The organism is Modestobacter italicus (genome assembly GCF_019799965.1).
Classification (GTDB): domain Bacteria; phylum Actinomycetota; class Actinomycetes; order Mycobacteriales; family Geodermatophilaceae; genus Modestobacter; species Modestobacter italicus_A.
The window spans coordinates 1-43,451 of sequence record NZ_JABGCJ010000012.1; the positions used below are offsets into that span (position 1 = coordinate 1).

The window sequence follows — 43,451 nt, forward strand, 5'->3', positions numbered from 1 at the left end:
TAGCGCTTGGCCAGGGAGACGACCAGGCGGAGGTTGGCCTCCAGCAGGTGGTTCTTGGCGCGCTCGCCGTCGCGGACGATCCAGTTGAGGTCGCGGCGCATCTGCGGGGAGAGCTTCTGGCCCTCCTCCTCGACCTGGCGCAGCCGCTCGGCGCCGTAGAGCCCGGCCTCGATCCGCTTGGCGAGGTCGACCTCCTCCTCGGCGGTGAGCAGCGCGACCTTGCCGATCTGCTTGAGGTAGGCGCGGACGGAGTCGGCGGAGGCGGTGAGCTCGGCGTCCTTGCGGGCCTGCCGCAGCGCCTCGGACTCCTCCTCGTCGTCCCACTCGAAGCCCTCGCCGCCCTCGGCGTCCTTCTCGTCGGTCTCGGCGACGGCGACGCCGTCCTTGCCGGTCACGACCGTCTCGTCGAGCTTGAGGCCCGCGGCGCCACCGTCGACCACCGCGACGGCCGCGCCGTCGGAGGCGACCGCCGTCAGCACGGTGCCCTCGCCGGTGCCCGGGGAGGGGGTGATCGTGGGCTTGCGGGAGGCCGCCTTCTTCGCCGGGGCCTTCTTGGCCGGGGCCTTCTTGGCTGCCGTGGTCACCGGGGCAGTGGACGACGGGGCGCTGGAGCGGGCGGCGACCGTCCGGCTGCGACTCGTGCTGCTCACCGTGGTTGCGTCCGGTCCTGGCTGGTCGGCGGGCACTCAGGTTCCTTCCCGTACTACTGCGGTGCGTTCCTCGAGGACCGTGTGGCCCGCGGGCAGCGGCCCTGCCCGCCGCCCGGACCGCAGTGGCCCACCGATGAGCCCGGCGGGGCGACACACCGGAGGTGTTTCACCGTGCTGGGAACCGGGGATGACCTGCTGGCTGAGGAGCGGCGCGTGGGGCGTTCCCATTGTAACGACGAGCACGTCCTGGTCCACCGGTTCCGGGCCAGGACCGGTCCGGTGACCTGCACGGTCCGTCCCGCCGGGGGTGCCGGTCGCGGCCCCGCCCGGCGGGAGCCGGCGTCACTGCCCGATGTGCTGCTCCGCCGCCAGGGCCGCGCCGACGATGCCGGCGTCGTTGAGCAGCTCCGCGGCGACGACCCGGGTGCGCGTGGAAAGCAGCGGGACCCACTTGTCGGCCTTCTTGCTCACCCCGCCGCCCACGATGATCAGATCGGGCCAGAGGCTCTTCTCCAGCGTGTCCAGGTAGCGGTCGACCCGCTTGGCCCAGTGCGGGTAGCTGAGCTCCTCCCGCTCCCGGGCGGAGGCGGAGGCGCGCTTCTCGCCGTCCTCGCCGTCGACCTCGATGTGGCCGAACTCGGTGTTGGGCACGAGCGTGCCGTCGATGAACAGCGCGCTGCCGATGCCGGTGCCGAAGGTCAGCATGAGCACCAGCCCGCGCTCGCCCCGACCGGCGCCGTAGGCCATCTCGGCGATGCCGGCCGCGTCGGCGTCGTTGAGCGTCTGCACGGTGCCGGGGATCACCGCCTCCAGGCCGGCGGCCATGTCGGTGCCGATCCAGCTCTTGTCCATGTTGGCGGCGGTGAAGGCCTCGCCGTGCTTCATGACCCCCGGGTAGGTGACGCCGATGCGCCCCTCCCAGCCGAACTGGCCGACGATGTCGGCCACCACCCCGTAGACGGGGTCGGGGAGGGCCGGCTGGGGGGTCGGGATGCGCACCCGTTCCCCGACCAGCTCGCCCTTGTCCAGGTCGACCACACAGCCCTTGATGCCGCTGCCACCGATGTCCACTCCGAAGCCCTGCACGGGGGGAGGCTAGCGACCCGTCGACCGGACGGCGCGCAGGTCCGGCAGGATCCGGGTCCGTGACCACCTCCGGCACCACCGCGTCCACGTCCGGCAGCCCCGCTCCGGACCTGTCCACCGAGCTCCTCGAGCTGGCCCGGGCCACCGCCGAGGAGGCGGCGGCCTTGGTCGGCGCAGGGCGCAGCAGTGCCGCCGAGGAGGTGGACACGAAGTCCAGCCCGGTCGACGTGGTGACCGCCGTGGACAAGGCGAGCGAGGCGCTGATCGTGCGGCGGCTGCTGGCGGCCCGGCCCGACGACGGGGTGCTGGGGGAGGAGGGGGCCGCCACCGAGGGCACCAGCGGTGTCCGCTGGGTCGTCGACCCGATCGACGGCACGGTCAACTTCCTCTACGGCCTGCCCGCCTACGCGATCTCCATCGCCGGCCAGGTCGACGGGCGCACCGAGGTCGGCGTGGTGCTCAACGTCGGCAACGGGGAGCTCTTCACCGCGGTCCGGGGCCAGGGGGCCTGGCTGACCGCGCCCGGTGCAGCTGCCATGCAGCTGCACGGCAGCGCGCCGGTGTCCCTGGAGCAGACCCTGGTGGCCACCGGGTTCGGCTACCGGGTGGAGCAGCGCCGGGCCCAGGGCGCCGTCGTGGCCCAGCTGCTGCCCGAGGTCCGCGACATCCGCCGGTGGGGCTGCGCGTCGCTGGACCTGTGCGCCGCGGCCGCCGGGCGGGTCGACGCCTACTACGAGCTGGACCTCAAGCCGTGGGACCACGCCGCGGGCGCGCTGATCGCGGCCGAGGCCGGCCTGGTCGTCACCGGCACGGCTGGCCGGCCGTTCGCCGAGCCGATGGCGGTCGCCGCGGCACCGTCGGTGGCCGGGCCGCTCGTCGAGCTGCTGGACCGGCTGCACGCCGCCGGTTGACCCCGGACGCCCGTCCTCGCCAGGGGGCGGGCACGAGGGTCAGCAGGAGGCTGCCTCGGCCTCCTGGGCCGGGGCGAGGGCGGCCGCGACGTCCTCCGCCGAGGCCAGCCCGGCGAAGTCCGGCCCGAGGACGACGTCGACCACGGTGGTCGCCCGGGTGTCGCGGCGCTCGGTGGCCTGCGGCAGGTACAGCTGGACGTAGTCGGCCACCCCGCCGCCGGCCGGTCCGTACCGGAGTTCACCGACGCCGGTGACCTCGTGGTCGCTCTGGTCGTTGGCGATCTCCTGGACGACGAAGCCGAGGGACTGCAGCTGCGCGGCGACCTCTCCGGCCCGGCCGCCGACGTCGCTGGCGTTGAACACCCGCAGGGTCACCGTCGCGGGGTCCAGGGCCTCGGGCGCGTTCTCGGCGCTGCTGCACGCGGCGGCCTGTGCCTCCTCGCGGGCCCGCTCGTCACCGAGCACGTTCCACCACACCGCGAGCGCGGCCAGCGCCAGCACGAGCAGGAACACCAGTGCGGGCAGGGGACGGCGGTTCCGCGGCCGGTCGGCTGGCCGCCGGGTGCCGGTCTCGCTCGCGGTCTCGGTCACTGGGTCCTCACGGCGGCGGCGAGCACGTACACGGAGGCGACCCTAGCGGCGGGCGCACCCGCTACAGCGCACCGTCCTCGAGCGCGGCGCGTCCCAGTTCCACGCAGGGGTCGATCTTGTCCGCATAGCCCGTGGTGTCCTTGCCGGCCATCGCCCCGGCCTTGGACCGGGCGACGATCCCGGCGACGATCGCGGCGAACTTGAAGTAGGCGAAGCCCACGTACCAGTTCAGGTCGGACAGGTCGGCGCCGCTCCGGGTGGCGTACCGCTCGGCCAGCTCCAGCCGGGTGGGGAAGCCCGGGAGGGTGGTCACCGAGGACACCGACACCGCGCGGTCCTCGCCGGCCTGCGGCCAGTAGACGAAGAGCATCCCCAGGTCGGTGAGCGGGTCACCGAGGGTCGACATCTCCCAGTCCAGGACGGCGCGCACCCGGCCGGGGGTCTCCGGGTCGAGCAGGCAGTTGTCCAGCCGGTAGTCGCCGTGGGTGATCCCGCTGCGCTGCGACGCCGGCACCGTCTCGGCCAGCCGCGCGGCGAGCGCGTCGAGAGCGGGCCGGTCGGCGTCCCGGGTGGCGTCCCACTGCTTGGTCCAGCGGCGCACCTGCCGCTCGAGGAAGCCCTCCGGCCGGCCGAAGTCCGACAACCCCACCGCGGCCGGGTCGACCGCGTGCAGGTCGGCGAGCACGTCCATCAGCCCGTCGGCGACCGCCCGGCGCTGCGCCGGGGCGTCGGCGTACCCCGGGGGGAGCTCGGCAGCCACGTGCACGCCCACCACCCGCTCCATCACGTAGAACGGGGCGCCGAGCACCGAGGTGTCGGTGGCCAGGTGCAGCGTGCGCGGCACCGGCACGGACGTGCCGGCCAGCGCGGAGACCACCCGGTGCTCGCGCACCATGTCGTGCGCGGTGGCCAGCACGGCGCCCGTCGGCGGGCGGCGCAGGATGACCGCGTCGTCCTGGGGTGCCCCCTCGGGGGTCACCACGTAGGTGAGGTTGGACATGCCCGCGGCGATCAGCTCGACGCGCACCGACCGCCACTTCTCGTCGCCGAGAGCGGTCGCCAGGTAGGGCCCGACGACCCCCGGATCAGCACCCACTGGAGTCGCCACGGCGGCAGGGTAGCCTCTGGCGCTCCCACGCTCGGCCGGCCTCCCGGCGACTCGATGTGTCGGCCTGCAGCAGGCGGGCACAAACGGGGGCCTGACGGCGTTGGGCGGCTGGCCGGACTGCAGCGGAGGACGCCGGGGCGACCGGGACGGCGATCTGCCGACCCGACCGCGCCGCACCGTCGACCGCACGACCGAGCCAAACCGGCCAGGGGCCCAGCAGGGGACCCCGGCCGGCGACTGACCCCCGGCCGCCGAGGCGGCCGGCACCACCGCCGCCGGCGCCTCGGCGCCGACGGCAGACGAGCGGGCCGTGCGCCCGCGACGAGACGAGAGAAGGGGCACACCATGGCCACCGACTACGACGCCCCCCGCCGCAACGAGACCGACGAGCTCGGCGAGGACTCGCTGGAAGAGCTCAAGGCCCGCCGGGCCGAGGCCCAGTCGTCCTCGGTCGACGTCGACGAGACCGACTTCAACGAGAACCTCGAGCTCCCCGGTGCGGACCTGTCCAACGAGGAGCTGACCGTCCGCGTGCTGCCCAAGCAGGAGGACGAGTTCACCTGCTCCAGCTGCTTCCTGGTGCAGCACCGCAGCCGGCTGGCCGCCACCCGCGGCGACCGGCTGCTGTGCCGGGACTGCGCCTGATCGGCGCCGGTCGATGAGCGAGCAGCCCGGCCGGTCCGGCCGGCCCCGGGACGTCCCCCCGCCGCGCCCGGTCGGCGCGACCGGGGAGCCGGTGGAGGGCGAGGTCGTCGGCGCTGACAGCGGGCTCGGCTCCGCCGCCCGCGCCCTGGCCGACGCCGTGGCCGGGCTGCTCGGCAACGGGTCGGGCCGGGACGGCGGCGCCCGCGGCTCCTCGCGGGCCGGTGCCGGCGCCCGGGCCGCGTCCGGTGTGCTCGCCGACGTCGTCGCCGCGGTCGCCGGTGCGGCCCGGTCGGCACGGTCGGACGACGGGGCGCACCGGACGACCGGGGGCTCTGACGGGGCCGCCGGTGCGGGCCGCGCCACCGGCAACGGGGCACGCAGCTGGGCCCCTGGCGGGCTGCTGACCGACCTGCTCGACGCCGCGGCGCCCCGGCTGCCGATCCGGGACCGGGAGCGGCTGCGCCGGGCGCACCCGGGCGCCTCCGACGGCGAGATCGCCGATGCCCTGGTCGCGCGGGCGGCCCGGCTCACCGGTGCGGTCGGGGCGGCGACCGGCGGGCTGGCCGCCGCCCAGTGGTTCGCCCCGCCGTCGATGGTCGCCGTCCCGCTGGAGCTGGGGGCGCAGACGGTCCTGGTCGCCGCGGTGGAGGTCGTCCTCGTCGGCGAGCTGCACGAGCTGGCCGGCCGACCGGCGGCCGGGGACGCCCGGGAGCGCGCCGCGGCGTACCTGTCCAGCTGGACCACCCAGCGTGCGGTCGGGTCCCCGGGGCGGGGCGGGGTGTTCGCCACGATGAGCTCCGCGGGGGTGGCGGCACTGCGCCGCCGGGTCACCCGCCGGCTGGCCCGCAGCACGACGTCGATGGCCCCGCTGCTGGTGGGTGCCACGCTGGCGGCCCGCGGCAACCGCAAGGCCACCGCCGAGCTGGCCGACCGGCTGCGGTCGGACCTGCACCTGCCGCCGGCCGGCGCCGGCTCCTGAGCGCCTGCGCGACCGGCGCGGGGGAGACCGCCGCCCACCGGCCGCCCACCACCGGTCCGGCCCGCGCGGCTAGCCTCGCCGCCGTGCCCGTACCCCCCGCCGACGACCCGGTCGACGTCCCCGTGCTGCTCACCGGTCCGGACGCCGTCGCACCGGCCTACGCGCTGCCCGGGGACGCCGGTGCCGACCTCTGCCTGGCCGAGGACGTGGAGCTCGCCCCGCACCAGCGCGCGCTGGTCGGCACCGGGGTCGCCGTGGCGATCCCGGAGGGCTTCGCCGGCTTCGTCCACCCCCGCTCGGGGCTGGCGCACCGGCTGGGCCTGAGCCTGGTCAACGCGCCGGGGACGATCGACGCCGGCTACCGGGGCGAGATCAAGGTCAACCTGGTCAACCTCGACCCCACGACCCCGCTCCGGCTGAGCCGGGGTGACCGGGTCGCCCAGCTGGTCGTCCAGCCGGTGGTCCGCGCCCGGTTCGTCCCGGTGGCCGAGCTGCCGGTCAGCGAGCGCGGCAGCGCCGGTCACGGCTCGACCGGTGGCGCGGTGGCGCTGGGCGCCGACAGCACTCCCTCGAGCCTGGAAGGACGGGTCTGACATGCCGTTCGGACGCCGACGCAACCGGATCGACCGCAGCCTCCGCGAGCGGGGCGTGCCGCCCGAGCCGCAGGTGCGGGAGCGGGAGGAGACCGCGACCAGCGGGCCGTGGGACGAGGCGGACGCGCCGCAGGACGGGCGGCCCCGCGTCGACCTGGGGGCGATGCGCGTCCCCGCGGTCGGCGGCATGGAGCTGCGGGTCGACGTGAACGCCCAGCAGCAGGTGGTCGGCGCCAGCCTGCGGATGGGGGACTCGCTGTTGCAGCTCTCGGTCTTCGCCGCTCCCCGGGCCGGTGGGCTGTGGGACGAGGTCCGGGCCGACCTCGCCCGCGGGGCCAGCGGTCAGGGTGGCCAGCTCAAGGAGGTCGACGGGCCGTTCGGCCGGGAGCTGGCCGGCTCGGTGCTGCTCACCCCCGCGGCGCCGCCCGGACAGACGGCGCCGGCAAAGCCGGTGCGCCGGCCGGCCCGCTTCCTCGGCGTCGACGGTCCCCGGTGGTTCCTGCGCGGGATGATGACCGGCCCGGCGGCCGAGTCGCCCGAGGCGGGGGCGGCGCTGGAGGCGGCGTTCCGCGAGGTCGTCGTGGTCCGCGGTCCGCAGCCGATGCCGGTGCGCGAGCAGCTCCCGCTGACGCTCCCGGCGCAGGCGGCGGAGCAGATGGCCCGGCAGCAGGCGGCCGGCCGCGCCGCCGGCCGGGCCACCGCGTCGGGGCCGGCCGTTGCCGCCCCGCGCGCGGCCGCCCCGGCCACCGCCCCTGCCTCGACCGTGCCCGGCGTCGCGTCGCCGGCTCGCGGCGGCGCGTCTCCCGCGCCGGCCAGCACCCCGCCGGCCAGTACCCCGCCGGCCAGTACCCCGCCGGCCAGCACGCCGCCCGGCAGCACGCCGCCCGGCAGCGCCGGGTGACCGCCGCACCGGTCGTCCACGCCTATGGGCCCGACCCGGACCAGTTCCTGGAGGTCACCCTCCCGGACTTCGAGGGAGCGGCACCGGTGGTCGTCGTCCTGCACGGTGGCTTCTGGCGGGCCCGGTACGGGATCGAGCTGGCCCGGCCGCTGGCCGCCGACCTGGCTGCCCGCGGCTGGGCGGCGGTGGCGGTCGAGTACCGCCGGGTCGGTGCCGGCGGCGGGTGGCCGGCCACCCTGGACGACGTGGCCGCCGCGCTGGACGCCCTGCCCGAGGCGCCCGGCGCAGGCCGGCTGGACCTCTCCGACGTCACCGTGGTGGGGCACTCCGCCGGTGGGCACCTGGCCGCCTGGGTGGCGGCCCGCGGCCGGCTGCCCGACGGCGCCCCCGGGGCCCGTCCTCGGGTGCCGGTCGGCGCCGTGGTGGCCCAGGCCGGGGTGCTGGACCTGGCGGCGGCCGTCGCCGCCGACCTCGGCGACGGCGCCACCGTCGATCTACTCGGGGGCACTCCGGCCGAGGTGCCCGACCGGTACGCGGTCGCCGACCCGGCCCGGCTGCTGCCCACCGGCGTGCCGGTGCTCTGCGTGCACGGCGCGCAGGACACGACCGTTCCGTTGGACCAGAGCGAGCGCTTCCGGACGGCGGGCACGGCGGCCGGGGACGCCGTGGAGGTGAGCGTCGTGCCCGGTGACCACATGGCCGTGATCGACCTCGCCGGAGAGGCCTGGCGACGCACCGTGACGTGGTTGACGGCACGCCGGACCACGGCCCCGGACAGCACTACCCTGGGACCGTGACCGAGACCAGGGTGGGGTCGACCGCGCAGCCCGGCGCGCGCGGCTGGCTCTCCCGCACACTGCAGAAGCTCACCGCCGACGACCAGACCGTCGACGCCGAGGCGCTCCGCTCGGAGACCGTGTCCGCGGGCTGCTCGGCGGTCAGCGCCTGCCGCAAGGGCGAGGTCGTGACGGTGACCGGCCGGATCAAGTCGGTCGTCTACACACCTCGCGAGACGGTGCCCACCCTGGAGGCCGAGCTCTTCGACGGCTCCGGGTCGGTCACCCTCGTGTGGCTGGGGCGTCGGCGGATCCCCGGCATCGAGCCCGGTCGCCGGCTGACCGCCCGCGGCCGCTTCGCCGCCTTCGAGGGCCGGCAGGTCATCTACAACCCCTGGTACGAGCTGAGCGCCGGGTGACCCTTCCGACCCCGGCCCGTCGGCGATGACAGCCCGGCCCGAGGGGGAGGTGCCGCAGGGCAAGGACGTGACCTTCGACCGGCACCTCGTGCTCGAGCAGCTCGGCGGCTGGCGCGGCATGGTCGACGCCTCGCTGCCGACCATCGCCTTCATCGTCGCCAACTCCCTCGGCGGGCTGACCGTCGGCATCTGGTCGGCAGCAGTGGCCGCGGTGCTGGTCTTCCTGCTGCGGCTGGTGCGGCGGCAGAGCATCCAGCAGGCGATCAGCGGTCTGTTCGCGGTCGCCGTGGCCATCGCGATCGCGCGGTACTCCGGCCAGGCCCGCGACTTCTTCGTGCTGGGCATCGTCCGCAACGCGGCCATCGGGGTCGTGCTGCTGGGCTCGCTGCTGTTCCGCCGGCCGCTGGTGGGCGTCGTCGCCGAGTGGCTGGCGCCCAGCCACCTGGGCGCCATGGCCGCGCACCGGTTGCCCTCGCTGCGGGGCAGGGGCTTCTCCGGTGGCGCGACCCCGGCTCAGGCGGTGGACACCGAGTCCGCCGCCGAGGCGATCGGCCGGGCGCGCGGGCCGGACACCCCGCCCGAGGTGCACTGGCGCGACGACCCGCGGATGCTGCGGGCCTACAGCTGGCTCACCGTGCTGTGGGGCGGGGTCTTCCTGCTCCGGGCCGCCGTCCAGGGGCTGTTCTACTGGCAGAACGCGGTGGGCTGGCTGGGGACCTCGTCGCTGGTCCTCGGGCTGCCGGTCACCGCCGTCCAGCTGGTCGTGACGTTGTGGGTGGTCGCCCGCCTGCACCGCCACCGCGCCGAGGAGGAGCCTCCCGCCTGACGGCCCCCCTCGCAGAGGGGGGCGTGAGCCAGCGAGCGATGGGGCGAGGGGGGTCCGTCAGCAGCTGCCGTCGGGGCACATGATCTGCTGCAGCTGCTCCTCGATGTCCCCGTGGGTGACGAACAGCAGCTCGTCGCCGGGCTCCAGCGGCTCGTCGGGGTCCGGGCTGATCACCCGGTCACCGCGCAGGATCGTGGTCAGCACCGTCTCCCGCGGCAGCGGCACCTCACGCACCGGGCGGCCGACCCAGGGGGTGTCCTCGGCGAGGGTGATCTCCACCAGGTTGGCCGCGCCCTTGCGGAAGCTCATCAGGCGCACCACGTCGCCGACGGTCACCGCCTCCTCGACGAGCGCCGCCAGCACCCGTGGGGTGGAGACGGCGACGTCCACGCCCCAGGCCTCGGTGTAGAGCCACTCGTTGCGCGGGTCCTTGACCCGGGCCACGACCCGGTTGACCGCGAACTCCGTCTTGGCCAGCAGGGAGACCACCAGGTTCGCCTTGTCGTCGCCGGTCGCGGCGATGACGACGTCGCAGGTGGCCAGCTGCGCCTCCTCCAGCGAGCTGACCTCGCAGGCGTCGGCCTGCACCCACTCGGCGCCGGGCACGGACCGGGGCTTGACCCGCGAGCCGTTCCGCTCGATGAGCATCACGCTGTGGCCGTTGCCCAGCAGCTCGGCGGCGATGGACCGGCCGACCGCGCCGGCCCCGACGATGGCGACCCGCATCAGTGCTGACCTCCGGTGGGTGCCTGCTCGACGACCTGGTGCACCCGGTCGGTGAGCTCGTCGGTGGCGGCGAGCACCAGGTGGTCACCGGTCTGCAGCACCGTGGCGGGGGTGGGCAGCTGGGCCTCGCCGAAGCGGACCAGCCAGGCGGCGCGGGCGCCGGAGGCGGTCTCCAGCTCGGCCAGCGGCCGGCCGACCCAGCCGTCGGTGACGGTGACCCGCATGAGCAGCACCTTGCCGGTGGGCTCGCGCCAGATCTCGGTGACCTTCACCGACAGCAGCTCGCGCATCAGCCGGTTCACCGTCCAGGGCACCGTCGCGACGCTCGGGATGCCCATCCGCTCGTAGACCTCGGCACGCTTGGAGTCGTAGATCCGGGCGACGACGTGCTCGACACCGAAGGTCTCCCGGGCGACCCGGGCGGCGATGATGTTGGAGTTGTCGCCGCTGCTCACCGCGGCGAAGGCGCCGGCGGAGTCGATGCCGGCGTCCAGCAGCGTCTGCCGGTCGAAGCCGAGGCCGGTGACCTGCCGGCCGCCGAACTCCGGGCCGAGCCGGCGGAAGGCCTCGGCGTCCTGGTCGATCACCGCGACGCTGTGGCCGATCGTCTCGAGTCGCCGGGCGATCGCCGAGCCGACGCGGCCGCAGCCCATCACGACCACGTGCACCTGTCCCACCCCGTCTGCTGGCTCCTGCCGCCCCGGCCGACCGCCGGGGGCGTACAGCGCGCGAACGTACACCCGCTGCCCGCCGCCCATCCCGCCCCGGGCGGCCGCGACACACCCCTTCGAGCACCCCTGTGAGGGAGGTCGCCCCGGATCGGCACATCTGCGGACGTGGCGTCCGTACCATCGCCGCCGTGCCATCCCTGTCCGACCTCGGACAACTCCCGAAACGGCTCGTCCTCGGCCGCCCGGTCCGCAGCGACCGGGCCGGTGAGTCGCTGCTGCCCAAGCACCTGGCGCTGCCGATCTTCGCCAGCGACCCGCTGTCCTCCGTGGCGTACGCGACGCAGGAGATCCTGATCTTCCTGACGCTGGCCGGGACGTCGTTCCTGTTCCTCACCCCGTGGCTCGCCGCCGTCGTCGTCCTGCTGCTCACCGTGGTGGTGCTCTCGTACCGCCAGGTGGTGCACGCCTACCCCTCGGGTGGCGGCGACTACGAGGTGGCGATGAAGAACCACGGCCGGTTCGCCGGCCTGGTGGTGGCGAGTGCGCTGCTCACCGACTACGTGCTCACCGTCGCCGTCTCGGTCAGCTCCGGCACCGACAACATCATCTCGGCGTTCCCCGGCCTGGCCGAGCACCGCGTGCTGATCGCGGTGAGCCTGGTCGGCCTGCTGGTGGCGATGAACCTGCGCGGGGTGCGGGAGTCGGGCAAGACCTTCGCCGTCCCGACCTACGCGTTCATCGCCTGCATCATGGTCATGATCGTCACCGGCCTGGTCCGTGAGCTCGTCACGGGCAGCGACGTGGTGGCCGAGAGCGCGGGCTACGCGATCACCCCGGAGCCCGGCTACGAGCAGGTCACCGGGTTGGCACTGGTCTTCTTCGTGCTGCGGGCCTTCGCCTCCGGCTGCACGGCGCTGACCGGGGTGGAGGCGATCGCCAACGGGGTGCCCGCGTTCAAGCCGCCGAAGAGCCGGAACGCCGCGACGACTCTCGCGCTGATGGGCGGGATCGCCGCGACGATGTTCGCCGGGGTGACCGCGCTGGCCCTGCTGGCGGACGTGAAGTACGTGGAGAACGCCTGCGACCTGGTCGGCTTCGACTGCGAGGGCCAACCGCAGCGCACCGTCATCGCCCAGGTCGCCGCCGCGGTGTTCGGCGGCTCGGACTCCTTCGGCTTCTTCGCGGTCCAGGCGGCGACGGCGCTGGTGCTCATCCTGGCGGCCAACACCGCCTTCAACGGCTTCCCGCTGCTGGGCTCGGTGCTGGCGCAGGACCGCTACATGCCCCGGCAGCTGCACACCCGCGGCGACAAGCTGGTGTACAGCAACGGCATCCTGCTGCTCGCCGGGTTCGCGATCCTGCTGCTGGTCGTCTTCGACGCCGACTCCACCCAGCTGATCCAGATGTACATCGTCGGCGTCTTCACCAGCTTCTCCATCGGCCAGTGGGGGATGGTGCGGCACTGGAACCGCGAGCTGCGCGCCGAGACCGACCCCGGCACCCGTGGGCAGATGCAGCGCTCGCGGGTGATCAACGCCGTCGGCGGGACGCTGACCACCGTCGTCCTGGCGATCGTCGTGGTGACCAAGTTCGCCGGCGGCGCCTGGATCGTCATCGCCGCGATGCCGGTGATCTTCCTGCTGATGCGCTCGATCAACCGGCACTACTCACACGTCGCCGAGCAGCTGGTGCCCGACACCGACGCGCGGATGAAGCCCTCGAAGGTCCACGCCGTCGTCCTGGTGTCCAAGGTGCACAAGCCGACGCTGCGGGCGCTGGCCTTCGCCCGGGCCACCCGCCCGGACGTGCTGACCGCCCTCACCGTGAACGTGGACGACGCCGACACCCGGGCCCTGCAGCAGGACTGGGAGCGCTACGACATCCCGGTTCCGCTGACCGTCGTCGACTCCCCGTACCGGGAGATCACCCGGCCGGTGCTGGACTTCGTGCGGGACATCCGCCGCTCCAGCCCGCGCGAGCTGGTCGTGGTCTTCGTGCCGCAGTACGTGGTCGGGCACTGGTGGGAGAACCTGCTGCACAACCAGAGCGCGCTGCGGCTGCGCACCCGCCTGCAGTTCCAGCCCGGCGTGATGATCACCAGCGTGCCGTGGCAGCTGGAGAGCTCACTGGACCGGGACGGCGGCCCGCGCGGCGACGGCCCGGCGCCCGGCGACATGCGCCGCGGGCTGACCGACGAGGCCGAGCCGACGCCCTATGGCTGACGAAGGACCACCCTTCCCCCCACGACGAGCAAGCTCGCCGCGGGGCCCTGAAGGGCGGCCGAGGGGCCGGGGGCGAGCGCGGGTGTCCGCGGACGCCGGCGGCGGCTGGGTGGGGCGGCGGTTCGAGGTGACCGTGGGGCCGGTGGCGCACGGCGGGCACTGCGTGGCCCGGCACGAGGGCCGGGTGGTCTTCGTCCGGCACACGCTGCCCGGTGAGCGGGTCGTGGTCGAGGTGACCGAGGACCGGCAGAAGGGCTTCTGCCGCGCCGACGCCGTCGAGGTGCTGGAGGCATCGCCCGACCGGGTCGAGCGCCCCTGCCCGTACAGCGGTCCGGGGAGGTGTGGCGGCTGCGACTGGCAGCACGTGGCTCATGAGGGGCAGCTCCGGCTGAAGGCCGCCGTCGTCCGCGAGCAGCTGTCCCGGCTGGCCGGCATCGACCTGCCGGTGGTCGTCGAGGCGCTGCCCGGCGGGCCGCTGCGCTGGCGGTCCCGCGCGCGCTTCGCGGTGGAGCGCACCGGGGAGCCGGGCCTGCGCCGGCACCGCTCGCACGACGTCGTCGTCCTCGACGACTGCCCGATCACCGTCGAGCCGGCCGCCCGGGCCGTCCTCGGCCGCCGCTGGCTGGACTCCGGCGCCGTGGACGTCGCCATCGACTCCGCCGGCGTGGTGACCACGACGACGCTCGACCGCCGCGGCCGGCCGCAGGAGACCCAGGTGCTGCGCCCGGGCGCCGACGTGCCCGAGGAACCGGCCGGGCGTGCTCAGCGCTCCGCCGGTGGCCGCGACTGGGAGGTCGAGGGCACCGGCTTCTGGCAGGTGCACCCCGCGGCCGCCGACGCGCTCGTCGGCGCGGTCACCGGGTTCGCCGCGGTGCAGCCGGGGGAGACGGTGCTCGACCTGTACGCCGGCGCCGGCCTGTTCGGCGGTGCCCTCGCCCCGGGCGTCGGCGCCGCGGGCCGGGTGGTGTGCGTGGAGTACGACGAGGCGGCCTGCGCGGCCGCCGACGCCAACCTCGCCGAGCTGCCACAGGCCGAGGTGTGGCAGGGCGAGGTGGACGCCGCCGGGCTCACCGACCTGCTGCCGGACGTCGGCCGTCCCGACGTCGTCGTCCTGGACCCACCGCGGGCCGGGGCCGGCCGGGAGGTGAGCCGGGTGCTCGCCGGCAGCGGAGCGCGCGCGGTGGTCTACGTGGCGTGCGACCCGGCGTCGCTGGCCCGTGACGTCGCGGCGTTCGCCGACGCCGGCTGGCGACTGGCCCAGCTGCGGGCCTTCGACTGCTTCCCGATGACCGCCCACGTGGAGTGCGTCGCCCTGCTGGTCCCGGCCTAGGGACACCGGTCAGGGGTCCGCCGCGCCATCGCCGCGGGCAAGGGGTCGTCAGAGCGGGCTGGGGCGGGAGTCCTCGCGCGGCAGGACCCACCGGTCGTCGGCCTTGCGGATGAGGAAGTCGGCGAACAGGAACGCTTCGTGGACGGCCTCGGTGAGCAGGTCACGGACGTTGCGGTAGGTGGTCACGTGAGGTCCTCCAGTGCTGCCGAGTGCCTGCGGGTCAGGCGTTCCCGGGTCGACCTGCCGGTCGGTCCCTGTGTCCTGGGTCACGGTTCTCATCGGCGGTCGCGAGCGTCTCCCGTACTGCGATCGGTTCCGCCCTCACTCGGGGGTGGTGCATGGTCCGTGGCCGGGACCGCAGCGGTCGGACGGTCGATGGGCTACCGCCGGACCGCCAGCAGGTAGGACTGCGGCGACCTCTCGTACTGCGTCTCCGGCTCGCGCAGCACGCGGGCCCGCACGTCGACGCCGGCCTCGGTGAGCTGCCGTTCGACCCGGTCGGGGTCCAGTCGCCACGCGCGCAGGGAGATGGCGTGTCCGTAGCCCTGCCGGTGGTGCACCGGCTCGTCGTCGCCGGCCTGGAACGCCATCAGCAGCGGGGCGTCGGGCCGCAGGACCCGGGCCAGCTCGGCGAACACCGCCGGCTGCCGTTCCGGCGGGGTGTGGATGAGCGAGTACCAGACCAGTGCGCCGGCCAGGCCGCCGTCGGGCAGCGCCAGCGCCTCGAGTGACCCGACCGCGAAGCGCAGGTCGGGGTGCCGCGCCCGCGCCACCTCGATCATGCCGGGGGAGAGGTCGATCCCGACGGCGTCCAGCCCGGAGCTGTGCAGGTGGTCGGTGAGCCGGCCCGGCCCGCACCCCAGGTCACCGACGGGCCCACCGCCGCCGGCGAGCACCTGCTCGGTGAGGACGCCCAGCAGCGCCCGGTCCATCGGGCTCTCCGCGAGCGACGTCCGCACCAGCTCCTCGTAGGAGACGGCGACGGTGTCGTAGGCGGCGCGGGTCTCGACGACGTCCGGGGGGTCGATCGGGTGCGCAGTCACAGCGCGGAACGTAGGCGCGGGTACCGACGCTCAGCCGTCAGCGCGCAGCCGGCGCCAGGCGGCGGGGGCGGCTGAGCCGTAGCCGATCCGGATGAACCGGCCGAGCTGGGCCACCGGACCCGACAGCTCGGGATCCGCCCGCTGGACCCGGGACCAGGTCAGCGCCACCACACCGACGTAGGCCAGCATCGCGAGGCCGCTGGGCAGGACGACCGCTGGGTCGGACGTGCTGGCCGACGTCCGCCCGGTCACCGCCAGCCAGAGCAGTGCTCCCGCGCTCGCCGTCCAGAAGGCCAGGACCCCGACGAGGTAGCCGCCGGCCAGCCGCGGCGAGAACACCGACCGGGCGTCCCCGGCGAGCACCCGTCGGTCGCGCAGCCGGTGGAAGACCACCACGAGCAGGGCGACGACCGCCGTCGTCACCAGTCCGGACCATCCGCCCCCGGCCGACGTCCCGCTGTGCATCCGAGCTCCTGTCCGCCTGCTGCCCGGGCTGCTCCCGGAGCCCGATGATCATGCAGGACCGGTCGCCCCCCGCGGAGCGCCGCTGTCCGGCATCCGGGCGGCGTGCCTACGCTCGCGCCGTGGCCGGACCGGCGGGTGGTGAGCGCATGGTGGGCTGGGCGCGCAGCGTGTGGACCTGGCTGCTGACCCGCCCGGTCAGCCGGGGGGCCTGGCTCACGGCACTGGTCCTGGTCGTGCTGGTCACCGGCGCGAACGGGGCGCGCAGTGACGTGCCGTCGGTGCTGGTCGGCATCGTGGCCGCCGCCGTGTGCGGCCACCGGCTCCGGGCCCTGCCCGGTCCCGGAGCGGGCCCGCCACCGGATCAGGCCCGCGCGGCCAGATAGGCCTGCCGGGTCCCGGCCGGCTGGTCGATGACGGCGGCCGCCGGACCGTACGACGGGACACCGGCAGGTCACGCTTCGAACACACGTGCGATCCGGTGTCGAGGAGCGGCGCGGCCGCCCGCACACTGGACGGGTGGACGTCGCCCTGCCCCCCGGCTGGCCGGACGAGGTGCACCCACCTGGCGCCCCCGACTGGGAGCGGACCGCGGTCGCCTGGTTGTTCGACCTGGTGCCCCCGGACTACCGCGCCCACGAGGTGCTGCGGCGCTACCCGGTGCTGCTGGCCCGGTTCGCCGGTGACCACGTCGCCGCGGGCCTGGAGGCGGCGCGGGCCGGCTGGCGCACCGTGCGCGTCGAGCTCGCCGACCAGCTGCCCCCGGAGGCGATGGAGGCGGCGATCAGCGCCTACGAGCGGGAGGGCGCCCGGCTCACCCGGGCCGCGCGTGGGGTCGAGGTGGTCGCCGGCGCGCTGCGCGGGGAGCGCTGGGTGCCCCGGTTGTAGATCCCGCCGCTCACCGGGCGGGTCGCCGGTTCGCAGTTACAGTGGGATCCCACCGGTTGCGCCCCATCGGGTGCCGCCGACGTCGAGAGGACCCTGCCCCGTCGTGTCGTTGCTCCGCTCGTTGACCGGGCCCGCCGACCTCCGGGCACTGCGCCCCGACCAGCTCCCCGTGCTCGCCACGGAGATCCGGGACGCGCTCGTCGCCGCCGTCGCCAAGACCGGTGGCCACCTGGGCCCCAACCTCGGGGCGGTCGAGCTGACCATCGCCGTCCACCGGGTCTTCGAGTCCCCGCGTGAGCCGATCGTGTTCGACACCGGGCACCAGGCCTACGTGCACAAGCTGCTCACCGGCCGGCTGGACGGGTTCGCCCAGCTCCGCCAGCGCGGTGGCCTCTCCGGTTACCCGAGCCGGGCCGAGAGCGAGCACGACTGGGTGGAGAACAGCCACGCCTCCACGTCGCTGTCCTACGCCGACGGGCTGGCCAAGGCCTTCGCCGTCCGCGGCGAGGACCGCCCGGTGGTGGCGGTCATCGGCGACGGGGCGCTCACCGGCGGGATGGCCTGGGAGGCGCTGAACAACATCGCCGCCGCGCAGGACCGCCCGGTCGTGATCGTGGTCAACGACAACGGCCGCTCCTACTCGCCGACCATCGGCGGGGTCGCCGACGCGCTGGCCACGCTGCGGCTGCGCCCCGGCTACGAGGAGGCGCTGGCCGCCGTCCGGCAGGCGCTGCACCGGGCCCCGGTCGTCGGCACCAAGCTCTACGACGCGCTGCACGCGATCAAGAAGGGCCTCAAGGACGTCCTGGCGCCACAGGGCATGTTCGAGGACCTCGGCATGAAGTACGTCGGCCCGGTCGACGGCCACGACATCGAGATGATGGAGTCCGCGCTGCGCCGGGCCCGCTCCTTCGGTGGGCCGGTCATCGTGCACGCCGTCACCACCAAGGGCTTCGGCTACCCGCCGGCGGAGACCGACACGATCGACGCCTGGCACTCCACCGGGGTCTTCGAGCCCGACAGCGGGCTCTCCTCGGCCGCCAAGGGACCGGAGTGGACCGACGTCTTCGCCGACGAGCTGGTGCGCATCGGTACCGACCGCTCCGACGTCGTGGCGATCACCGCGGCGATGCTGCACCCCACCGGGCTCGCCCCCTTCGCCGAGCGGTTCCCCGAGCGCACCTACGACGTCGGCATCGCCGAGCAGCACGCGCTGACCTCGGCCGCGGGCCTGGCGATGGGCGGGCTGCACCCGGTCGTCGCGATCTACTCGACCTTCCTGAACCGCGCCTTCGACCAGCTGCTGATGGACGTCGCGCTGCACGGCCAGCCGGTCACCCTCGTGCTCGACCGGGCCGGGGTCACCGGCTCCGACGGCGCCTCGCACAACGGCATGTGGGACATGTCGATCTGCTCGATCGTGCCCGGCCTGCAGCTGGCCGCCCCGCGGGACGAACCGACCCTGCGGGAGGCGCTGCGGGAGGCCGTGCAGGTCACCGACGGGCCGACCGTCGTCCGGTTCCCGAAGGGGGCGCTGCCGCCCGAGGTGCCGGCGGTCGAGCGGCGCGGTCCGGTCGACGTGCTGCGCCGGGGCAGCGCCGACGAGGTGCTGCTGGTCGCCACCGGTTCGCTGGTGCCGATGTGCCTCGCCGCCGCGCAGCGCGCCGCCGACCACGGCATCGAGGTCACCGTGGTCGACCCCCGCTGGGTGATGCCGGTCGCCGACGAGCTGGTGACCCTGGCCGGTGAGCACCGGCTGGTGGTCACCGTCGAGGACGGCGGGCGGGCCGGTGGCGTGGGCACCCTGCTCTCGCAGGCGCTGCAGGACGCCGACCGCGACGTGCCGGTGCGCACGCTGGGCCTGCCGCAGCAGTTCTTCGAGCACGGCAGCCGTGGCCAGGTGCTCGCCGACGTCGGGCTCACCGAGCAGGACGTCGCCCGCCGGATCGTCGAGTGGGCCGCCCGGGTCGCCGACCGCACCGCGGCCCCGGCCGAGCCGCAGGCCGAGGCGGCAGAGGGGCAGCAGTGACCGACCAGGTCATCGCCGAGATCCAGGTGGCGCCCTCGCCGCCCGGCACCGCCGAGGACCCGCACGCCTTCGTGGAGGCGGCGATCCGGGTGATCCAGGCCTCCGGACTGCGGTCGGAGGTCGGGGCGCTGGGCACCACGCTCGAGGGCGACGCCGACACGGTGTGGGCGACCCTGCGCGCCGCGCACGAGGCGATGATCGCGGCCGGCGCGACCGGCGGCATCTCGCACGTGAAGGTCGCCTCGGTGAACCGCACGATGGACAGCCTCACCCACAAGTTCCGCTGAGGCCGGCGCGCGCACGTCCCGCGCGCCGTCCTCCTGCAGCAGAGGCTGTCCTCCCGCAGCAACGCTGGTGCGGGGGGACAGCCCATGATCAGGTCACCTGATCGAACGCTGCGGTGGGGTCAGGCGGGCAACGAGGCCACGCCCTCCGGGAGGAACCGCTTCCCGGTGACGGCTTCCGACACCCCGGCGCGGTCCAGGTACGCCGAGATGCCGCCCAGCCAGAACGGCCACCCGGCGCCCAGCAGCATCGCCAGGTCGATGTCCTGCACCGCCTGGACGACGCCCTCGTCCAGCATCAGCCCGATCTCCTCGGCCAGCGCCCGCTCGGCCCGGTCGCGCAGCTCGTCGGCGGTGAGCGGAGAGTCGCCGCTGTCGATGCCGGCCAGGTCGGGGTCGACGACACCGGGCTCGGAGAACACCGAGCTCTTGCCGAGCTCCACCATCTTCCGCAGCCCCTCGCCGACGCCGAAGCGGTCGGGGAACGCCTCGTGCATCCGCTCGGCCACGTGCAGCGCCACCGGCGGTCCGACCAGTGACAGCAGCTCGAACGGGGTCATCGGCAGGCCCAGCGGGTCCAGGGCCGTCTCGGCGACGGCGACCGGGGTGCCGGCGTCGACGGCGGCGGTGACCTCACCGAGGAACCGGGTCAGCAGCCGGTTGACCACGAACGCCGGGGCGTCGGCGACCAGCACGCAGCTCTTCTTCAGCGCCTTGCCGACGGCGAAGGCGGTGGCCAGCGTGGCGTCGTCGGTGCGCTCGGCGCGCACCACCTCCAGCAGCGGCAGGACGGCGACCGGGTTGAAGAAGTGCAGCCCGACCACCCGTTCCGGGTGCTGCAGCTGCGCCGCCATCTCGGTCACCGACAGCGCGGAGGTGTTGGTGGCCAGCACGCACTCGGGCCGCACGACCGCCTCCACCTCGGCGAACACCTGCTGCTTGACCGACAGCTCCTCGAACACCGCCTCGATCACCAGGTCGGCGTCGGCGAACACGCCCTTGTCCAGCGAGCCGGTGACCAGGCCCTTCAGCCGGTTCAGCGCATCGGGGGAGAGTCGCCTTCGACCAGCCAGCTTCTCCAGCTCGCCGTGCACGTAGCCCACGCCCTTGTCGACGCGCGCCTGGTCGACGTCGGTGAGCACGACGGGCACCTCGAGCCGGCGGACGAACAGCAGCGCCAGCTGGGAGGCCATCAGCCCTGCGCCCACGACGCCGACCTTGGTGACCTTCCGTGCCAGGCCCTTGTCCGGGGCACCGGCCGGCCGCTTGGCCCGCCGGTTGACCAGGTCGAAGGCGTAGAGGCCGGCGCGCAGCTCGTCGCTCATCAGCAGGTCGGTCAGCGCATCGTCCTCGGCCGCCGTGCCGGCGGTGAAGCCGGTGTCGCCGGCCCGGGCGAGGTCGAGCAGCTCGACCGCGCGCAGCGCGCCGGGGGAGGCGTTGCGGGTGCGAGCGGCGACGACGCCGCGGGCCCGGGCGATGGCGTCGTCCCAGGCCGACCGGTCGACCTCGGGACGGCGGACGGCGACCTCGCCGGAGAGCACCCCGGCCGCCCACTCCAGTGACCGCTCCAGGAAGTCGGCCGGCTCGAACACCGCGTCGGCGATGCCCAGCTGCGCGGCCTTCGGCCCGGGAGTGACCTTGTTCTGCGCCAGCGCGTTCTCCACGATCACCGAGACCGCGGCGTCGATGCCGATCAGCTCGGGCAGCAGCTGGGTGCCGCCCCAGCCGGGCACCAGGCCCAGGAACACCTCGGGGAAGGCGACGACCGCGGTGCTGGCGATCGTCCGGTGCTGGCAGTGCAGCGCCAGCTCCAGGCCACCACCCATCGCCGCGCCGTTGACGAACGCGAAGGTCGGGATGGCCGAGTCCTTGAGCCGGCGGAAGACCCGGTGCCCGGTCTCGGCGATCTCCCGGGCATCGGTCGCCGAGCTGATCGACGGGACGCCGGAGAGGTCCGCGCCGACGGCGAAGACGAACGGCTTGCCGGTGACGGCGGTGGCCACCGGGGGAGGGGAGTGGGCGTCGATCTCGTCCAGTGCGGCGTCCAGCGAGGCGAGCCCGCCGGGCCCGAAGGTGGACGGCCGGGTGTGGTCGTGCCCGTTGTCCAGGGTGATCAGCGCCAGCTCACCGGCCAGCCCGGGCACCCGCAGGTACCGGACCAGCGCCTGCGTCACGACCTCGTTCTCGAAGACGGCGGTCACTTCGAAGCACCTTCCCAGTTCGGGTTCTCCCAGATCACGGTGCCGCCCATGCCGATGCCGATGCACATCGCGGTCAGGCCGTAGCGGACGTCGGGCCGTTCGGCGAACTGCCGGGACAGCTGGGTCATCAGCCGGACGCCGGAGGACGCCAGCGGGTGGCCGACGGCGATGGCACCGCCCCAGGGGTTGACCCGCTCGTCGTCGTCGGCGATGCCGAAGTGGTCCAGGAAGGCCAGCACCTGGACGGCGAAGGCCTCGTTGAGCTCGAACAGCCCGATGTCGGAGATGGTCAGCCCGGTGCGGGCCAGCGCCTTCTCGGTGGACGGGATCGGCCCCACGCCCATGACCTCGGGTTCGACGCCGGCGAAGCCGAAGCCGACCAGCCGCATGCCCACCTGCAGGCCCAGCTCCTCGGCGACCTCCTCGGCGGCGAGCAGGCAGCCGGTGGCGCCGTCGTTCAGCCCGGCGGCGTTGCCGGCGGTGACGTGGCCGTGCGGGCGGAACGGCGTCCTCAGCGTCGACAGGCCCTCGAGCGTCGTGCCGGGACGGGGCGGCTCGTCGACGCTGGCCAGGCCCCAGCCCTGCTCGGCCGAGCGGGTCGCCACCGGCACGAGCTCCGGGCCGATCCGGCCGGCGGCCACGGCCGCGGCGTACCTCTGCTGGCTGGCCACCGCGAAGGCGTCGGCCCGCTCCTTGGTCAGGTGCGGGAAGCGGTCGTGCAGGTTCTCCGCGGTCGAGCCCATCACCAGCGCCGAGCCGTCGACGATCTGCTCGCTGACGAACCGCGGGTTCGGGTCGACGCCCTCGCCCATCGGGTGGTGGCCCATGTGCTCGACGCCGCCGGCGATCGCGACGTCGTAGGCGCCGAAGGCGATCCCGCTGGCCGTCGTCGTCACCGCGGTCATCGCGCCGGCGCACATCCGGTCGATCGCGTAGCCGGGCACCGACTTCGGCAGCCCGGCCAGCAGCGCGGCGGTGCGGCCGATCGTCAGTCCCTGGTCACCGATCTGGGTGGTGGCGGCGATCGCCACCTCGTCGACCCGGTCGGCGGGCAGCGCCGGGTTGCGGCGCATCAGCTCGCGGATGCAGCGCACGACGAGGTCGTCGGCGCGGGTCTCGGCGTAGATGCCGGTCGGCCCGGCCTTGCCGAAGGGGGTGCGCACGCCGTCGACGAAGACGACCTCACGCAACGAGCGTGCTCGTCGCTCTCCAGATGACACGAGTCCTCCGCGGTGCGTTCGGGGGCCGGCCTCGGGGCGGGCCGACGGCCCGAAGTTACCCGTTGGTAACTCGTCGCCCAAGCGCACTCCCCGACGGGGTGAGGGCAGGCCCGGACGGCGGCCCCCGGTCGGTGGCGTACCCCCGTAGGGTCGGCGGACGGGGACCGGTGACGACGGGTGGCGGGATGGGCTCAGCGCGGCGCGGGGTGGCGGGGGTCGTGCCGTGGGCCGCGCTGCTGCTCCCGCTGATCGAGGTCGCGCTGGTGGTGGCCGGGGTCCTCCCGCTGGCCGTCGCGCTGGTGGTCGCCGTCGTCCTGGAGGTCTGCTTCGCGGCCGTCCTCGTCGCGGAGTGGGTGCTGTTCCGGCGGGCCCACCGGGCGGCCCGCGAGGCCGGCGCCGGGCGGGCCGCGGCGGTCCACGCCGGGATCGAGGCAGCCGCACCGCGCCCGCTCGCGCTGCTGGTCCGCGCCGAGCTGGGCATGTGGCGCAGCCTGGCCTGGGCGGTGCACCGTCGTCGGGCGGGCGAGCCGGGGGAGACCCCGCTTGCCTACGCCTCACGGATGGACGTGCTGCTCTGGACGGTCATCGGCCTGACGCCGGTGGAGGCGGTCGTCGTCCACCTGCTCCTGCCGTGGGAGAGCGTGCGCTGGGTCGTGCTGGCGCTGACCGGCTACGGGCTGGTGTGGCTGATCGCCTTCGCGCTGTCCTTCCGGCAGTGCCCGCACACCCTCGGCCCCGAGCTGCTGACCCTGCGGTTCGGGCACCTGCGGGAGACCGTCGTCCGGCTGGACGACGTCGTCGGCGCCACCGCGGTGACCACCACGGAGCACCAGCGCAACGTCGAGCACACCGGGGGCCTGCTGACCCTGTCGGTGGCGGGGGAGGCCAGCGTCCGCCTGCACCTGCGGCCGGGGGCGACGGTGCGGCACGAGGGCGGCGAGCTCCCTGTCGAGCAGGTGGCGTTCTTCGCCGACGACCCCCGCGCCGCCGTCCGGGGGCTCCGGACCCGGACGGCGGCGCGTTCGCGGGACTGAACCTCAGCCGGCGGCGATCGCCTCGGCGAGCAGCGCGCTGGTCAGGCCGATCTGCCACTCCCGGGCACCGCCGGCGCGCAGCACGGCGGCCACCGAGTCGGGGTCGGCCGGGGTGGGCGGGGACCACATCAGGCGACGCACCAGGTCGGGGGAGAGCAGGTTCTCCACCGGCACCGACCACTGCTCCGACACCTGGGCCAGTGCTGCCCGGGCGGCCTTGAGCCGCGCCGCGGCGGCCGGCTCGCGGTCGGCCCAGCGGTTCACCGGCGGCGGGCCGTCACCGGGACGGCTGTGCAGCGGCAGCTCCTCCTCCGGCAGTGCCCGGGCCCGGGTCAGCGCACCGAACCAGGTGCTCACCAGCTTCCGGTTCGCCCGGCCCCGGAAGACCGGCAGCTCCAGCAGGGCGCTCTCGGTCTTCGGGTCGGCCTGCACGGCCGAGACCATCGCCGAGTCGGGCAGCACCCGGCCGGGGGCGATGTCCCGGCGCCGGGCCAGGTCGTCCCGGGCCTGCCACAGCGACCGGAGCATGCCCAGCTGCCGGCGGCTGCGCAGGCCGTGCATCCCCGACGTCCGGCGCCACGGGTCGACCCGGGCGGCGGGGGGACCGGCGGCCAGGATCGCCTCGAACTCCTGCCGCGCCCATTCCGTCTTGCCCTGCTCCTCCAGGATCCGGGCCAGCTCGTCCCGCACCTCGACCAGCACCTCGACGTCCAGCGCGGCGTAGACCAGCCAGTCCTCCGGCAGTGGACGGGTGCTCCAGTCGGCGGCCGAGTGCCCCTTCTGCAGCGACAGGCCCAGCAGCGACTCCACCACGGCGCCCAGGCCCACCCGGGGCAGCCCGGCCAGGCGCGCGGCGAGCTCGGTGTCGAACAGCTTCGTGGGCACCAGGCCCAGCTCGGCCAGGCAGGGGAGGTCCTGGTTGGCCGCGTGCAGCACCCACTCGACGTCCCCGACCGCCCGCTGCACCGGCGACAGGTCCGGCAGCGGCACCGGGTCGATCAGCCCGGTGCCGGACCCGGCGCGGCGGATCTGCACCAGGTAGGCGCTCTGTCCGTAGCGGTAGCCCGACGCCCGTTCGGCGTCGACCGCGACCGGGCCGGACCCGGCGGCCAGTGCGTCGGCGTAGGCGACCAGCGCCGTCGAGGTCTCGATGACCGGCGGCAGGCCGTCGCGCGGGGCCAGCAGCGGCGTCGCGGGCGGCCCCTCGTCGACGGGCGCCGGCGTGGCCGGGTCGGAGGACAGCTCGGTGCCCGGGTCGGTGCTCAGTTGATGACCCCCGAGCGGATGCCGAGCGCCACCATGTGCGCCCGGTCGCCGGTGCCCAGCTTGCGCGCGATGCGCGCCAGGTGGCTCTTCACGGTCAGTGCGGACAGGTCCACCTTCTCGCCGATCTCCTTGTTCGTGTGCCCGTCGGCGACCAGCCGCAGGATGTCCCGCTCGCGGGCGGACAGCTCCCCGACAGCTTCCTCCACCCCGGTCTGGGTCAGCCCCTGGGCCAGGCTGCTGGCGATGCCCGGGTCGCCGAACACCTCGCCGGACAGTGCGGCCCGGAGCCCCTCGGTGAGGGTGGCCAAGGGGCTGGTCTTCAGCACGTACCCCTGCACGCCGGCCAGGAACGCGGCCCGGACGACGCCCGGGTCGGTGACCGAGGTGAGGACGACGGTCACCGGCCAGCCCTCGGTGCGCAGCGTGGGCAGCAGCTCCAGGCCACGCCCCGGGTCGCCGCCGCGGCCGCCGCTGTCCGGGCCGACCTCGGGCAGGTCGACCTCGAGGACGCAGAGCGCCCGCGGCCCGGAGACGTGCGCCCGGACCCGCGCCTCCTCGAGCGAGGCGGCCTCCTCGACCTCCCGGGCGCCGAGGGCGCGCAGCCTGCCGGCCAGCGCCTCACGGAGCAGCGGGGAGGGGTCGACGACCAGCGCACTGGCGTGCGGACCGAACAGGACGCCGTCGGACCACAGCTGGCCCAGGGGCATCTGCCCTCCTGTCGTCGGACCGGGCCCGGTACGTGATGACCAGGTGGTCACCCGCGCGCGGGTCCGGCGTGTCCGAGCACTCGGCCCAGGTGCCGTTACGCCGAGTGGAGTACGGAGGGAGTCTAGGCGTCGGTGCCGACGGTCTGCCCGTCCGCGCCCAGCAGCCGGATGCCGGCCGGGGGCAGCCCAGCCGCGTTGCCCAGCACCTCCAGGAAGGCGGTGAGGTGCCGGTCGAGGTCGGTGCCCTCCGCCGTCCAGGAGGCACGGATCTCCACGTCCACCGAGTGCTCGGGGGCGGCGATGGAGCCGAAGCGGGTCGAGGCCGTGCGGGTGACCGTGCCACCGATCGAGTGGGCCTGCGCACCGGAGTCGGCCAGGGCGTCGGTCAGCCAGCTCCAGGCGACCTCGGAGAACATGCTGTCGTCGACCATGTCGGAGTCGGTGCTCGCCGAGACGAAGCCGACGCAGCGGGTGGTGCCCTGCCATGCCTCGTGCCCGTCGGGGTCGAACAGCACGATGAACCGGCCGCTGGCCAGCTCTTCCTCCGGGTCGTCGGGCGACCCGACCTGCAGGCCGATGGCGTGCGACCACGGCGCGAGCCGCTGCGGGGCCGGGATGTGCTCGACGACGATCTCCGGACGCGGGTGTACGGTCGCCAGCGCCTCGAGGGCGGCCTGGAAGTCGGCGGGCCGCGGCCCCGGGGGCGCGGGTGTGCCGCCGTCCAGGCGAGTGCGCTGCTGGGCCACGAGCGCAGGGTAGGTCGCCCGCCACCGGATGGGACCCCCCGACGCGCCGCCCCACCCCGCCGACGCCCAGCCGTGACCTGCGGGGCGAGCCGCTGCCGGCCGGTGGGCCGTCCTGCGGCGACGCCCGGCGGCACCGTCTGGGAGGATCGGCGTCCGTGGGAACAGCAGCAGGACCGGCCGACTCCGATCTCGTCCGGGCGGCCCGTGGCCTGCCGGTCTCACGCACGCCGGTGTGGTTCATGCGCCAGGCCGGTCGCTCGCTGCCGGAGTACCGGGCACTCCGCGCCGGCACCGCGATGCTGGAGGCCTGCCAGGACCCCGACCTGGTCACCGAGATCACCCTGCAGCCGGTCCGCCGGCACGGGGTGGACGCCGCCATCCTCTTCTCCGACATCGTGCTGCCCCTGGTGGTCGCCGGGGTCGACATCGAGATCAAGCCCGGCATCGGCCCGGTGATCGCCTCGCCGATCCGCAGCGTCGCCGACGTCGACGCGCTCCCCGCCCTGGAGCCCGACCGGCTGGAGTTCCTGGCCACCGCCGTCCGCCGGCTGGTGGCGGAGCTGGGCGCGACACCGCTGATCGGCTTCGCCGGGGCGCCGTTCACCCTGGCCACGTACCTGATCGAGGGCGGCCCCTCCAAGGAGCACGCCCGCACCAAGGCCTTCATGTACGCCGAGCCGGCCGCCTGGCAGCGCCTGCTCGAGCGCCTGGCGGTCTCGGCGGCGACGTTCCTGCGCGCCCAGGTGGACGCCGGCGTCAGCGCGGTCCAGCTGTTCGACAGCTGGGCCGGCGTGCTCTCCCCGGTCGACTACGCGACCCGGGTGCTGCCGCACTCGCGCGCGGTCTTCGACGGGCTGGCCGCCCCGGAGGTGCCCAAGATCCACTTCGGCGTCGGCACCGGTGAGCTGCTGCCGCTCATCGGCGACGCCGGCGTGGACGTCGTCGGCGTCGACTGGCGGGTGCCGCTGGACGAGGCGGCCCGCCGGGTCGGGCCGGGGTACTCGCTGCAGGGCAACCTCGACCCCGCCGTGCTGCTGGCCGACCGGGAGACCGTCGACCGCGAGGTGCGCCGGGTGGTCGAGCAGGGCCGCGCGGCCCGCGGGCACGTGTTCAACCTCGGCCACGGCGTCCTGCCGGACACCGACCCCGGTGCCCTGACCCACGTCGTGGAGCTGGTCCACGAGCTGACCGCCCGGTGACCGCCGCCACCCGCCGGCTGGTCGTCGTCGGCGCCGGGATCACCGGGCTCACCGCCGCCTGGCAGTGGCGCCGCACCCACCCCGACGGCGAGGTCGTCGTCCTGGAGGCCGGCGACCGGGTCGGCGGCAAGCTGGACCGCGTCGACCTCGCCGGCCGCTGGTACGACACCGGCCCCGAGGCGGTGCTCGCGCGGGTCCCCGAGGCCGTGCAGCTGATCGAGGCCCTCGGCCTGGCCGACCAGCTGGTGCCCGCGCAGACCACCCAGGCCGCGATCGTGCTGCCCGAGGGGCGGTTCCCGCTGCCGGCCGGGACGCTGCAGGGCGTCCCGACGTCGGCCGACGGGCTGGACGGCGTGCTCACCCCCGCGGGGGTCGAGCGGGTCCGCGCCGAGGCCGACCTGCCGCCGCTCCGGCTGGACGGCGACGTCTCGGTGGGCGGCCTGCTGCGCGAGCGGCTCGGCGACGAGGTGGTCGACCGGCTCGTCGAGCCACTGCTCGGCGGGGTCTACGCCGGCCGCCCCGACGACCTCTCGCTGGCGGCCACCATGCCCGCGCTCGCCGCCCAGCTGCCCGCCGTGACGACGCTGCTCGGCGCCGCCCTCGCCGCCCGCGACGCCGGTGCCCGCAGCCGCGGTGACGCCGACGGCCCGGTGTTCGTCACGGTGCGCGAGGGCATCGGCTCGCTGCCCGCCGCCCTCGTGCAGGCCACCGGCGCCGACGTCCGGCTGCGCACCCGGGTCACGTCGCTGCGCCGCGCGGGCGGCGGCTTCGAGCTGGACGTCGCCGGGGGCGCGACCCTCACCGCGGACGCCGTCGTGCTCGCCACCCCGGCCGGGCCCACCGCCGCGCTGCTCGCCGACGTGGCCCCCGATGCGGTCGAGCCGCTTCGGGGCATCCCGTACGCCTCGATGGCCGTCGTGGCGATGGCGTTCCCCGAGCAGCCGGTCGCCGCCGGCTCGGGGCTGCTGGTGCCGCCGGTCACCGGCCGGCTGGTCAAGGGCGTCACCGTCTCCTCGTCCAAGTGGCCGCACCTGGGCGGCGCGCTGCGGGTGCGCTCCTCGGTGGGCCGCTTCGGCGACGCCGCGGCCCTGCAGCGCGGCGACGAGGACCTCACGGCTGCGGTGGTCGCCGACGTCGCCGAGCTGCTGGAGCTGGAGCGCCCGCAGCCGGTGCAGACCGAGCTGGTGCGCTGGGTCGACGGGCTGCCGCAGTACCTGGTCGGCCACCCGCAGCGGGTCGCCGCGGTGCGGTCGGCGGTGGCCGCCGTCCCCGGCCTCGCCGTCGCCGGCGCGGCCTACGGCGGGGTCGGCGTCCCGGCCCGCATCCGGGACGCCCGCCAGGCCGTCGCCTCGCTGGGCTGAGCCGGCCGCACGTGCGCGGCGTCACGCGAGCAGTGGACGGACGTCCCTGACGGGCGCCGCCGGTGGCGAGCGACAATGAGGGCATGAGCGAGCAGACCGGAGAGCGCAGCATCGGCAAGCGGGCGAACGAGCTGAACGCCCAGATCCGCTACACGATGTGGTCGGTGTTCAAGCTTGCCCGCCCGCTCGGCGACGACCAGCGGGCCGCGGCCGCCGACGAGGTCACCGCGCTGTTCGAGGAGCTCGCCGGCAAGGACGTCGTCGTCCGCGGCGTCTACGACGTCGCCGGCCTGCGTGCCGACGCCGACTTGATGATCTGGTGGCACGCCGAGACCCCCGAGGCGCTGCAGGAGGCCTACGGCCGGTTCCGCCGCACCGCGCTGGGCCGGCACCTCGAGCCGGTGTGGTCGCAGATGGCGCTGCACCGCCCCGCCGAGTTCAACCGCAGCCACATCCCGGCGTTCCTCGCCGAGGAGGAGCCGCGCCGCTTCGTCTGCGTCTACCCCTTCGTGCGCTCCTACGAGTGGTACCTGCTGCCCGAGGAGGAGCGGCGGGACATGCTCAAGGAGCACGGCATGCAGGCCCGGCCCTACCCCGACGTGCGGGCCAACACCGTCTCCTCCTTCGGCCTGGGCGACTACGAGTGGATGCTCGCCTTCGAGGCCGATGAGCTGCACCGCATCGTCGACCTGATGCGCGACCTGCGGGCCAGCCGCGCTCGCCGGCACGTGCGCGAGGAGGTGCCGTTCTACACCGGCACCCGCAAGCAGGTCGCCGAGCTGGTCGCCGACCTGCCGTGAGGCACTGAACGCCCGTGGCCCAGGGCCGTGAGGTCCTGGGCCACGGGCGTTCAGCGGTACGGCGTGCGGGGTGCTCAGGCCTCGTCGAGGGCGATGCTGACCGAGTTGATGCAGTAGCGGTCGCCGGTCGGGGTCTGGGGGGCGTCGGCGAAGACGTGGCCCAGGTGGCTGTGGCAGCTGCCGCAGAGCACCTCGGTGCGGAGCATGCCGTGTGTGGTGTCGTCACGGAGCACGACGTTGTCCTTGGCCGAGGGCTCGTAGAAGGACGGCCAGCCGCAGTGCGAGTCGAACTTGGTCTCGGAGCGGAAGAGCTCGGCGCCGCACGCCCGGCACGAGTAGGTGCCGACCGTCGTGGTGTCGACGTACTCGCCGGTCCACGGCCGCTCGGTGCCCGCCTGGCGGAGCACGGCGTACTCCTCGGGGGACAGCTGGGCGCGCCACTCCTCGTCGCTCTTGACGACCTGGGGCTGGTGGGCGGATGTGGTCATGGACCCACCGTACGGCGGCTCCGCCACCCGTGCCGGGGACGGGGACGGCCCCGTCGCCCGAGTGGGCGACGGGGCCGTCGTGCCTGGTCAGCAGGGTGTCACCGCCGGACTGCCCAGGGTGGGGTCAGCCGCGGTGCCACCAGCCGATCAGCCGGTCCAGCAGCTCCTGCAGCACCGAGCGGAGCTCGAACCCGGTGCTGGCCGTCTCGCCCGACGTGCCCCGCAGCAGCACCTCCTGGTCGCCGGTCGGCAGCAGCACCGGGACGGTGAACCGGATGGTGACGGTGCCCTCGGAGTCGGCCACGGCGCTGCCCAGCTGCCCGCGGTTGCGCGAGGGCAGCGAGGCCGTCACCCGCTCACCCGGCTCGAACCCGGTGCCGGTGACGGTGATCCGCTCCCCGCGGTAGGGCCGCGGGTCGCTGATCGTCGCCTGGGCCGGCACGTCGGTCTCGGCCGGCGTGATGCCGATCAGGGTCGGGTTGTGGTCGCTGGACCGGTACGGGTCCGCGGAGAAGAACGGCTCGTACCCGGCGTACTGGTAGGCGAAGGACTCCTCGGCGTTGATCTCCCAGATGTCGTGCCCGGTGATCTTCGGGAACAGCGACGGAGTCGCGAAGACGTGGTCGAGCGAGCCCGCGGCGCCGTCGAAGACGTAGCTGTACTCGCCGTCCTCGCGGACCTCCTGGTAGCCGGCCGCGCGGACGACGTCGAGCGGGTCCTCGTTCCGGTAGCTGTTGAAGTCACCGGTCAGCAGCACGTCGGTGTCGCCGCTCGCCGCTGCCACCTGGCCGGCGAAGTCCACCAGCACCTCGGCCTGGGCCACCCGGTCGCCGTTGCAGTTCCCCTGGCCACCCACGGACGTGTCGTCGCTGTCGGCGCCGCAGCTGCTGCCCTTGGACTTGAAGTGGTTGGCGATGACCGAGAAGACCTCGCCCTGGAAGTCGAACGTCTGCGCGATCGGCGTCCGTGCGTTGGCGAACACGGCGGCAGCCTCGTCGCCGGTCGGGGTCGTCGGGGCACCGACCGGGCTCACCCGGTCGGTGCGGAAGATGATCGCGTTGGTGATGGCGTCGGTGTCCTCCCGGGCCCGCACGTGGTCCCAGTCGTGGCCGTCGACCTCCTCGAGCGCGGCGATCAGCGTCTCCACCGCCTCGTACTCGTTGGTGGAGTACAGCGCCGAGTTCTCGATCTCGTGCAGCGTGAAGACGTCCGCGTCCATCGCCGCCATGGCGGCGACGATCTTGGCCTCCTGCTGCTGGAACTCCGACTCACTGGTGGCCCCGCGGGGTTCGAGGACGCCGCTGCCGACCTCGTCCGGGGTGCGGATGAAGTAGTTCAGCACGTTGAAGTCGGCGATCCGCAGGTCACCGCGGACCTCCTCGGGAGCCGCCGTCCGAGGGTTGCGCTCGGGGAAGCTCGTCCCCTCGGCGGTGCCGTCGGAGGGCTGCAGCCGCCACTCGTCGAAGCCGTAGCTGAGCACCACCGGCTGGTCGATGAGCGCGCCGTCGCCGACCCGCACCGGGTCGTCGGCGGTCAGGTACGGCGGGGCCTCACCGGTCGAGCCGAAGCTGGTCGAGCGGCCGTCGTCGACGATCACCGACCGGGCCTCGTTGCTCTCCTGCACCGCGGTCGAGGCCGGGCCGGGCTCGGCTGCCTCGGTGGGGGAGACCAGCCGGCCACCGGCGGCCAGCACGACCTCGCCGTACCGGTTCAGGTTGTAGACCTCGGTGACGGTCAGGTCGTCGGCGGGCTCGACCAGCATGCTTTCCAGCGCCTCGCGCTGGGCATCGGTCGAGGGCAGCGGCAGCGGGGTCGCCGCCGGCAGCTCACCGGGGCCGCAGTCGGTCACCGCGGTGGCGGTGATCTGGGTGGCCTCGTAGAACTCGGAGACGGTGCCGGTGACGGTGACCGTGTCGCCGAGGTCCAGGGCCGGCAGCTGCTCGCCGTAGACGAAGACCCCGTCGGAGGTGGCCGGGTCGCCGTCCCCGGCGTCCTGCACGTGCACGCCGTCCAGGCCGCCGTCCTGCAGGTCGCCGACGACGGTGCCGCGCACGGTCACCGTCTGACCCTGGACCGGGCTGGCGGCGCCGGGGCCCTGCACCGAGCCGATGGTCACCACGGTGGCGTCGCAGGACTCCCCGACCGGCAGCTCGCCGCCGCCGGGGGTCCCGCCGTTGCCGGGGGTGTTGGCTGCGCCGAACGTGCTGGCTGCCGGGCCGAACCAGGTGTCCTCGCCCGGGGTGCGCTGCAACGACTGCCCGGCGTCCTCGGTGCCGGCCTCGGCCACCCCGATGTCGGTGCTCGTCGTGCCGGCCGCTGGACCGTTCGTGGCCGTCAGCGTGCCCTCGTAGCTCAGGAACTCCACGACCGCGCCATCGGCGTCGACCAGTGCGAACGCGTCGGGCGCGCCGTTCTGCAGACCGTTGGACGGGTACGTCACCACGGAGATGCCGGTCTCGCTGGCCGGCACCGGGTCGGTGTCGTACGTGGCGCCGTTGCTGCCGTTGTAGAGCACGACGGTGTAGGCGCCGGCGGCGATGGGGCCGTCGGCGGTCACCTCGATCGCCTCGCCGCTGTCGGTGCCGCCGTTGTCGTAGTGGATCTCGGTGAGCTCGGCGGTGCCGGTCGGCGTGGGGTCCGGCTCGGGGGAGGGGTCCGGGTCGGGCTCGGGGTCGGGCTGGTCGCCGGTGCCGAAGAGGTCGGTGACACCGAACGTGCTGGCCGCGGGGCCGGTCCAGGAGTCCTCGTCCACCCGCTGCAGCGACTGACCGGGGTCCTCGGTGCCGGTCTCGGCCACGCCGATGTCGGTGGCGGTCGTCCCCGCAGCGACGCCGTCCGCGGCGGTCATGGTGCCCTCGTAGCTGAGGAACTCGATCAGCGTGCCGTCGGCGGTGGCCAGGGCGACGCCGTCCGGGGCACCGTTCTGGATGCCGTTGGCCGGATAGGTGAGCACGGCGACCGGGGTGCCGTCGGCCTGGGGGGTGACGTCCGACGCGGCGATGGTCCGGGTGCCGTAGGCGGCGCTGTTGTTGCCGTTGTAGAGCACCACCTGCAGGCCGACGAGGTCGGTGCCGGCCGGTGCGGCGACCTCGATCGCCTCGCCGCTGTCGGTGCCGGCGTTGTCGTAGTGGACCTCGGTGATCCGGGCGTCGGCGGGGGCCGCCTGCGCGGGTGCCGCCACGGCCAGCCCGCCGGCGGTCAGTGCCCCGACGGTCAGGCCGAGGACGGCGGAGCGGGGGGTTCTGGGGAGGGACACGGGACTCCTCGGACGGTCGGGCGCTGACCGGTCAGGGGCGGTCGGACCCCCCGATCCTGTCAGTGCCCTGAGCGACCACCGATGAACATCCGGTAACGAACTACGCGCTGCTAAGAACTCTCCGGTGACCCGGCGTGTCGGGTGGGCGGCGTGCGGGTGCCCGGTCCGGTGAGGGGCCTCGTACCGTGGTCGCGGCGCCGCGTCCGGTGGTGCCGCCGTCCGCCGAGAGGACCCATGAGCACCCCGCAGCCCCTGGCCGACACCTGGTTCACCCGCGACCTCCCCGTCCTGCGGGCGATCGTCCGGCTGATCGACGAACCGCCGCACGGCAGTGCGCCCTACCTGGGGGCGGTGGTGCCGGCCAGTGGCCTGCCCAAGCCGCAGGTGGTGTCGGCGGCCAACGCCCTGGTCACTGCCGGCTACGCCGAGGCGCTCACCAACCACGCCGGTGAGATCGTCCGGTTCACCGCGGTGTCCGGAGAGGCCCGCCGGCTGACCGGGCTGTGGCCGACCCCGCAGAGCGAGTGGGAACGGCTGGTGGAGCAGGCACAGGCCCGGGCTGCCGGCGCGATGACCGACGTCGAGCGGGACCGTTGGCGGGCCTTCGCCGACGCCGCGGTCGCCGTGGGCCCGGACGACGGCGCACTGCTGATGTCCGCGCTGATCGGCGGCTACGTCCCGCGCGCCCGCTGAGGCGCCGCTCGCCGGGCACCGCCGCCGAACGCGACAGTGCCCCCGTCCGGTTTCCCGGGCGGGGGCACTGTCGGTGGTTCAAAGGGCTGCGTTCAGCACCTCGGTCCGGGAGATCAGACCGGGTTGACGTTCGCCGCCTGCGGGCCCTTCTGGCCCTGCTCGATGTCGAACGAGATGCGCTGGCCCTCATCGAGCGAGCGGTACCCGCTGGTCTGGATGGCCGAGTAGTGGACGAAGACGTCCGGGCCGCCGCCGTCCGGGGTGGCGAAGCCAAACCCCTTCTCCGCGTTGAACCACTTCACTGTTCCTTCGGGCATTGCTCGCTCCTAGCTGAGGTCGTGCGTCGGGGTCCTGCCAGAGCGCAGGGCCTTCCCGACGAAGAGAACCCTAGCGGCTCGGAGGCGTTCGTGGGCAACTCGGGCTCCAGAAGATCGCCGGGCGCGCCCGATCGGCTCCGGCCGGAGGGGTCAGGGCGGTCGGTCCGGAGGGGTCAGAGCAGTCGGTCCGGAGGGGTCAGAGCAGTCGTCCGGGCGGGTCCCCGGCGTCCCCGGGCCAGGTCCGCGTGGCGTGGCCGGCGCCGGCGTAGGGGTGTCCGGCGGGCGGCCCGGCGACCCGCGCCGCCGGCAGCGCGAGCGGCTCCCGGCCCCGGGGACCCGGCCGCCACGACGGGACGGTGATCGTCGCCGGCGCGGCCCACTGCTCAGCGGCCAGCCGTGCCTGCTCCAGCCGGGTGGCCTGCAGGTGACGACGCCAGCGGTGGCCCAGTAAGTCACCGGCCACCAGCACGGCGACCAGGACGGCGACGGTGAGGAACGCATCGGCGAGCGCGGTGGCCACGTCCAGCGGCGTGATCTCCGGCCAGCTGACCTGCTCCAGCTGGTACCCGACGATCTCGATGACGACGTACACCGCGCCGTACACCAAGAGCGCGACCCGCATGACCCTGCTCCTCCGCCTGCTGCCGTGGACCCGATCGAACGGTTCCCCAACGACAGGTGCTGCTCTCCACCCGAGCCTGGGCGCCGGCTGTGCGGTGCGGGGCCACCCCAACGGGTGAGCCGCTGGGTCAGCCGCGCTGGTACAGCTCGGTGAGCAGGGTGGTGGCGGCGGCCGACGCCGGGTGCGGGTCGTCCCGCCACCAGGCCAGCCGGACGGCGACCGGCTCGGCGTCCCGGATCGGCCGGTAGGCGACACCGGGGCGGCGGTACTGGGCGGCGGTGCTCTCCGCGGTGACGCCCACGCAGCGCCCGGTGGCGATCACCGTCAGCCAGTCGTCGACGTCCTGCGTGTGCTCGACCACCGGGCGAGCGCCCTCCGGCCACAGCTCGGGGGTCGTCGTCCCGGTCCGTCGGTCGACCAGCAGCGTCCGTCCGACCAGGTCGGCCATCCGCACCGACCGGCGGCGCGCCCACGGGTCGTCGGCCGCCACGGCGCACAGCCGCCGTTCCACCCCGACCAGCGCGCTGTCGAACCGCCGCGGGTCCGGGGTGAGCCGGACGACGGCCAGGTCGCAGGCGCCCTCGGCCAGGCCGGCGGTGGGGGAGTTGGTGCGCACCAGTTGCAGCTCGGTCTCCGGGTGCTGGGCGGCCCAGCGGCGCTGGAAGTCCAGGGTGTGCCGGCCCATCGCCGACCACGCGTGCCCGATCCGCAGCCGCGTCGCCCGGCCGGCTGCCTCGGCCACGAGCTGGTCGGCCTCGGCCAGCAGCTTGCGGGCGCGGGGCAGCACGCGCTGCCCGGTCGCGGTCAGGGACACCTCGCGTGCCGTGCGGCGGAGCAGGCGGGCGCCCAGCTCGCCCTCCAGCGCGGCCAGCGTGCGGGAGACCGCGGCCTGGGAGACCCCGAGGGCGATGGCGGCGTCGGTGAGCGTGCCGGCGTCCACGATGGCGACCAGGCACCGCAGGTGGCGCAGCTCGAAGCTCATACATGGAGCGTATGCATGAGCCGGACATTGCATTTTGCGCATCCAGGTTCGCGGGTCAGGGTCGAGACGTGCCGACCACCTCGCCGCTCCACCAGCCCGTGACGCCGCTGTCCCCGGCAGGGGAGCGACCCGCGGTGCCGGTGGTGGCCGCCGGAGCCGGGGTCGGGGTGGCGCTGATGCTGGGCAGCGCGCTCTCCAGCCAGGTCGGGGCGGCCGTCGGCGCGCTGGCCTTCCCGGCGATCGGTGCCCTCGGCGTGGTGGCCGTGCGGCAGTGGGTCGCCGGAGCGGTGCTGTCCGTCGTCGTCCGGCCGCGGCCGTGGCGGCTGACCGCCGCCCAGTGGCGGCCGGTGCTGCTGCTGGCGGTCGTGTCCTCGACCATGAACCTGTCGCTGTACGCCGCGGTCCACCGGATCGGGCTGGGTCTGGCCGTGACGCTGGAGTTCCTCGGCCCGCTGGCGGTCGCGCTGGCCGCCTCCCGCCGCCGGGGCGACCTGGGGTGTGCGCTGATCGCGCTCGCCGGGGTGGTGGTGCTCAGCCGGCCGCAGCCGACCACCGACCGGACCGGCATCGCCCTGGGGATCCTGGCCGCCGGCTGCTGGGCGGCCTACATCCTGGTCAACCGGGAGCTGGGGGTCCGGGTCCCCGGCGGCACCGGCCCGGCCACCGCGGCAGCGGTGTCCGCGCTGGCCTTCCTGCCGATCGGGGTCACCGTGCTGGTGCGGCACCCGCCCTCGCCGCAGACCGTGGGACTCGCGGTGACAGCCGGCGTGCTGGCCTCAGCGGTGACGCTGCTGGTCGACCTCGTCGCGCTGCGCCGGGTGCCTGCCGGGACGTACGGCCTGTTCATGAGCGTCAACCCGGTGCTCGCCGCGGTCGTCGGCCTGGTCGTCCTGAGGCAGACGCTGCCCTGGGAGTCCTGGCTCGCCATCGCCGCGATCGTCAGCGCCAACGTGGTCAGCCAGCTGCTGGCCCGCCGCAGGCCCCAGCGCCTCGACCGCTCGGGCCGCCGGGTCAGAGGTTCAGGACGGCGCCGCTGATCACGGCATCGACCACCTGCCGGAGCGGGAGCCCGCTGCGGCGAGCGTGGGTGCGCATCAGCGTGAAGGCCGCGTCCACCCCGACCCCGGACCGCTCGGCCAGGATGCCCTTGGCCTGCTCGACCCGGATCCGGCTGGTCAGCGCCTCCTGCAGCTGCTCGGCCAGCTGCTCACGTGCGTCGAGGACACGCTGCTGCACGATCGCGACGGTCGCCACGTCGGCGAGCGCCCGGGCCAGCTTCATGTCGGCGGCACTGAGCGCCCCCGGAGCCACCCGGAAGACGTTCAGGGCGCCGATCACCTGGGTCTGCAGCCGCAGTGGGATCGCCTGGGCCGAGGCGAACCCGGCCTCGGACAGCCGCGCGGTGAAGGTCGGCCAGGCGCCGCGCATGGCCGCCTCGTCGACCTTGGTGACCTGCTCGCCTGTCCGGAAGGCGTCCAGGCAGGGGCCCTCGTCGTGCTGCAGCTCGAAGAGCTCGACCAGCCGGGTGTCGTGCGTGGAGGCGGCCATCACCTCCAGCCCGCCCCGTTGGTCGGCGAGCATGATGCCGCCCGCATCGGCGTCGACGAGCGCCACGGTCCGCTCGACGAGGGCGTGCAGGAAGTCGATCAGGTCGAAGTCGTCGACCAGCGTGCCGGCCAGCTCCACGAAGGTGTCGGCGATCAAGAGCTCACGTGCCGTCACGACGACTCCTCGGCTGGGTCGGGAGCGCCCGGAGCGGTGCCGGGGCTCGTCTGGACGGTGCCCGCGGCACTGTCGTCGAACCGTAGTCGTCGCACCACCACGTCACCGGCGACCTCGAGCACCGATCGGTCGGCGCCGAAGGCGTGGCCGCGCAGCCGCAGCAGCGCCGTGGCGAGATCGACCCCGAGCTGGACGGAGATCATCCCGGCGGCCTGGTGCACGACCGCCCGGCGGTCCACGACCTCCACCCGGTCGGACTGGTGCAGGCGATCCGGTGACCGGGTCCGCGCGCCGTCCTCACTCTCCACCCGGTCGTACTGGAGGTGCAGGAGGACCGCGGTGGCCGCATCGGCGAAGGAGAGTGCGGCGGCGTACTGACGATCGCTCAGCGGGCCACGGCTCCCGTCGTAGAGGTCGAGCACCCCGATGCCGACGGCACCGACCTGCAGCGGGAAGGCGAACGAGGCGAGCACCCCGCGTTCCGTGGCGCCGGCGGTGAACGCAGGCCACCGGCGATCGGCCTGCCGCGACAGGTCGGGCACCAGCACGGGGCGGCCGGAGGTGATGGCCTCGGTGCAGGGCCCCTCGCCGAGGAGGAACTGCAGGTCCTCCATCTCCTGGGCGTGCCCGTCGGTCGCGGCGAGGACGCTGCCCACTGTGGCCGTGCTCATCACGGCCAGACCGACCCCGCTGACCAGCGTGGCGGTCCGGCAGCGGTCCACCAGGTGGCCGGGCCACGTCGTCACCGGTCCGGCACCGGCGAGGCCGGCGAGGATGTCGGCCGCCCCGGGTGGGGTCACGGCGTCTGGCCTGCCGAGCGGGCCCCGCTCAGGGGATGTCGTCCAGGTGCCGCAGGGTCCGCCGGACGGTGCTGTCGGCACACACCACCTCGAAGACGGTGTCCCGGGTGCGTGCACGGTTGCGGGCGGAGACCAGGACGCGCAGCGCCGACAGGCTCAGGAAGGTGACACCCTGCAGGTCGATCACCAGCCGCACGGGGTGCTCGGTCCAGGCGTCGGTGATCAGCTCGGCCAGTTCGTGCTGGCTCCACCAGTCGACCTCGCCGAGGACCACCACGTCGACGCGGCCTCCGGGGAGGGGCGATGTCCAGCCGGTGAGCAGGACCCGGGGCGAGCTGGGAGGGGTGGACTGCGTCTTCGTCACGGCCGACCTCACGGTAGAGAGAGGCCGGGTCCGGGGCCGCTCGGTCCGGTGACCGAGCTCGCACTCTGCGCACGACCATAGCGTGGCGGTCCCAGGACGGGAAGGGCCTGCTCGGCTGCCCGGCAGCGTTGGACAGCGGAGGGCGCCGGTGGGGCAGGGCCTGGCGGTCACCCCGGATCCGGTGGCGCTGCCGGAGACGGCAGCGGCCGGTCCGTGCGCCCGACCGCCGCCGCTCGGCGTCGCACCGACGCCCCGGTCGACCGGCAGCGCGCTGGGGCCCTCGTCCGAGGTCGGGTGACGCAGGGCCGGGCAGCAGGGGTCAGGGTGTGGGTGTCTTCTTCGCCCGGCTGGGCTGCACCCGCATCGGCTCGCCGGGCATCTTCGGGTAGTCGGGGGGATAGGGCATCTCGCCCAGCCCGAGATCGCGTTCCTGCCGGTCGGCCAGCTCGACCAGCGGGGTGATGTCGAAGGCGTGGTCGGCCAGCCCGGCGTGCTTGTCGCCCACCTCGCGGAAGCGCGCGGGCATGGTGCGCACGTCGAAGTCGAACGGCGAGACGTCGGGCAGCTCGTCCCAGTCGACCGGGGCGCTCACCGGCGCGTGCGGCTTGGGCCGGATCGAGTAGGCGCTGGCGATCGTGCGGTCCCGGGCCATCTGGTTGTAGTCGATGAAGATCTTCTCGCCGCGCTCCTCCTTCCACCAGTTCATCGTGACCCGGTCCGGGATGCGCCGTTCCAGCTCGCGGCCGAAGGCGATCACCGCCCGGCGCACCTCGGGGAAGGTCCAGCGCGGCTGGATCGGCACGTAGACGTGCACGCCCCGGCCGCCGGAGGTCTTCGGCCACCCCTCCATGCCGAACTCGTGCAGCAGCTCCCGAACGTGCGGGGCCACCCAGACGGCGTCGGAGAAGTCGGTGCCCGGCTGCGGGTCGAGGTCGATCCGGATCTGGTCGGGGGACTCGACGTCGCCCTTGGACACCGGCCAGGGGTGGAAGGTCAGCGTGCCGAGGTTGGCGCACCACGCGACCACGGCGACCGAGTCCGGGGCGATCTCGTCCGCCGTCCGGCCGCTGGGGAAGGTGATGTGCGCGGTCGGCACCCACTCGGGGGCGTTCTTGGGCACCCGCTTCTGGTAGAACGCATCGCCGGTGTTGTCGGCGCGGGTGGACATCCGGGCGCCCTCGAAGACCCCGCCCGGCCAGCGCTCCAGCGTGGTCGGCCGGTCCCGCAGCGCGAACAGGATGCCCTCGCCGACGGCGACGAAGTACTCGACGACATCGATCTTGCGGACGCCCAGGTCCCCGAAGTACGGCTTCTCCGGGCTGCTCACCCGCACCTCGTGCCCGTCGAGCTCCAGGACGACGGCGTCCTTGCTGCTGGCCATCGGGCTCCGTCCGGGTCGGGGCACGCGGGGTCGCGCGTGCTCTGGCGGGCCAGCCTCGGGCCCGCCGGTCAGCAGCGCAAGGTCAGGCGGGGCAGGTCACCCCGTCCTGGGGGACGACGAGGTCGATCAGGTAGGCGTTCACGGCCGCGGTCACGCAGTCGTTCTTCGGGTAGGCGGTGTGCCCGCTGCCCTGCCAGGTCAGCAGGACCGCGTTCTCCAGGTCCTCGGCCATGTCCACGGCACCGGGCAGCGGGGTGACCGGGTCGCCCTGCGTGCCGACGACCAGGATGGGGGCGCTGCCGGCGGCGTCGCGCTCGGGCAGCGGGGTGCGCGGGGAGTCCCAGGCCGAGCAGGTGTAGAGGCTGAGCGCGGCGTCGGCCCCGAACAGCGGGTACGTGGCGCCCCAGCTGGTGACCAGCTCGCGCACCTGGTCGGCGCTGACCTGCTCCTCGGTGTCGGCGCAGGTGATCGTCACGTTCGCGTCCACCACGTTGCTGTAGGTGCCGTCGTCGTTGCGACCGGTGTAGGTGTCGGCGAGGGTCAGGATGCCGGCGGCGTCGCCGTTGCGCGCGGCGGCCAGCGACTGCGCCAGCTGCGGCCAGGCGCTGGGCTGGTACAGCGCCGAGCGGATGCCGTTGAGGATCAACCCCGGCGTCGCCTGCCGCGTCTCCCCGGCCCGGGAGCTGGCGATCGGGGCAGCGGCGGCCTGGGTGAGCAGCTCGTTGACGAAGGCCCGCGGGTCCGGGCCCACCGGGCAGCCGCCGATCAGGCCGACGCAGTTGGCGGCGAAGGCGTCGAAGGCGGCCTCGAAGGACTGGGCGCGCAGCTCCGCGGCCTCCTGCAGGGTGGCGTCGGGGTCGACCGCGCCGTCGAGCACCATGGCCCGGACCTGCTCGGGGAACAGCTCGGCGTAGGTCGAGCCCAGCGTGGTGCCGTAGGAGTACCCCAGGTAGTTCAGCTGCTCGTCGCCCAGCGACTGGCGCACCAGGTCCATGTCCCGGGCGCTGTCGACCGTGCTGAAGGCGCCCAGCGCCTCGTCGTACTCCTCGGCGCACCCGGCGGCCACGTCGTCGACCCGGGCGAACGCGGCGTCCAGCGCCGCCGCCTCGGTGGCGCGCGGGTCCGCGGCGAACAGCTCGTCCTTGTCCGCGTCGGAGATGCACTCCACCGGCGTGGACAACCCGACGCCGCGGGGGTCGACCCCGACGATGTCGAAGCGGTTGACCACGTCGGTGGGCAGCGTCAGCGCCGACTGGATGGCGGCGTCGGTGGCCGACTGGCCCGGGCCGCCGGGGTTGACCAGCAGCGAGCCGACCCGGCCGGTCTGCCCGGCCAGCGTGGCCCGCACCAGGAACAGCTGCAGGGTGCCGCCGTCCGGGTCGTCGTAGCTGACCGGCACCGTCGTCGTCCCGCAGGAGAAGGCGAGGTCGCGCTCAGAGCCGGGGCGGCCGGCGATGATCTGGTCGATGTCGGCGTCGCAGTCGGTCCAGTCGATCGGCTGGGCCTCGGGCGCCGCCGTGGTCTCCGGGGCCGAGCTGCTGGCCGCGTCGTCCGCGTCGCCGGAGGAGGTACAGCCGCTCACGGCGAGGGTGAGGGCGAGCAGGGACCCTGCGGTGGTGGCCAGGCGGCGGTGCGCGGTCATGATCAGCAAGGGTAGGAGGCGTAGCTGTGCGCGTCAGCCGGAGCGGGCGTGAGGAAGTGCTCAGTGCGGCGGGGACTCACCCGCCTAGGACCTCGGCCAGGTCGTACCGCACCGGCACCTCGAGCTGGTCGTAGGTGCACGACTGCGCGTCCCGGTCGGTGCGCCAGCGCAGGAAGTGACCGGTGTGCCGCAGCCGGCTGCCCTCCAGCTGGTCGTACTTGATCTCCACCACCAGCTCCGGGCGCAGCGGCACCCAGGACAGGTCCTTGCCGGCGTTCCAGCGGCTGGTCGCGCCGGGCATCCGGTGCTCGCCCTCGCCGTCGGTCTGCGCGTTGGCCCAGTCCTGCCACGGGTGGCCGTCCAGCGCCTCGGCCCGGTAGGGGGCCAGCTCCTCGACCAGCTCGGCGCGGCGCTTCATCGTGAAGGACGCCGCGACGCCGATGTGCTGCAGGCTGCCGTCGCCGTCGTAGAGACCGAGCAGCAGCGAGCCGACCACCGGGCCGCTCTTGTGCCAGCGGAACCCGGCGACCACGCAGTCCGCCGTCCGGACGTGCTTGACCTTGGTCATCAGCCGCTGGTCGGGGGCGTAGGGCTGGTCGCCGCGCTTGGCGATCACGCCGTCCAGGCCCGCGCCCTCGAACTCGTCGAACCAGCGCCGGCCCACCGCGGCGTCGGAGGTGACGGTGGAGACGTACACCGGTGCCTGCACCCCGGCCAGCGCCTCCCGCAACCGGGCCTGGCGGTCGGCGTAGGGGGTCGCCATCAGCGACTCGTCGCCGATGGCCAGCAGGTCGAACGCGACGAAGGACGCCGGCGTCTCCGCGGCCAGCTTGGCCACCCGGGAGGCCGCGGGGTGGATCCGCTGCAGCAGGGACTCGAAGTCCAGCCGGTCACCGCGCGGGACGACGATCTCCCCGTCGACGACGCAGCGCTCCGGCAGGTGCGCCTTCACCGCCTCGACCACGTCGGGGAAGTAGCGGGTCAGCGGGCGCTCGTTTCGGCTGCCCAGCTCCACCTCGTCGCCGTCCCGGAAGACGATGCAGCGGAACCCGTCCCACTTCGGCTCGTAGAACCAGCCCTCACCGGTGGGCAGCGCGGCGGCGGGCTTGGCGAGCATCGGCTTGACCGGGGGGTTCACGGGCAGGTCCATGGCGGTAGTCAAGCAGCCCGGCGCTGGTCCGCGCGGTGACCGAGCTCGCCGCGGACCCGCTGATCGACCCCGGGTCGACTCGGCGGAGGCCAGCCCACGACCGCGCGTCGAGCCGTCGCCGAGCTAGAAGGGCGGCGGCTCGTCATCCGGCGGCGGGTCGGGCTCGGCGGATGGGCTGGCTGCGGTGTTCGGAGGCCGGGTGGTCGGGTGGTGCGGGTGACGCCGGAGGGGGTGGTGACGTGCAGGGTGCCGTCGGTGTCGAGGCGGAAGTGCCAGCCGGGGGCGAAGATCTTGAGTCGGTGGTGGGAGCGGCACAGGCAGCAGAGGTTGGTGCAGTCGGTGGCTCCGCCGGTGGCGTGG

At 74.6% G+C, this 43,451-nt stretch carries 46 protein-coding genes and 1 pseudogene; 21 read left to right on the forward strand and 26 right to left on the reverse strand.

Annotation, left to right across the window (positions count from 1 at the left end; translation table 11 throughout):
- A partial coding sequence (locus HLA93_RS19785; RefSeq protein WP_368858267.1) for a sigma-70 factor domain-containing protein occupies positions 1-686 on the reverse strand: 686 nt, incomplete at its 3' end.
- A gap of 306 nt (positions 687-992) precedes the next feature.
- Positions 993-1,736 (reverse strand): polyphosphate--glucose phosphotransferase, encoded by a 744-nt coding sequence (gene ppgK, locus HLA93_RS19790; protein WP_222196170.1) that lies wholly within the window; start codon positions 1,734-1,736, stop codon positions 993-995.
- A 59-nt stretch (positions 1,737-1,795) separates the two neighbouring features.
- Between ppgK and HLA93_RS19795 the strand changes: the two genes are divergently transcribed.
- Entirely contained in the window at positions 1,796-2,647 is an 852-nt protein-coding gene (locus tag HLA93_RS19795; protein WP_222196171.1) for an inositol monophosphatase family protein, read from the forward strand.
- 39 nt (positions 2,648-2,686) lie between these two features.
- Here the strand turns inward: HLA93_RS19795 and HLA93_RS19800 are convergent, their stop codons facing one another.
- On the reverse strand, positions 2,687-3,238 hold the full coding sequence (locus HLA93_RS19800; RefSeq protein WP_222196172.1) for a LytR C-terminal domain-containing protein: 552 nt from the start codon (positions 3,236-3,238) through the stop codon (positions 2,687-2,689).
- Positions 3,239-3,299: 61 nt separating this feature from the next.
- Positions 3,300-4,346, reverse strand: a complete 1,047-nt coding sequence (locus tag HLA93_RS19805; protein ID WP_222196173.1) for a phosphotransferase family protein — start codon at positions 4,344-4,346, stop codon at positions 3,300-3,302.
- Between the two features lie 345 nt (positions 4,347-4,691).
- On the opposite strand from HLA93_RS19805, the gene HLA93_RS19810 reads away from it, so the two are divergent.
- The 7 genes from HLA93_RS19810 (at position 4,692) to HLA93_RS19840 (ending at position 9,485) form a co-directional block, all read left to right on the forward strand.
- Complete coding sequence (locus HLA93_RS19810; protein ID WP_222196174.1) at positions 4,692-4,991, forward strand: DUF4193 domain-containing protein; 300 nt, start codon at positions 4,692-4,694, stop codon at positions 4,989-4,991.
- Positions 4,992-5,004: 13 nt separating this feature from the next.
- Positions 5,005-5,970 carry a hypothetical protein gene (locus HLA93_RS19815; RefSeq protein WP_222196175.1) on the forward strand — a complete coding sequence of 322 codons (966 nt, stop codon included), beginning with the start codon at positions 5,005-5,007 and terminating at the stop codon, positions 5,968-5,970.
- 83 nt (positions 5,971-6,053) lie between these two features.
- The gene (gene dut / locus HLA93_RS19820) at positions 6,054-6,563 is read left to right on the forward strand and encodes a dUTP diphosphatase (protein WP_222196176.1); all 510 of its coding nucleotides are present in this window, start codon (positions 6,054-6,056) and stop codon (positions 6,561-6,563) included.
- Position 6,564: 1 nt separating this feature from the next.
- Positions 6,565-7,464, forward strand: a complete 900-nt coding sequence (locus HLA93_RS19825) for a DUF3710 domain-containing protein (RefSeq protein ID WP_222196177.1) — start codon at positions 6,565-6,567, stop codon at positions 7,462-7,464.
- Positions 7,461-8,261: an alpha/beta hydrolase family protein gene (locus tag HLA93_RS19830; protein ID WP_222196178.1), complete on the forward strand. Its 801-nt coding sequence runs from the start codon at positions 7,461-7,463 to the stop codon at positions 8,259-8,261. Before HLA93_RS19825 ends, HLA93_RS19830 begins: the two co-directional genes overlap by 4 nt.
- Positions 8,258-8,659, forward strand: a complete 402-nt coding sequence (locus HLA93_RS19835) for an OB-fold nucleic acid binding domain-containing protein (RefSeq protein ID WP_308128260.1) — start codon at positions 8,258-8,260, stop codon at positions 8,657-8,659. The genes HLA93_RS19830 and HLA93_RS19835 overlap by 4 nt, the downstream gene beginning before the upstream one ends.
- Before the next feature lie 25 nt (positions 8,660-8,684).
- Positions 8,685-9,485, forward strand: coding sequence for a DUF3159 domain-containing protein (locus tag HLA93_RS19840; protein ID WP_246627186.1), 801 nt, complete (start codon positions 8,685-8,687; stop codon positions 9,483-9,485).
- Between the two features lie 57 nt (positions 9,486-9,542).
- On the opposite strand, the gene HLA93_RS19845 is transcribed toward HLA93_RS19840, so the two are convergent.
- The gene (locus HLA93_RS19845) at positions 9,543-10,211 is read right to left on the reverse strand and encodes a potassium channel family protein (protein ID WP_222196179.1); all 669 of its coding nucleotides are present in this window, start codon (positions 10,209-10,211) and stop codon (positions 9,543-9,545) included.
- Positions 10,211-10,888, reverse strand: coding sequence for a TrkA family potassium uptake protein (locus tag HLA93_RS19850; protein WP_368858268.1), 678 nt, complete (start codon positions 10,886-10,888; stop codon positions 10,211-10,213). The genes HLA93_RS19845 and HLA93_RS19850 overlap by 1 nt, the downstream gene beginning before the upstream one ends.
- 182 nt (positions 10,889-11,070) lie before the next feature.
- Here HLA93_RS19850 and HLA93_RS19855 point away from each other — a divergent pair, with 182 nt between their 5' ends.
- Positions 11,071-13,104 carry an APC family permease gene (locus HLA93_RS19855; RefSeq protein WP_222196180.1) on the forward strand — a complete coding sequence of 678 codons (2,034 nt, stop codon included), beginning with the start codon at positions 11,071-11,073 and terminating at the stop codon, positions 13,102-13,104.
- 82 nt (positions 13,105-13,186) lie between these two features.
- Entirely contained in the window at positions 13,187-14,434 is a 1,248-nt protein-coding gene (locus tag HLA93_RS19860; protein ID WP_308128261.1) for a class I SAM-dependent RNA methyltransferase, read from the forward strand.
- A gap of 48 nt (positions 14,435-14,482) precedes the next feature.
- Here the strand turns inward: HLA93_RS19860 and HLA93_RS19865 are convergent, their stop codons facing one another.
- The 3 genes from HLA93_RS19865 to HLA93_RS19875 form a co-directional block, all read right to left on the reverse strand.
- Entirely contained in the window at positions 14,483-14,620 is a 138-nt protein-coding gene (locus HLA93_RS19865) for a hypothetical protein (protein WP_222196182.1), read from the reverse strand.
- Positions 14,621-14,814: 194 nt separating this feature from the next.
- The gene (locus tag HLA93_RS19870; RefSeq protein WP_222196183.1) at positions 14,815-15,477 is read right to left on the reverse strand and encodes a class I SAM-dependent methyltransferase; all 663 of its coding nucleotides are present in this window, start codon (positions 15,475-15,477) and stop codon (positions 14,815-14,817) included.
- A 30-nt stretch (positions 15,478-15,507) separates the two neighbouring features.
- Positions 15,508-15,942: a hypothetical protein gene (locus HLA93_RS19875; protein WP_222196184.1), complete on the reverse strand. Its 435-nt coding sequence runs from the start codon at positions 15,940-15,942 to the stop codon at positions 15,508-15,510.
- A 119-nt stretch (positions 15,943-16,061) separates the two neighbouring features.
- On the opposite strand from HLA93_RS19875, the gene HLA93_RS19880 reads away from it, so the two are divergent.
- From HLA93_RS19880 to HLA93_RS19895, 4 genes are all read left to right on the forward strand, one after another.
- Positions 16,062-16,325, forward strand: a complete 264-nt coding sequence (locus HLA93_RS19880; protein WP_222196185.1) for a hypothetical protein — start codon at positions 16,062-16,064, stop codon at positions 16,323-16,325.
- A gap of 133 nt (positions 16,326-16,458) precedes the next feature.
- A complete protein-coding gene (locus HLA93_RS19885; protein ID WP_222196186.1) occupies positions 16,459-16,827 on the forward strand; it encodes a hypothetical protein in 369 nt (122 codons plus the stop codon).
- Positions 16,828-16,930: 103 nt separating this feature from the next.
- Entirely contained in the window at positions 16,931-18,856 is a 1,926-nt protein-coding gene (gene dxs, locus HLA93_RS19890; protein WP_222196187.1) for a 1-deoxy-D-xylulose-5-phosphate synthase, read from the forward strand.
- Positions 18,853-19,143, forward strand: a complete 291-nt coding sequence (locus HLA93_RS19895; protein WP_222196188.1) for a thiamine-binding protein — start codon at positions 18,853-18,855, stop codon at positions 19,141-19,143. The genes dxs and HLA93_RS19895 overlap by 4 nt, the downstream gene beginning before the upstream one ends.
- A 119-nt stretch (positions 19,144-19,262) precedes the next feature.
- Here HLA93_RS19895 and HLA93_RS19900 read toward each other — a convergent pair whose 3' ends face one another.
- Both HLA93_RS19900 and HLA93_RS19905 read right to left on the reverse strand, forming a co-directional pair.
- Positions 19,263-21,341, reverse strand: a complete 2,079-nt coding sequence (locus tag HLA93_RS19900) for a 3-hydroxyacyl-CoA dehydrogenase NAD-binding domain-containing protein (protein ID WP_222196189.1) — start codon at positions 21,339-21,341, stop codon at positions 19,263-19,265.
- Positions 21,338-22,531, reverse strand: a complete 1,194-nt coding sequence (locus tag HLA93_RS19905) for a thiolase family protein (protein ID WP_246627187.1) — start codon at positions 22,529-22,531, stop codon at positions 21,338-21,340. Before HLA93_RS19905 ends, HLA93_RS19900 begins: the two co-directional genes overlap by 4 nt.
- A gap of 215 nt (positions 22,532-22,746) precedes the next feature.
- On the opposite strand from HLA93_RS19905, the gene HLA93_RS19910 reads away from it, so the two are divergent.
- Complete coding sequence (locus tag HLA93_RS19910; protein ID WP_222196191.1) at positions 22,747-23,595, forward strand: hypothetical protein; 849 nt, start codon at positions 22,747-22,749, stop codon at positions 23,593-23,595.
- Between the two features lie 3 nt (positions 23,596-23,598).
- On the opposite strand, the gene HLA93_RS19915 is transcribed toward HLA93_RS19910, so the two are convergent.
- The 3 genes from HLA93_RS19915 to HLA93_RS19925 all read right to left on the reverse strand — a co-directional run bounded on the left by HLA93_RS19915 (position 23,599) and on the right by HLA93_RS19925 (position 26,314).
- Positions 23,599-24,861 (reverse strand): ribonuclease D, encoded by a 1,263-nt coding sequence (locus tag HLA93_RS19915; RefSeq protein WP_222196213.1) that lies wholly within the window; start codon positions 24,859-24,861, stop codon positions 23,599-23,601.
- Positions 24,858-25,568, reverse strand: a complete 711-nt coding sequence (locus tag HLA93_RS19920; protein WP_222196192.1) for a LuxR C-terminal-related transcriptional regulator — start codon at positions 25,566-25,568, stop codon at positions 24,858-24,860. The genes HLA93_RS19915 and HLA93_RS19920 overlap by 4 nt, the downstream gene beginning before the upstream one ends.
- 122 nt (positions 25,569-25,690) lie before the next feature.
- On the reverse strand, positions 25,691-26,314 hold the full coding sequence (locus HLA93_RS19925) for a DUF3000 domain-containing protein (protein WP_222196193.1): 624 nt from the start codon (positions 26,312-26,314) through the stop codon (positions 25,691-25,693).
- Positions 26,315-26,469: 155 nt separating this feature from the next.
- On the opposite strand from HLA93_RS19925, the gene hemE reads away from it, so the two are divergent.
- The 3 genes from hemE to hemQ all read left to right on the forward strand — a co-directional run bounded on the left by hemE (position 26,470) and on the right by hemQ (position 29,674).
- Positions 26,470-27,513 carry a uroporphyrinogen decarboxylase gene (gene hemE, locus HLA93_RS19930; protein WP_222196194.1) on the forward strand — a complete coding sequence of 348 codons (1,044 nt, stop codon included), beginning with the start codon at positions 26,470-26,472 and terminating at the stop codon, positions 27,511-27,513.
- A complete protein-coding gene (hemG, locus tag HLA93_RS19935; RefSeq protein ID WP_222196195.1) occupies positions 27,510-28,874 on the forward strand; it encodes a protoporphyrinogen oxidase in 1,365 nt (454 codons plus the stop codon). The genes hemE and hemG overlap by 4 nt, the downstream gene beginning before the upstream one ends.
- A gap of 83 nt (positions 28,875-28,957) precedes the next feature.
- Positions 28,958-29,674, forward strand: coding sequence for a hydrogen peroxide-dependent heme synthase (gene hemQ / locus HLA93_RS19940; protein WP_222196196.1), 717 nt, complete (start codon positions 28,958-28,960; stop codon positions 29,672-29,674).
- A gap of 74 nt (positions 29,675-29,748) precedes the next feature.
- Here the strand turns inward: hemQ and msrB are convergent, their stop codons facing one another.
- Positions 29,749-30,162 (reverse strand): peptide-methionine (R)-S-oxide reductase MsrB, encoded by a 414-nt coding sequence (msrB, locus tag HLA93_RS19945; protein ID WP_222196197.1) that lies wholly within the window; start codon positions 30,160-30,162, stop codon positions 29,749-29,751.
- A gap of 124 nt (positions 30,163-30,286) precedes the next feature.
- Positions 30,287-33,418, reverse strand: a complete 3,132-nt coding sequence (locus HLA93_RS19950) for an ExeM/NucH family extracellular endonuclease (protein WP_222196198.1) — start codon at positions 33,416-33,418, stop codon at positions 30,287-30,289.
- Positions 33,419-33,652: 234 nt separating this feature from the next.
- On the opposite strand from HLA93_RS19950, the gene HLA93_RS19955 reads away from it, so the two are divergent.
- Positions 33,653-34,111, forward strand: coding sequence for a hypothetical protein (locus tag HLA93_RS19955; protein ID WP_222196199.1), 459 nt, complete (start codon positions 33,653-33,655; stop codon positions 34,109-34,111).
- Positions 34,112-34,224: 113 nt separating this feature from the next.
- Here HLA93_RS19955 and HLA93_RS19960 read toward each other — a convergent pair whose 3' ends face one another.
- The 3 genes from HLA93_RS19960 to HLA93_RS19970 all read right to left on the reverse strand — a co-directional run bounded on the left by HLA93_RS19960 (position 34,225) and on the right by HLA93_RS19970 (position 36,032).
- Positions 34,225-34,428 carry a cold-shock protein gene (locus tag HLA93_RS19960; protein WP_014741881.1) on the reverse strand — a complete coding sequence of 68 codons (204 nt, stop codon included), beginning with the start codon at positions 34,426-34,428 and terminating at the stop codon, positions 34,225-34,227.
- Between the two features lie 196 nt (positions 34,429-34,624).
- The gene (locus HLA93_RS19965; protein WP_222196200.1) at positions 34,625-35,050 is read right to left on the reverse strand and encodes a hypothetical protein; all 426 of its coding nucleotides are present in this window, start codon (positions 35,048-35,050) and stop codon (positions 34,625-34,627) included.
- 127 nt (positions 35,051-35,177) lie between these two features.
- Positions 35,178-36,032: a LysR family transcriptional regulator gene (locus HLA93_RS19970; protein WP_222196201.1), complete on the reverse strand. Its 855-nt coding sequence runs from the start codon at positions 36,030-36,032 to the stop codon at positions 35,178-35,180.
- A 68-nt stretch (positions 36,033-36,100) separates the two neighbouring features.
- Between HLA93_RS19970 and HLA93_RS19975 the strand changes: the two genes are divergently transcribed.
- Entirely contained in the window at positions 36,101-37,069 is a 969-nt protein-coding gene (locus tag HLA93_RS19975) for an EamA family transporter (protein ID WP_222196202.1), read from the forward strand.
- On the opposite strand, the gene HLA93_RS19980 is transcribed toward HLA93_RS19975, so the two are convergent.
- The 3 genes from HLA93_RS19980 to HLA93_RS22155 are packed head-to-tail and all read right to left on the reverse strand — an operon-like array spanning position 37,044 to position 38,918.
- Complete coding sequence (locus HLA93_RS19980) at positions 37,044-37,754, reverse strand: GAF and ANTAR domain-containing protein (protein WP_222196203.1); 711 nt, start codon at positions 37,752-37,754, stop codon at positions 37,044-37,046. The genes HLA93_RS19975 and HLA93_RS19980 overlap by 26 nt on opposite strands.
- Positions 37,751-38,554, reverse strand: a complete 804-nt coding sequence (locus HLA93_RS19985; protein ID WP_222196204.1) for a GAF and ANTAR domain-containing protein — start codon at positions 38,552-38,554, stop codon at positions 37,751-37,753. The genes HLA93_RS19980 and HLA93_RS19985 overlap by 4 nt, the downstream gene beginning before the upstream one ends.
- A 28-nt stretch (positions 38,555-38,582) precedes the next feature.
- Positions 38,583-38,918, reverse strand: coding sequence for an STAS domain-containing protein (locus HLA93_RS22155; protein ID WP_222196205.1), 336 nt, complete (start codon positions 38,916-38,918; stop codon positions 38,583-38,585).
- Positions 38,919-39,066: 148 nt separating this feature from the next.
- Here HLA93_RS22155 and HLA93_RS22160 point away from each other — a divergent pair, with 148 nt between their 5' ends.
- Positions 39,067-39,216, forward strand: coding sequence for a hypothetical protein (locus HLA93_RS22160; protein ID WP_222196206.1), 150 nt, complete (start codon positions 39,067-39,069; stop codon positions 39,214-39,216).
- A gap of 21 nt (positions 39,217-39,237) precedes the next feature.
- Here HLA93_RS22160 and HLA93_RS20000 read toward each other — a convergent pair whose 3' ends face one another.
- The 4 genes and pseudogenes from HLA93_RS20000 to HLA93_RS20015 form a co-directional block, all read right to left on the reverse strand.
- Positions 39,238-40,299, reverse strand: coding sequence for a DNA polymerase domain-containing protein (locus HLA93_RS20000; protein ID WP_222196207.1), 1,062 nt, complete (start codon positions 40,297-40,299; stop codon positions 39,238-39,240).
- Between the two features lie 82 nt (positions 40,300-40,381).
- Positions 40,382-41,941, reverse strand: coding sequence for an alpha/beta hydrolase (locus HLA93_RS20005; protein ID WP_222196208.1), 1,560 nt, complete (start codon positions 41,939-41,941; stop codon positions 40,382-40,384).
- A 76-nt stretch (positions 41,942-42,017) separates the two neighbouring features.
- A complete protein-coding gene (locus tag HLA93_RS20010; RefSeq protein ID WP_222196209.1) occupies positions 42,018-43,091 on the reverse strand; it encodes an ATP-dependent DNA ligase in 1,074 nt (357 codons plus the stop codon).
- An 8-nt stretch (positions 43,092-43,099) separates the two neighbouring features.
- Positions 43,100-43,451 (reverse strand): annotated as a pseudogene (locus HLA93_RS20015) (hypothetical protein); the annotation flags it as partial.

Coding starts and splice junctions, on each gene's coding strand:
- HLA93_RS19810 (WP_222196174.1), top strand. CDS start 4,692: ATGGCCACCGACTACGACGCCCCCCGCCGCAACGAGACCGACGAGCTC.
- HLA93_RS19815 (WP_222196175.1), top strand. CDS start 5,005: ATGAGCGAGCAGCCCGGCCGGTCCGGCCGGCCCCGGGACGTCCCCCCG.
- HLA93_RS19825 (WP_222196177.1), top strand. CDS start 6,565: ATGCCGTTCGGACGCCGACGCAACCGGATCGACCGCAGCCTCCGCGAG.
- HLA93_RS19840 (WP_246627186.1), top strand. CDS start 8,685: ATGACAGCCCGGCCCGAGGGGGAGGTGCCGCAGGGCAAGGACGTGACC.
- HLA93_RS19845 (WP_222196179.1), bottom strand. CDS start 10,211: ATGCGGGTCGCCATCGTCGGGGCCGGCGCGGTCGGCCGGTCCATCGCC.
- HLA93_RS19875 (WP_222196184.1), bottom strand. CDS start 15,942: ATGCACAGCGGGACGTCGGCCGGGGGCGGATGGTCCGGACTGGTGACG.
- HLA93_RS19910 (WP_222196191.1), top strand. CDS start 22,747: ATGGGCTCAGCGCGGCGCGGGGTGGCGGGGGTCGTGCCGTGGGCCGCG.
- HLA93_RS19920 (WP_222196192.1), bottom strand. CDS start 25,568: ATGCCCCTGGGCCAGCTGTGGTCCGACGGCGTCCTGTTCGGTCCGCAC.
- hemQ (WP_222196196.1), top strand. CDS start 28,958: ATGAGCGAGCAGACCGGAGAGCGCAGCATCGGCAAGCGGGCGAACGAG.
- msrB (WP_222196197.1), bottom strand. CDS start 30,162: ATGACCACATCCGCCCACCAGCCCCAGGTCGTCAAGAGCGACGAGGAG.
- HLA93_RS19955 (WP_222196199.1), top strand. CDS start 33,653: ATGAGCACCCCGCAGCCCCTGGCCGACACCTGGTTCACCCGCGACCTC.
- HLA93_RS19960 (WP_014741881.1), bottom strand. CDS start 34,428: ATGCCCGAAGGAACAGTGAAGTGGTTCAACGCGGAGAAGGGGTTTGGC.
- HLA93_RS19965 (WP_222196200.1), bottom strand. CDS start 35,050: ATGCGGGTCGCGCTCTTGGTGTACGGCGCGGTGTACGTCGTCATCGAG.
- HLA93_RS19970 (WP_222196201.1), bottom strand. CDS start 36,032: ATGAGCTTCGAGCTGCGCCACCTGCGGTGCCTGGTCGCCATCGTGGAC.
- HLA93_RS20000 (WP_222196207.1), bottom strand. CDS start 40,299: ATGGCCAGCAGCAAGGACGCCGTCGTCCTGGAGCTCGACGGGCACGAG.
- HLA93_RS20005 (WP_222196208.1), bottom strand. CDS start 41,941: ATGACCGCGCACCGCCGCCTGGCCACCACCGCAGGGTCCCTGCTCGCC.
- HLA93_RS20010 (WP_222196209.1), bottom strand. CDS start 43,091: ATGGACCTGCCCGTGAACCCCCCGGTCAAGCCGATGCTCGCCAAGCCC.